The sequence below is a fragment of the Sphingopyxis sp. MG genome (assembly GCF_002953155.1).
Lineage (GTDB): Bacteria > Pseudomonadota > Alphaproteobacteria > Sphingomonadales > Sphingomonadaceae > Sphingopyxis > Sphingopyxis granuli.
This window is the reverse complement of sequence record NZ_CP026381.1, coordinates 1925145-1982815: the sequence shown is the minus strand read 5'-3', so window position 1 is coordinate 1982815 and position 57671 is coordinate 1925145. Positions and strand designations below refer to the sequence as shown.

The 57671-nt window shown below is 67.6% G+C and carries 50 protein-coding genes (1 of these 50 only partly in view); 30 read left to right on the top strand and 20 right to left on the bottom strand.

The window, feature by feature from the left end:
• Positions 1–47: 47 nt before the first annotated feature.
• Complete coding sequence (locus C3E99_RS09240) at positions 48–1829, bottom strand: lytic transglycosylase domain-containing protein (RefSeq protein WP_076075011.1); 1782 nt, start codon at positions 1827–1829, stop codon at positions 48–50.
• A 3-nt stretch (positions 1830–1832) separates the two neighbouring features.
• The gene (locus C3E99_RS09235; protein ID WP_076075013.1) at positions 1833–2633 is read right to left on the bottom strand and encodes a uracil-DNA glycosylase family protein; all 801 of its coding nucleotides are present in this window, start codon (positions 2631–2633) and stop codon (positions 1833–1835) included.
• Positions 2634–2752: 119 nt separating this feature from the next.
• On the opposite strand from C3E99_RS09235, the gene C3E99_RS09230 reads away from it, so the two are divergent.
• The 8 genes from C3E99_RS09230 (at position 2753) to C3E99_RS09195 (ending at position 12811) form a co-directional block, all read left to right on the top strand.
• On the top strand, positions 2753–4408 hold the full coding sequence (locus C3E99_RS09230) for an electron transfer flavoprotein-ubiquinone oxidoreductase (RefSeq protein ID WP_076077765.1): 1656 nt from the start codon (positions 2753–2755) through the stop codon (positions 4406–4408).
• Between the two features lie 13 nt (positions 4409–4421).
• On the top strand, positions 4422–6077 hold the full coding sequence (locus C3E99_RS09225; RefSeq protein WP_234002652.1) for a tetratricopeptide repeat protein: 1656 nt from the start codon (positions 4422–4424) through the stop codon (positions 6075–6077).
• Complete coding sequence (locus C3E99_RS09220; protein WP_076075016.1) at positions 6077–6925, top strand: 4-(cytidine 5'-diphospho)-2-C-methyl-D-erythritol kinase; 849 nt, start codon at positions 6077–6079, stop codon at positions 6923–6925. The genes C3E99_RS09225 and C3E99_RS09220 overlap by 1 nt, the downstream gene beginning before the upstream one ends.
• Positions 6922–7692, top strand: coding sequence for an N-formylglutamate amidohydrolase (locus C3E99_RS09215; RefSeq protein WP_076075019.1), 771 nt, complete (start codon positions 6922–6924; stop codon positions 7690–7692). The genes C3E99_RS09220 and C3E99_RS09215 overlap by 4 nt, the downstream gene beginning before the upstream one ends.
• 20 nt (positions 7693–7712) lie before the next feature.
• Entirely contained in the window at positions 7713–9569 is a 1857-nt protein-coding gene (gene ilvD / locus C3E99_RS09210) for a dihydroxy-acid dehydratase (RefSeq protein WP_076075021.1), read from the top strand.
• Positions 9569–9958, top strand: coding sequence for a hypothetical protein (locus tag C3E99_RS09205; RefSeq protein ID WP_199775085.1), 390 nt, complete (start codon positions 9569–9571; stop codon positions 9956–9958). Before ilvD ends, C3E99_RS09205 begins: the two co-directional genes overlap by 1 nt.
• Before the next feature lie 298 nt (positions 9959–10256).
• On the top strand, positions 10257–11615 hold the full coding sequence (locus tag C3E99_RS09200; protein ID WP_076075027.1) for an NAD(P)H-hydrate epimerase: 1359 nt from the start codon (positions 10257–10259) through the stop codon (positions 11613–11615).
• Positions 11612–12811, top strand: a complete 1200-nt coding sequence (locus C3E99_RS09195; protein ID WP_104959721.1) for a class I SAM-dependent RNA methyltransferase — start codon at positions 11612–11614, stop codon at positions 12809–12811. The genes C3E99_RS09200 and C3E99_RS09195 overlap by 4 nt, the downstream gene beginning before the upstream one ends.
• Before the next feature lie 123 nt (positions 12812–12934).
• Here the strand turns inward: C3E99_RS09195 and C3E99_RS09190 are convergent, their stop codons facing one another.
• The 5 genes from C3E99_RS09190 to C3E99_RS09170 form a co-directional block, all read right to left on the bottom strand.
• Positions 12935–13369, bottom strand: coding sequence for an MAPEG family protein (locus C3E99_RS09190; protein WP_104959720.1), 435 nt, complete (start codon positions 13367–13369; stop codon positions 12935–12937).
• A 12-nt stretch (positions 13370–13381) separates the two neighbouring features.
• Positions 13382–13813: an MAPEG family protein gene (locus tag C3E99_RS09185; protein ID WP_076075032.1), complete on the bottom strand. Its 432-nt coding sequence runs from the start codon at positions 13811–13813 to the stop codon at positions 13382–13384.
• A 92-nt stretch (positions 13814–13905) separates the two neighbouring features.
• A complete protein-coding gene (locus C3E99_RS09180; RefSeq protein ID WP_076075035.1) occupies positions 13906–15066 on the bottom strand; it encodes a CaiB/BaiF CoA transferase family protein in 1161 nt (386 codons plus the stop codon).
• A 20-nt stretch (positions 15067–15086) separates the two neighbouring features.
• Positions 15087–16436 carry an NADP-specific glutamate dehydrogenase gene (gene gdhA / locus C3E99_RS09175; protein WP_076075038.1) on the bottom strand — a complete coding sequence of 450 codons (1350 nt, stop codon included), beginning with the start codon at positions 16434–16436 and terminating at the stop codon, positions 15087–15089.
• 509 nt (positions 16437–16945) lie between these two features.
• Positions 16946–18136 carry a type III PLP-dependent enzyme gene (locus C3E99_RS09170; RefSeq protein ID WP_067109469.1) on the bottom strand — a complete coding sequence of 397 codons (1191 nt, stop codon included), beginning with the start codon at positions 18134–18136 and terminating at the stop codon, positions 16946–16948.
• Positions 18137–18326: 190 nt separating this feature from the next.
• Here C3E99_RS09170 and C3E99_RS09165 point away from each other — a divergent pair, with 190 nt between their 5' ends.
• Positions 18327–19091 (top strand): GNAT family N-acetyltransferase, encoded by a 765-nt coding sequence (locus C3E99_RS09165; RefSeq protein WP_076075041.1) that lies wholly within the window; start codon positions 18327–18329, stop codon positions 19089–19091.
• Positions 19092–19093: 2 nt separating this feature from the next.
• Positions 19094–20845, top strand: coding sequence for a hypothetical protein (locus C3E99_RS09160; RefSeq protein WP_158682224.1), 1752 nt, complete (start codon positions 19094–19096; stop codon positions 20843–20845).
• Between the two features lie 38 nt (positions 20846–20883).
• On the opposite strand, the gene C3E99_RS09155 is transcribed toward C3E99_RS09160, so the two are convergent.
• A complete protein-coding gene (locus tag C3E99_RS09155; RefSeq protein WP_067109478.1) occupies positions 20884–21102 on the bottom strand; it encodes a helix-turn-helix domain-containing protein in 219 nt (72 codons plus the stop codon).
• A gap of 105 nt (positions 21103–21207) precedes the next feature.
• Here C3E99_RS09155 and C3E99_RS09150 point away from each other — a divergent pair, with 105 nt between their 5' ends.
• On the top strand, positions 21208–21501 hold the full coding sequence (locus C3E99_RS09150; protein ID WP_156483058.1) for a hypothetical protein: 294 nt from the start codon (positions 21208–21210) through the stop codon (positions 21499–21501).
• On the opposite strand, the gene C3E99_RS09145 is transcribed toward C3E99_RS09150, so the two are convergent.
• Genes C3E99_RS09145 through C3E99_RS09130 form a run of 4 tightly spaced genes read right to left on the bottom strand, consistent with a single transcriptional unit; the run spans position 21494 to position 25364 of the window.
• Positions 21494–22681, bottom strand: coding sequence for a carboxynorspermidine decarboxylase (locus C3E99_RS09145; RefSeq protein WP_104959718.1), 1188 nt, complete (start codon positions 22679–22681; stop codon positions 21494–21496). The two genes, C3E99_RS09150 and C3E99_RS09145, sit on opposite strands and share 8 nt — an antisense overlap.
• A 16-nt stretch (positions 22682–22697) precedes the next feature.
• The gene (locus C3E99_RS09140) at positions 22698–23048 is read right to left on the bottom strand and encodes a DMT family protein (protein ID WP_067183163.1); all 351 of its coding nucleotides are present in this window, start codon (positions 23046–23048) and stop codon (positions 22698–22700) included.
• A complete protein-coding gene (locus C3E99_RS09135) occupies positions 23045–24151 on the bottom strand; it encodes an alpha/beta fold hydrolase (RefSeq protein WP_083675067.1) in 1107 nt (368 codons plus the stop codon). Before C3E99_RS09135 ends, C3E99_RS09140 begins: the two co-directional genes overlap by 4 nt.
• Before the next feature lie 4 nt (positions 24152–24155).
• Positions 24156–25364 (bottom strand): saccharopine dehydrogenase family protein, encoded by a 1209-nt coding sequence (locus C3E99_RS09130; protein ID WP_076075042.1) that lies wholly within the window; start codon positions 25362–25364, stop codon positions 24156–24158.
• A gap of 64 nt (positions 25365–25428) precedes the next feature.
• Here C3E99_RS09130 and C3E99_RS09125 point away from each other — a divergent pair, with 64 nt between their 5' ends.
• From C3E99_RS09125 to C3E99_RS09115, 3 genes are all read left to right on the top strand, one after another.
• A complete protein-coding gene (locus C3E99_RS09125) occupies positions 25429–26418 on the top strand; it encodes a threonine ammonia-lyase (RefSeq protein WP_067109495.1) in 990 nt (329 codons plus the stop codon).
• A gap of 79 nt (positions 26419–26497) precedes the next feature.
• A complete protein-coding gene (locus C3E99_RS09120; protein WP_234002651.1) occupies positions 26498–26959 on the top strand; it encodes a hypothetical protein in 462 nt (153 codons plus the stop codon).
• Positions 26960–27057: 98 nt separating this feature from the next.
• Positions 27058–27669, top strand: a complete 612-nt coding sequence (locus C3E99_RS09115; RefSeq protein WP_104959717.1) for a GNAT family N-acetyltransferase — start codon at positions 27058–27060, stop codon at positions 27667–27669.
• 137 nt (positions 27670–27806) lie between these two features.
• On the opposite strand, the gene C3E99_RS09110 is transcribed toward C3E99_RS09115, so the two are convergent.
• From C3E99_RS09110 to murI, 3 genes are all read right to left on the bottom strand, one after another.
• Positions 27807–28496, bottom strand: coding sequence for a nitroreductase (locus tag C3E99_RS09110; RefSeq protein WP_067109501.1), 690 nt, complete (start codon positions 28494–28496; stop codon positions 27807–27809).
• The gene (hemA, locus tag C3E99_RS09105) at positions 28493–29719 is read right to left on the bottom strand and encodes a 5-aminolevulinate synthase (protein WP_404950414.1); all 1227 of its coding nucleotides are present in this window, start codon (positions 29717–29719) and stop codon (positions 28493–28495) included. Before hemA ends, C3E99_RS09110 begins: the two co-directional genes overlap by 4 nt.
• Before the next feature lie 101 nt (positions 29720–29820).
• Positions 29821–30627, bottom strand: coding sequence for a glutamate racemase (gene murI, locus C3E99_RS09100; RefSeq protein ID WP_067109504.1), 807 nt, complete (start codon positions 30625–30627; stop codon positions 29821–29823).
• Positions 30628–30789: 162 nt separating this feature from the next.
• On the opposite strand from murI, the gene plsY reads away from it, so the two are divergent.
• The 5 genes from plsY to topA all read left to right on the top strand — a co-directional run bounded on the left by plsY (position 30790) and on the right by topA (position 37938).
• Positions 30790–31410, top strand: coding sequence for a glycerol-3-phosphate 1-O-acyltransferase PlsY (gene plsY / locus C3E99_RS09095; RefSeq protein WP_076077781.1), 621 nt, complete (start codon positions 30790–30792; stop codon positions 31408–31410).
• Positions 31407–32489 (top strand): DNA-processing protein DprA, encoded by a 1083-nt coding sequence (gene dprA, locus C3E99_RS09090; protein WP_199775084.1) that lies wholly within the window; start codon positions 31407–31409, stop codon positions 32487–32489. Before plsY ends, dprA begins: the two co-directional genes overlap by 4 nt.
• 85 nt (positions 32490–32574) lie before the next feature.
• Positions 32575–34131 carry a VWA domain-containing protein gene (locus tag C3E99_RS09085; protein ID WP_234002650.1) on the top strand — a complete coding sequence of 519 codons (1557 nt, stop codon included), beginning with the start codon at positions 32575–32577 and terminating at the stop codon, positions 34129–34131.
• Between the two features lie 101 nt (positions 34132–34232).
• Entirely contained in the window at positions 34233–35225 is a 993-nt protein-coding gene (locus C3E99_RS09080; protein WP_076075048.1) for a hypothetical protein, read from the top strand.
• 169 nt (positions 35226–35394) lie between these two features.
• Positions 35395–37938, top strand: coding sequence for a type I DNA topoisomerase (topA, locus tag C3E99_RS09075; RefSeq protein WP_076075050.1), 2544 nt, complete (start codon positions 35395–35397; stop codon positions 37936–37938).
• Positions 37939–38017: 79 nt separating this feature from the next.
• Here the strand turns inward: topA and era are convergent, their stop codons facing one another.
• Genes era through lepB form a run of 3 tightly spaced genes read right to left on the bottom strand, consistent with a single transcriptional unit; the run spans position 38018 to position 40406 of the window.
• Positions 38018–38911 (bottom strand): GTPase Era, encoded by an 894-nt coding sequence (era, locus tag C3E99_RS09070; protein WP_076075051.1) that lies wholly within the window; start codon positions 38909–38911, stop codon positions 38018–38020.
• Positions 38908–39591 (bottom strand): ribonuclease III, encoded by a 684-nt coding sequence (rnc, locus tag C3E99_RS09065; protein WP_104959716.1) that lies wholly within the window; start codon positions 39589–39591, stop codon positions 38908–38910. Before rnc ends, era begins: the two co-directional genes overlap by 4 nt.
• Complete coding sequence (lepB, locus tag C3E99_RS09060; protein WP_067109538.1) at positions 39588–40406, bottom strand: signal peptidase I; 819 nt, start codon at positions 40404–40406, stop codon at positions 39588–39590. Before lepB ends, rnc begins: the two co-directional genes overlap by 4 nt.
• A 207-nt stretch (positions 40407–40613) precedes the next feature.
• Between lepB and pgi the strand changes: the two genes are divergently transcribed.
• Together pgi and gor are read left to right on the top strand one after the other, a co-directional pair.
• The gene (pgi, locus tag C3E99_RS09055; protein WP_104959715.1) at positions 40614–42119 is read left to right on the top strand and encodes a glucose-6-phosphate isomerase; all 1506 of its coding nucleotides are present in this window, start codon (positions 40614–40616) and stop codon (positions 42117–42119) included.
• A 332-nt stretch (positions 42120–42451) separates the two neighbouring features.
• Positions 42452–43801, top strand: coding sequence for a glutathione-disulfide reductase (gene gor / locus C3E99_RS09050; RefSeq protein WP_104959714.1), 1350 nt, complete (start codon positions 42452–42454; stop codon positions 43799–43801).
• A 128-nt stretch (positions 43802–43929) separates the two neighbouring features.
• Here gor and C3E99_RS09045 read toward each other — a convergent pair whose 3' ends face one another.
• Entirely contained in the window at positions 43930–45345 is a 1416-nt protein-coding gene (locus tag C3E99_RS09045; protein ID WP_104959713.1) for a helix-turn-helix domain-containing protein, read from the bottom strand.
• Between the two features lie 214 nt (positions 45346–45559).
• Between C3E99_RS09045 and C3E99_RS09040 the strand changes: the two genes are divergently transcribed.
• The 8 genes from C3E99_RS09040 (at position 45560) to C3E99_RS09005 (ending at position 55312) form a co-directional block, all read left to right on the top strand.
• Positions 45560–47092 carry an acyl-CoA carboxylase subunit beta gene (locus C3E99_RS09040; protein WP_067112987.1) on the top strand — a complete coding sequence of 511 codons (1533 nt, stop codon included), beginning with the start codon at positions 45560–45562 and terminating at the stop codon, positions 47090–47092.
• A 107-nt stretch (positions 47093–47199) separates the two neighbouring features.
• Positions 47200–47637 carry a methylmalonyl-CoA epimerase gene (mce, locus tag C3E99_RS09035; protein ID WP_104959712.1) on the top strand — a complete coding sequence of 146 codons (438 nt, stop codon included), beginning with the start codon at positions 47200–47202 and terminating at the stop codon, positions 47635–47637.
• A gap of 168 nt (positions 47638–47805) precedes the next feature.
• Complete coding sequence (gene scpA / locus C3E99_RS09030; RefSeq protein ID WP_104959711.1) at positions 47806–49965, top strand: methylmalonyl-CoA mutase; 2160 nt, start codon at positions 47806–47808, stop codon at positions 49963–49965.
• Positions 49962–51242 (top strand): O-acetylhomoserine aminocarboxypropyltransferase, encoded by a 1281-nt coding sequence (locus tag C3E99_RS09025; RefSeq protein ID WP_076075059.1) that lies wholly within the window; start codon positions 49962–49964, stop codon positions 51240–51242. The genes scpA and C3E99_RS09025 overlap by 4 nt, the downstream gene beginning before the upstream one ends.
• A 77-nt stretch (positions 51243–51319) precedes the next feature.
• Positions 51320–52351, top strand: coding sequence for a biotin synthase BioB (gene bioB / locus C3E99_RS09020; RefSeq protein ID WP_104959710.1), 1032 nt, complete (start codon positions 51320–51322; stop codon positions 52349–52351).
• Positions 52348–52743, top strand: coding sequence for a hypothetical protein (locus C3E99_RS09015; RefSeq protein WP_104959709.1), 396 nt, complete (start codon positions 52348–52350; stop codon positions 52741–52743). Before bioB ends, C3E99_RS09015 begins: the two co-directional genes overlap by 4 nt.
• Position 52744: 1 nt before the next feature.
• Complete coding sequence (locus C3E99_RS09010; protein WP_104959708.1) at positions 52745–54832, top strand: acetyl-CoA carboxylase biotin carboxylase subunit; 2088 nt, start codon at positions 52745–52747, stop codon at positions 54830–54832.
• Positions 54833–54940: 108 nt separating this feature from the next.
• On the top strand, positions 54941–55312 hold the full coding sequence (locus tag C3E99_RS09005; protein ID WP_104959707.1) for a tRNA-binding protein: 372 nt from the start codon (positions 54941–54943) through the stop codon (positions 55310–55312).
• 6 nt (positions 55313–55318) lie between these two features.
• On the opposite strand, the gene C3E99_RS09000 is transcribed toward C3E99_RS09005, so the two are convergent.
• Entirely contained in the window at positions 55319–56089 is a 771-nt protein-coding gene (locus tag C3E99_RS09000; protein WP_076075063.1) for a cyclase family protein, read from the bottom strand.
• A gap of 157 nt (positions 56090–56246) precedes the next feature.
• On the opposite strand from C3E99_RS09000, the gene C3E99_RS08995 reads away from it, so the two are divergent.
• On the top strand, positions 56247–57671 hold the 5' portion of the coding sequence (locus C3E99_RS08995) for an MFS transporter (protein ID WP_076075064.1). Its footprint extends 198 nt past the window's final position; the window shows 1425 of its 1623 coding nt (coding positions 1–1425); the start codon lies at positions 56247–56249; its stop codon lies off the right edge, out of view.

Sequence of the window (57671 nt, the reverse complement as noted above, 5' to 3'; positions counted from 1 at the left end):
CGTCTCAAGGCGACAGCCGGGACGGGTCGAAGAGATTCAGGGCGCGGTCAATTGGCGCTGGCGAGGCCGGTCGGGGCCGCATGGGTCAGGCGCACCCGGTCCTTGCCGTCCGGAAAGCGCGGCCACTGGCCCTGCGCGAGCGCGGCGCGGCTGACCGACGGCTTGCCTTGCTGCGCCTCGTACATCCAGTAATTGCGCAGCACGATGCCGACATAGCCGCGCGTCTCCCAATAGGGGATCGATTCCATGAACAATAGCGGATCGCCATTGTCGCGCACTTCGGTCGCCCAGCGCGCGACCGGCGCCGGACCGGCGTTGTAGGCGGCGATCACCTTGGGCAGCAAGCCGCCGGTCGATGCGTCGCGGCTCAGATATTGCAGATAGCTCTGGCCGAAATCCATGTTCACCGCGGGGATGCGCAGATCGGTCGTCGCCACCGCCTCGCCGCGCCACCGCGCGACATCGCGCGCGGTGCCGGGCAGCACCTGCATCAGGCCATAGGCGCCCGCCGGGCTCACCACCGCACGCTGGAACCGCGATTCCTGGAGGGTGTGCGCAAAGACGAGAGCCGGATCGACCTTCCAGCCGCCGTTGGGCTCCCATTTGGGCTGCGGATAGCGCGACGCGGCGGCGAGCTTGCGGCCACCGGGAGTGTTGTGCGCGAGATAAAGCTGGGTTTCGGGCAGGCTGAGCGCCTGCGCCATGCCGATGAGCTGGCCGTGCTGGCCAGGGTTGCCGATGCGCGCCTGGTGTTTCAGCGCGTCGCCGGCATATTGATCTTCGTCGATCTCGGCAAAGGCCATCGCGACGCGGACGTTGGGCAGATCCTCCAGCGCGCGCCATGCGCTGCGGTCGGCGCGGACATTCTCGCGCTGGCTTCCCGTTTCGATACCCAGCGTTTCGGCGGCGAGCAGGCCGTAGAGCGTTTCTTCGTTGGCTGCGGCGGCGCGCAGGCGCTGCTGCACCGACGCCGGCTCGCCGCTGGCGATCGCCGCGCGCGCGGCCCAGTAATAGCCGGCGGCGCGCAGTTCGCTGTCGGGCGCTTCGCGGCCGACCCGATCGAAGGCGACGAGCGCGGTGCGATAGTCGCGCAGTCGCCATGCCGCCAGACCCTGCACCCAGGCGCCCTGCGTCGCCCAGCCATTGTGGCCCGAGGCGCAGGACAGGGCGAGGCGCAGCGCGTTCGCGTCGTCATTCTCGATATAATAGGACCAGGCGACCTTTTGCGTCCATTCGGCGCGCGCGTCGGGCGAAAGCTGGTCGATCACCGCGTTGAGCAACGCCTCGGCCCCCGCCGGGTCGTCATTCTTGATCCGGTCGGGAATGGTGCGCGCGAGGCTGGCGGCCACCGGGTCGTTGACCGAATCGGCGCCGACGCGTCGCGGCGCGCTGCCTGCCCAGGCGAGACGCGTCTGCGGCGGCAGTGTCGGCAGGTCGGTGGCGCCGCGCTTGGCCGCCAGACGGCCGAGCCGGTCGGCTTGCGGGAGCCATGGCGCTCGTGCGAGCAGCGGCATGATGTCGGCGACCTCAGCGCGCGGACTGCCCGCCGCGAGCAGCAGTTCGGCGCGTAGGAAATCGCTGAGCGGAGCGCCCTTCGCGTCCTGGTCGGCCCCGTCGAGCAGCGTCTTCGCCTCCGCCCAGCGCTGGCCGCGGATCGCGGCGAGAACCTGCTTGTAGAAGGCCTTCTGCTTCGACGAGAGAATGTCGGGCACGGTCTGCGGCGGCGCCGTCATCTCGGGCGCACCGGCATCCGCGGCGAGCGCGGGCGCACCGCCCGCGGCGATCGAAAACAGGAGAGCGGCGGTCACCGCCGTGATCGTTCTGGTCATCTGTCAACGTCCCCGGTTGAACAGTTTCAGGCTATCCCAGGCGGCCGCCTTCTGGACCGGCCGGGCAAGCAGAGTCGCGGGATGTGCGACTGCCACCGCCTCCACCTTGCCGCCATCTTGGTTAATATCGAGTAACCTTCCGCGCGCGTCGGGAAGGGCGATGCCCGCCGCCATTCGCACGATGTCGCCGCCGATCAGCAACAGCCGCCGCGGCCTCGCGAGCCGCAGATGGTGCCAGAGCAGCCGGTCGAGTTCCGCCGCGTCGCGGGCGTCGCAGCGTCCGCCGGGCGGCCGCGTGACAGCGAGGCTCGCGACATAGCAGTCGGCGCGCGAAAGGCCGATTGCGCGCAGCATTGCGTCGAGCAGCTTGCCCGCCGCATCGGCAAAGAGAATGCCTTCGCGCTGATCGTCGATCTCCGGCCACGCGGTAAGCAGCATCAGCGGCGCCTCGGCCGTGCCGGCAGGCAGCACGCGACGCGCGTCCCATTGGCTGCCGGGAACGTCTTCGCCTTCGCAAAGCCAGGTCTGGAATGCCTGCCAGTCACCGGGAAACACCGCGGGCGTTTTCGCCTGCGGCGCGGCGGGGGCCTCCTGGCGCTGAAGGGCGGCGTGCAGGACGACGCGCTCGGGTTCGGCCGTCGGCGCCGGGCCGGACCTTGCGGCGCCCGTCTGGCCTGCGACGTCGTTCGCCACGGGCACGTCGAGCCAGCCCGCCGGAACCTCGCCGACGAGCGAGTCCACACCGGCCAGTGACCACCAGTCGCAATAGCTTTCGGCCAGCAAGGCTGAATATCGCCCACCCATGAAAATGTTTGAAACAGGAGGTTGACGGGCGCGTCAATTGGAAGGCATCGCAATTCGTGACAGAATGAGCGCGGGACGCGATGAATGATCCGCGCGGGGACGGCAGAAAGGTGATTGCGGTGAGCGAACGGGAATCGATGCCCTATGACGTCGTGATCGTCGGCGCGGGGCCTGCGGGGCTTTCGGCGGCGATCCGTCTCAAGCAGCTGGCGAACGAGGCCGGCGGCGAATTGTCGGTGTGCGTCCTCGAAAAGGGGTCGGAAGTCGGCGCGCATATCCTGTCGGGTGCGGTGATCGATCCGAAATCGCTCGACGAGCTGTTGCCCGATTGGCGCGATCAGGGCTGTCCGCTCGCCGAAGTGCCGGTGAATGACAATCAGCACTGGATGCTGACGAAGAAGAAGAAGTTCGGCATTCCGCACATCATCACGCCGGGCTTCATGCACAACAAGGGCACCTATACCGGCAGCCTCGGCAACCTCTGCCGCTGGCTGGCCGAGCAGGCCGAAGGGCTGGGGGTCGAAATTTTCCCGGGCTTTCCCGCCGCCGAAATCCTCTACAACGACGACGGATCGGTGAAGGGCGTCGCGACCGGCGACATGGGCGTCGCACGCGACGGCAGCCACAAGCCCGACTATGCCCCGGGGCTCGAACTCCACGCCAAATACACTTTCTTCGCCGAGGGCGTGCGCGGCCATCTGACCAAGATATTGAAGCCGCAATTCGCGCTCGACGCCGAATGCGAGCCGCAGGTCTACGGCATCGGGGTCAAGGAACTGTGGGACATCGAACCCGCCAAGCACGCGCCGGGGCGTGTCATCCACACGCAGGGTTGGCCGCTCGATGAGAACGCCAACGGCGGCGGGTTCCTCTATCATCAGGCGAACGGACAGGTCGCGTTGGGCTTCGTGACCTGGCTCAACTATCGCAATCCGCACATCTCCCCCTTTCAGGAGATGCAGAAGTGGAAGACGCACCCTGCGATCGCGGAGATACTGAAGGGGGGCAAGCGTGTTTCCTATGGCGCGCGCGCGATCAGCGACGGGGGGTGGCAGTCGGTGCCGAAACTCGCCTTCCCGGGCGGCGCGCTGATCGGCGACACCGCGGGATTCCTGAACGTGCCGCGCATCAAAGGCACGCACACGGCGATGAAGTCGGGCATGATGGCGGCGGAAGCGGCTTTTGCAGCCGTCGCGGCGGGGCGTGAGGGCGATGTCCTAACCGCCTATCAGGACGCCTATGACGAAAGCTGGGTGAAGAAGGAACTCGGCATCGTCCGCAACGTGCTGCCGCTGGTCGAGAAGTTCGGCGACCTCGCGGGCACGATGCTGGCGGGCATGACGATGTGGCTGGAGAATTTCGGCATCCGCGTACCCTTTACCATGAAGCATCATCCGGACAACACGACGCTCTATCGCGCCGACCAGATGAAGAAGCCCGATTATCCGAAGCCTGACGGCGTGCTGACCTTCGACCGGCTGTCCTCGGTGTTCCTGTCGAACACCAATCATGAGGAGGATCAGCCGATCCACCTCCAGCTCAAGGACCCGTCGATCCCGATCGAATATAATCTGCCGCTGTATGACGAGCCGGCGCAGCGTTATTGCCCCGCCGGCGTCTATGAGGTGGTCGGGCAGGACGAAGGCGACCCGAAGTTCGTGATCAACGCGCAGAATTGCGTCCATTGCAAGACATGCGACATCAAGGACCCGACCCAGAACATCAATTGGGTCACTCCCGAAGGTGGCGGAGGCCCCAATTACCCGAATATGTAAGTCTGTCGGCCTGATGACGGGGGCCGCGCTGCTCGCGGCCTTCACGGCGGCTGCGCCCGCGCAGGCGACCGAGAGCGGACGCGAGGTGCTGAATGCGCTGGCGCGCGCGCGCCTTGCGGAAGAGGCCGGCGATCCACGCGCCGCGCTGACGGCGCTGACCGATGTGGCGAGCCGGGCGCCCGGCCTGCCCGGGCTGCGCGGGCGGATACTCGAACAGGCGATGCAGGGCGGCGACCTGGCGGCGGCGCGCAGTGCGGCGATGCAGCTCTGGACCAGCGGCGAGCGGCGTTTCGATGCGCGTCTGGTGTTGACGGTCGACGCGGTGCGGCGATCCGACTGGCGCGCGGCGCGCACCTTCGCCGGGGTGGATGGCGACAAGACCGGCGGCGACCCGATGACGCGGCTGCTGTTGCCCGTGATCGGCGCCTGGATCGAGGTCGGTGCGCGCGGCAAGCTGCCCGAGCGGCCTTTGCTCGCGGCGGGTGCCCGGGGGCGACCCGAGCCCGCCTTCATCCTCGAGGCGGCGCTGGTGCAACTTGCGGCAAAGCGGCCCGCCGACGCCGTCGCGCTGGCTGACGCGACGATGCTGACCGATCGCACCAGCCAGCTTGTCGCGCTGCGGCTTGCCGCGACGCTCGACGCGGCGGGCGAGGGCGAAGCGGCAAAGCGGCTGCGCGGCCGGATCGCGCTGGCGACCGGCGGGCGCGAGGACCCGCTGCTGCTGCTCTCGGACCGGCCGGTGTCGACGCCGCGCGGCGGGATCGCGCATTGGCTGGCTCTGCTCGCCGATGGATTTGCGCGCGCACCGGTCGGCAACTCGCGCCTTCCGCTGATGATCGCGCGCAGCGCGTGGTGGCTCGACGCCAGCGATCCGACGGTGCGCTCGGCGCTGGTCGAGGCGCTCGACCGGGACGGACAGCGGCAAGCGGCGCTCGCGCTGCTCGCGGACAATCGCGGCGCGCCGCCGCTTCCGGCGCTTGCGATGCGCAAGGCCGAACTGCTCGCCGACGCCGGCGATCTGGGCGCCGCGACAACGCTTGCCGAGGCGGCGGCCGCGCAGGCGCCGGCGTCGCGCAGCCTGCTCGTGCGCTTTGCCGACATTGCGCGGCGATCCGACGATGGGGCTGCGGCCGAGCGTGCCTATGCGCGGCTCGAGGCCGATCTCGGTGACAGCGAGGAGGATCGCGCGCTGCATGCCACCATCCTGATCGCGCGTGCCGATCTGTTGTTGCAGAAGGGAGAGTGGGACAAGGCGCAACCGATGCTCGACCGGGCGGTCGCACTGCGTCCGGGCGATCCGACCATCCTCAACTTCGCCGGTTATTCAGCGCTCGAACGGCGGCGGAACATCGATGCGTCGCTCGCGCAGATCGAGGCGGCGTGGAAGGCGGAGCCGCAGAATCCGAGCATCACCGATTCGCTCGGCTGGGCCTATGTGCTGACCGGTCGGATCGCCGAAGCGGTGCCGCTGCTCGAAGCGGCGCAGCGCGGCGAACCCGAAAATCCGGTGATCGTCGAGCATCTGGGCGATGCCTATTGGCAGGCGGGGCAGCGCTTCTCCGCGCGCTATGTCTGGCGCGCAGCGGCGCTGATCGCCGACGCCGACATGGCGACGCGGCTGGAGGCGAAGCTGCGTGACGGATTGACGCCGGCGACAATGGCGCCGTGATGGCGGAAATGCGCGAAACCGGCTGGGCAAAGATCAATCTGGCGCTGCATGTCCGCGCCCGCCGCGCCGACGGCTATCACGCCATCGAGACATTGTTCGCCTTTGTCGACGCAGGGGATGCGCTGGTCGCGGAAGTGGCGGACAGCGATTCGCTGGTCCTCGACGGTGAGTTTGCCGAGGAATTGAGCGCGGGCGAGGACAATCTGGTCCGGCGCGCGCTGGCGCTGCTGCGCGCGCGTCACGGCGCGGGACGGGTGCCGCCACTGGCGCTGCGGCTGACCAAGACGCTGCCCGTCGCGGCGGGGATCGGCGGCGGGTCGGCCGACGCCGCAGCGCTCGCCCGGCTGGTGCGGCGCCATTTCCTGCCCGAGGTCGGCAATGCCGCACTGGAAAGGCTGGTGCGACCGCTCGGCGCCGACGTCGCCGCCTGTGTCGCGAGTGAGACCTGCCTTGGCGTCGGGACGGGCGCCGAATTGAGCCCGGCACCCGAACTGGCGCTGTCGGGCACGCCGGTGCTGCTCGTCAATCCGCGCCAGCCGGTGGCGACCGGACCGGTCTTCGCGGCGTGGGACGGGGTCGATCGCGGGCCGCTGTTCACCGGCGCCGACCTGCGCGCGCAGCTTTTCGCGGCGCGCAACGATCTGCAGCGCCCGGCGATTGCGCAATGCCCGGCGGTCGCCGACGTGCTCACCGAACTCGGCGGCCTGCGTCCGTGGCTGGCGCGGATGTCGGGGTCTGGTGCGACCTGTTTTGCGCTGTTCGACGCGCCCGCCGAGCGCGATGCCGCTGCGCTGCACCTGAAGCAGCGCCGCCCCGGCTGGTGGCAGATGGCGGGAGCTTTGCGGTGATCGAGGCGTGGCGCGACCTGGGCCGCCCGCGTGCCGGCGGCGTGCTGCTGATCGGCGATCATGCCTCCGCGCACGTGCCCGCGGACATCGACCTCGGCATCGATCCCGCGCTGCTGAGCAATCATATCGCGATCGACATCGGCGTCGCCGAGGTGGCCGGGCGCCTGGTCGCCGGCGGCGCGGTCGATGCCGCGATCCTGGGCGGCGTGTCGCGGCTGGTGATCGACTGCAACCGCGACGAGAGCGCGCCGGGCCTGATCCCGATCGCCAGCGACGGCCATGCGATTCCGGGCAACGCGCTGGGCGAGGCGGACCGCGCGGCGCGGATCGCGCGCTTCTTTCGCCCCTATCACGACCATATCGCCACGACGATCGCGGCGGCGCGCCCGGCAATGATCGTTTCGCTGCACAGCTTCACCCCCGAACTGGCGAGCGACCCGGCGCAGCGGCGGCCGTGGCACGTCGGCGTGCTCTACAATGACGACGACCGGCTGGCGCCGCTGGCGATCGCGGCGCTGCGCGAGGAAGGGCTGACCGTCGGCGACCAGCTTCCCTATTCGGGCAAGCTGCTCAACGCGACGATGAACCGCCATGCCGAAGCGAACGGCATCCCCTATATCGGCATCGAGATGCGGCAGGATCTGGTCGCCGATGCCGCCGGGCAGGCGCTGTTCGCCGACCGGCTTGCGCACATGGTTCGGAAAGCGTCGTTGAAACTGGCCGAAGAGGCGTGTAGAGGCGCTTCTATCCGCTCATTCGCGAAATAATATTATCAGGAATCCTCTCCATGCCTTCTTATCGTTCACGAACCACCACTCACGGGCGCAACATGGCGGGCGCGCGCGGCCTGTGGCGTGCGACCGGCATGAAGGACAGCGATTTCGGCAAGCCGATCATCGCGGTCGTCAACAGCTTCACCCAGTTCGTGCCGGGCCATGTCCACCTGAAGGACCTGGGCCAGATGGTCGCGCGCGAGATCGAGGCGGCGGGCGGCGTCGCCAAGGAATTCAACACCATCGCGGTCGATGACGGCATCGCGATGGGGCACGACGGCATGCTCTATTCGCTGCCGAGCCGCGACCTGATCGCCGACAGCGTCGAATATATGGTCAATGCCCATTGCGCCGATGCGATGGTGTGCATTTCGAACTGCGACAAGATCACCCCCGGCATGCTGATGGCGGCGCTGCGCATCAACATCCCCGTGGTGTTCGTGTCGGGCGGGCCGATGGAGGCGGGCAAGGTCGTCCTCAAGGGCAAGGAGGTCGCGCTCGATCTGGTCGATGCGATCGTCGCCGCCACCGATGAGCAGTATAGCGACGCCGAAGTCACGGCGATCGAGCAGTCGGCGTGCCCGACGTGCGGAAGCTGTTCGGGCATGTTCACCGCCAATTCGATGAACTGCCTGACCGAGGCGCTGGGCCTGTCGCTGCCGGGCAATGGATCGACGCTGGCGACGCATGCCGACCGCAAGGCGCTGTTTCTGCGCGCGGGACGCATTGCGGTCGAAATGTGCCGCCGCTATTATGAGCAGGATGACGCCAGCGTGCTGCCGCGCAATATCGCGACCTTCGAGGCGTTCGAGAATGCGATGAGCCTCGACATCGCGATGGGCGGTTCGACCAACACGGTGCTCCACCTGCTCGCCGCCGCGCACGAGGCGGAGGTCGATTTCACCATGGCCGACATCGACCGGCTGTCGCGCCGCGTTCCCTGCCTGTCGAAGGTCGCCCCGGCGAAGGCCGACGTCCATATGGAGGACGTCCACCGCGCCGGCGGGATCATGGCGATCCTGGGCGAGCTGGAGCGCGCGGGGCTGCTCCATGCGCATCTGCCGACGGTGCACAGCGCGACGCTGGGCGATGCGCTCAGCCAGTGGGACATCGGGCGGACGAACGACCCGGCGGTGCGGACCTTCTTCATGGCCGCCCCCGGCGGGGTGCCGACGCAGACGGCGTTCAGTCAGGACCGGCGCTGGGAATCGCTCGACCTCGACCGCGAAAACGGCGTGATCCGTTCGGCCGAGCATGCCTTCAGCGAGGACGGCGGGCTGGCGGTGCTGTCGGGCAATGTCGCGCGCGACGGCTGCATCGTTAAGACCGCTGGGGTCGACGATTCGATCCTGAAATTCGCGGGGCCCGCCAAGGTCTATGAAAGCCAGGACGCGGCGGTCGCGGGCATCCTGACCGGGCAGGTCGAGGCGGGCGACGTCGTCGTCATCCGCTACGAAGGGCCGAAAGGCGGGCCGGGGATGCAGGAAATGCTCTATCCGACCAGCTACCTCAAATCGAAGGGGCTCGGCGCCGCCTGCGCGCTGATCACCGACGGGCGCTTCTCGGGCGGCACGTCGGGCCTGTCGATCGGCCATGTCTCGCCCGAGGCGGCCGAGGGCGGGGCGATCGGCCTCGTCGAGGACGGCGACCGGATCGAGATCGACATTCCGGGCCGCACGATCACCCTCGCGATCCCCGAATCCGAACTGGCGGCGCGCCGCGCGGCGATGGAGGCGAAGGGCGACGCGGCCTGGCAACCCGCCAAGCCGCGTCCGCGCAAGGTGTCGGTCGCGCTGCAAGCCTATGCGGCGATGGCGACGAGCGCGGCGCGGGGCGCGGTGCGCGACCTGTCGCAGCTCAAGGGGCGGTGATGATGAGACGGCCGGGGGCTATCGGCGCGGTGCTGCTGCTCGCGGGCTGCAACGGCGCGCCCGACAATGGCACGCTGGCGGAAGCCGAGGCGCGGGGGGCGAAGAGCGCCGCCGCCGACGGCCGTATCGAGTGCGCGCTCGAGGGCGCGAAGCTGTTCGACCGCACCTGCACCGTGACCGAGATGAGCGGCGCCGATGGCGCGATCCTCGTCGTCGGGAAACAGGATGTCGGTTATCGGCGGCTCCAGATCACGACCGACGGGCGCGGCGTCGTATCGGCCGACGGCGCAGAGCCCGCGAAGGTGGCGATCGTCGGCGAAGGGGTGATCGAGGTGACGGTCGGCGGCGACCGCTATCGCCTGCCGGCCAATACGAGCGGGGCGCAATAATCATCCTTTGCGCCTGCACCGCCCGCAGACGATGACTGGGGTGGCTCGGCTTCGCTCGACAAGAACGGAATTGAAGCGTTTCCACCCCATGGCATCCGGTTTATGCCCGTGGGGTTTCGGGCGTCCGCTCCGTTTAGCCTTTCGTCACCCTGAACTTGTTTCAGGGTCCATGGCCCGCCCTCGAATGAAGGCGGCGCAAAAGGAAAGGCCCGGCCATGGATGCTGAAACGAGTTCAGCATGACGAAGGGATGGGGCAATGCGTCGAAATCCAAATCCCCACAAGCTTAGGACCGGCGGATGACCGTGCCAGCCGATGCCCCGATCCTGACCGCCGACGCGATGCGCGCCGCCGAGGCCGCGTGCGCGGCGGCGGGCGTGTCCCTGTCCGAACTGATGGAGCGCGCGGGCGCGGCGGTGGCCGAAACCGCGTGGCGGATGGCGGCGGGCGCGCCGGTCCTGATCCTGTGCGGCCCCGGCAACAATGGCGGCGACGGCTATGTCGCGGCGCGCCTGTTGAAGGCGCGCGGCGCGACGATACGGGTCGCCGCGCTGGCGCCGCCGGCCACCGATCTGGCGAGGGCGGCGCGCGCCGCGTGGGACGGGCCGGTCGAGGCGTTCGCGTCCGACACCGTGCCGGCGCCGCTGATCGTCGACGCCTTGTTCGGCGTCGGACTGACGCGCCCGCTGTCGGACGAATGGGCCGCGATGCTGCGCCGCTTCGCAAGCCGGCGCGTGCTGGCCGTCGACGTGCCGAGCGGGATCGAGAGCGACGGCTTGCAGGACTGGCTGCCGCCGCTTCCCGCCGCCGTGACGCTGGCGCTGGGCGCGCTCAAGCCCGCGCACCTGCTGTTGCCGGCCGCACCGGCCTGCGGACGCGTGCTGCTGGCGCCGATCGGGATCGATGCGGAGCGGCGGATGCGGACGCTGCCGCCCCTGCGGCCGGAGACGCCGACCGCCGACGCGCACAAGTTCAGCCGCGGCATGGTGCTCGTCCGCGCCGGGCCGATGAAGGGCGCCGCCGGGCTTTCGGCCGCGGCGGCGCTGCGCGCGGGGGCGGGCTATGTGGTGCTCGAAGATGGCGGGCCGGCGCCGCTGTCGGCGATCATCGCCGAAGCGCCCGCGGCGTTCCGCGCGCGGCTGGATGATCCGCGCGTCGGCGCCATCGTCGTCGGTCCCGGCTTTCCGGCGGGCGATGCCCTCGCGGCGGCGGTCGGGGAGGTGCTGGACACCGGCAAGCCGCTGGTGCTCGATGCCGCGGCGATCGGCGCGGCGCTGCCCCGCCTTGGCAAGGACGCGCCGGCGGCGATCCTGACGCCGCACGAGGGCGAGTTCGCGCGCGCCTTTCCGGATCTGCGGGGCAGCAAGATCGAACGCGCGCTGGCGGCGGCGCGGCGGGCGCAAGCGGTGGTGATCTACAAGGGCGCCGACACCGTCATCGCCGCCCCCGACGGGCGCGTCGTGGCGGCGTGGCCGGGCAGCCCCTGGCTTGCGACGGCGGGAACGGGCGATGTGCTCGCGGGGGTGTGCGGCGCGATGCTGGCGCGCGGCGGCGATGCGTTCGACGCGGCGGTCGCGGCGGTCGGCTGGCATATCGCGCGGGCGCGCTCTATAGGCCGCGGCCTTGTTGCGGATGACCTGGTGAAGACTACGAAATGAGTGATGACAATCTGATCGTGCGCATCGCCGCGCGCGGCGACGGCGTGACGGGGGACGGCCGCCACGTCGCCGGCGGCGTGCCGGGCGACCGCGTCGCGGCCGACGGCGCGTTGGTGCCCGGCCCGCACCGCGCCGATCCGGTCTGCCGCCATTTCGGCCAATGCGGCGGCTGCCAGCTCCAGCATGTCGCCGAGGACGCGCTTCTCGCCTATGTCGGCGACCGGGTGGCGGGGGCGCTTGCGGCGCAGCAGGTGACGGCGGATGCCATCCGTCCCGCGCTTCTGTCGCCGCCGCACAGCCGCCGCCGCGCGGCGCTGACCGCGCTGCGGGCGGGCAGGCGGGTCGCCATCGGCTTCAACGCCGCGCAGAGCAGCCAGATCGTCGACATGCGCGAATGCCCGCTGCTGTTGCCCGAGCTGTTCGCGCTCGTCCAGCCGCTGCGCCGGCTGCTCGAAACGATCGCGCCGCAGCGCCGGCCGGTGAAGGTCAAGCTGCAAAGGCTCGATCAGGGCGCCGAGGTGCTGCTCGAGGGCGTGCGCGCCGAGGGGCTCGACGCGGCGATGGCGTTGCAGGATTTCGCCGCGGCGCATCGGCTGGCGCGGCTCGCGATCGACCAGGGCGACGGGGTCGAGACGGTCTGGCAGCCCGAGCCTCCGACGGTGCGCTTCGGCGCGATCGCGGTCGAGGTGCCGCCCTTCGCCTTCCTGCAGGCGACGGCGGCGGGCGAGGCGGCGCTGGTCGCGGCGGTGCGCGAAGCGATCGGCGAGACGAGCGCGGTGGCCGACCTGTTCGCGGGCATCGGCACCTTCGCGCTGTCGGTGCAGGCGGGGCGCAAGCTCTATGCCGCGGAGGGCGCGCGCGACGCGCTGCTCGCGCTGACCGGCGCGGCGAACCGCGCGCGGGCGCTGGTCGCGACCGAGCACCGCGACCTGTTCCGCCGTCCGCTGATCCCGGCGGATCTGAACCGCTTCGGCGCGGTGATCCTCGACCCGCCGCGGGCCGGGGCGGAGGAGCAGGTGCAGCAGATCGCGGCGTCCACGGTGCCCGTGATCGCCTATGTCAGCTGCAATCCCGCGAGCTTCGCGCGCGACGCGAAGCGGCTCGTCGCGGGCGGCTATCGCCTCGACTGGGTGCAGCCGGTCGGCCAGTTCCGCTGGTCCACCCACGTCGAACTGGCGGCGCGCTTCATGAAATAATCTCCCCTCCCGCAAGCGGGAGGGGCAGCGAGACTTACGAGCTTGCTCGTTAGTCGCAGCGGGGTGGGCTTCTGCCCCGTCGCTGCCCACCCCTAACCCCTCCCGCAAGCGGGAGGGGAATCATCAATGCAGCACGAACCCCATAAACGCATGCACGCACAGCGCCAGCAGCGCGAGGCTGGCCAGCGCGAACACCGCGAAGCGCCACATCACCCGGTTCACCGTCGCCTGGATCAGGCTGTGGAGGATGCGCAATCCGACATAGGCCCAGGCGAGCTGCGCGTTGAGCCCGCCGCCCAGGCCGCCGACTGCGAGTGCCAGCGCGACGGCATAGAAGACCGTCGGCTGCTCCATCAGATGGTTGTAGTTGTGCGCCTTCCACTGCACCTCGGCGGGCAGCACCTCGTCGAGATTCTTGCCGGTTCCGCCGACCATCTTCGCGGCGTCGATCTTCGCGCGGCTCATCGCGGGGATGCGCGTCGCGTACATCCACACCCACATGACCATCGACCACAGCGCGAGCGTTGCGACCGGTCCCAGTATCGCGTTCGTATCCATGTCTTTCCCCCCTCAACCCAGCGTCGCGATGACGGCGAGCACCGACAGCGCCAGCAGGCACAGCGTCGACAGCGCGAAGATGGTGAAGCGCACCGGGACGCGGTTCACCGTCGCCTGCCACAGGCTGTGGACGATGCGCAGCACGACATAGGCCCAGGCGAAACCCTGCGTCAGCGCGGTGTCGCCGCCCGACAGGTGCAGAAAGACGATCACTGCATAGAAAAGCGTCGGCTGTTCGAGCAGATGCGTGTAATTGTGGGATTTCCAGTTGGTTACGGGCGGCAGCACGCCCTCCAGATCGACCCCGCGCCCGCCCGGCGGCGCGGTCTTGAGGTCGACGCCGGCCTTGGCCAGCGCCGAAAAGCGCGTCGTCGCGGTCCACAGCAGCATGACGAGCGTCCACAGCACGAGCACCGCGCCGGCCGCCAACAGATTTCCTGGCATCGCATTTCCCCTTCCCCGGCGGCGGGTCACGGCCCGGCCGTCCGGGGCGCGATGCTAGGGCATGCGGCGCGAGATGCAATGGGGCGCGCGCATCAGCCTCTGCGCGCCGCGGCCTCGGCGCGGATCGCCTCTCCATCCTGGTCGATCCGCGGCGCGAACCCCAGTTCGCCGGCCCGCGCGGCGCCATATTTCACCGGCGGCCGCATCTCGACGAAGCCGCCCGCCTCGGGATGCTCGCGGCGGCGGAAAAAGCCGATTGCGGACAGATGCGGATCGTCGCGAACCTCTTCCAGGTCGTGCGCGGCCATCGCCGGGATCGCATTCTCGGCAAAGATGGCGAGCCATTCGGCGGTGGTCTTTGCCGGCGTCCGCCGCGCAATCTCCTCATAGATCAGCGTCATCTGCGTGCCCGCGGCCTTCGCGGCCGTATATTCGGGGCTGGCGAGCATATCCTCGCTGCCGAGCAGTTCCATCAACCGCGCGGTCGATGCGGGCGTATAGGGGACGATGGCGAGATAGCCGTCGGCGGTCGGGAAGGGCTGGCGCGCGGGGTCGAGCTGGCGCGGATAGCCCGCCGGGCCGATTGGCGGGTCGAGTGTCGCGTCGCGCAGATGCTCGGTCAGCATGAAGGCGGTGAAGCATTCGAACATCGGCACTTCGACATGCTGGCCCTCGCCGGTCCGCAGCTTGTGGACCAGCGCGGCGAGGATGGCCTGCGCGCCGAACTGCCCCGCGACCTTGTCGGCGATCAGCGACGGGATATAGCGCGGGCGCGGATTGCCGTCGACGCGCGGCAGCAGGCTGGTGGTCCCGCTCGCGGCCTGGATGACGTCGTCATAGGCCTGTAGATCGGCATAGGGGCCGTCCTGCCCGAACCCGGTGCCGTGGACATAGATGATGTCGGGCTTGATCGCCCTGCAGCTTTCGTAATCGAAGCCGAGCCGCGCGATCGCCTTGCCGCGGATATTGTGGAAGAAGACGTCGGCGGTCGCGATGATGTCGGTCAGCACCGCGGCGTCCTCCGCCTGCTTGAGATCGAGCGCGATCGAGCGCTTGCCGCGGTTCACCGTAAGGTGGATCGACCCCATCGTCGGATCGGGCTTGCCGGTGCCCAGATAGCGCGACACGTCGCCGAGCCCCGGCGTTTCGACCTTGATCACCTCGGCGCCGAGGTCGGCGAGCATCTGCGTCGCATAGGGGCCGAAGATGACGGTGGTCAGATCGACGATCCGGATTCCCTCGAGCATGGCCATCTTCGCCCCCTTTTCGCCGATCAGACGACGCCCAGCGCGCTCATCGCCTCCGCGACGCGCACGAAGCCGGCGATATTCGCGCCCAGCACATAATTGCCGGGGGCGCTATATTCGTCGGCGGTCGCGGCGCAATCGTCGTGGATGCCGCGCATGATCTGCGCGAGGCGCGCTTCGGTCTGCTCGAAGCTCCAGCTGTCGCGCGAGGCGTTCTGCTGCATTTCGAGCGCGGAGGTCGCGACGCCGCCGGCGTTGGCCGCCTTGCCCGGCGCGAACATCACGCCCTGGCCGTGGAACAGGTCGACCGCATCGGGGGTGGAGGGCATGTTGGCGCCTTCGCCGACCACCTCGACGCCGTTCTTGATCAGCGTCGTCGCGTCCTTGCCGGTCAGTTCGTTCTGCGTCGCGCAGGGCAAGGCGATCTGGCACGGGACGTCCCAGATCGATCCGCCTTCGATATAGCGGGCGCCCGGCCCCTTGAGCTCGACATAGGTCGACAGGCGGGCGCGGCGGACCTCCTTGATCTCGCGCAACAGGGCGAGGTCGATCCCCTCTTCGTCGACGATATAGCCGTTCGAATCGGAGCAGGCGACGACGGTCCCGCCGAACTGGCGGACCTTGTCGATCGCATAAATGGCGACATTGCCCGACCCCGACACGACGACGCGCTTGCCGTCGAGCGACTGGTCCCTGGTCGCGAGCATCTGCTGGACGAAATAGACGAGGCCGAAGCCCGTCGCCTCGGTCCGCGCGCGCGACCCGCCATAGGCGAGCCCCTTGCCGGTCAGGACGCCGGCCTCGTAGCGGTTGGTCAGCCGCTTGTACTGGCCGAACATATAGCCGATCTCGCGCCCGCCGACGCCGATGTCGCCCGCGGGAACGTCGGTATATTCGCCGAGGTGGCGGTGCAGTTCGAGCATGAAGGCCTGACAGAAGCGCATGATCTCCCGATCCGAGCGGCCGCGCGGGTTGAAGTCCGACCCGCCCTTGCCGCCGCCGATCGGCATGCCGGTCAGTGCGTTCTTGAAGATCTGTTCGAAGCCCAGGAACTTGATGATGCCGAGATTGACCGACGGGTGAAAGCGGATGCCGCCCTTGTAAGGGCCGAGCGCCGAATTGAACTGGACGCGAAAGCCGCGGTTGATCTGGACCTGGCCGTCATCGTCGATCCACGGAACGCGAAAGATGATCTGCCGTTCGGGTTCGCAGATGCGTTCGATCAACGCGTGGTCGGCATAGTCGGGATGTTTCGCGACGACGCGGCCCAAGCTTTCCAATACCTCTTTAACCGCCTGGTGAAACTCGGCTTCGCCCGCGTTGCGGCGTAATACTTCATCAAGAACCGGCTGCAACTTTTCATCAATCTTGCTCAAAAGAACCTCCCGACAGCATGAATCGAACGTGCCTGTGGACCATGCGAGCCGATGTCGCAAGCTTCGCTTGTGCCGCGAAGGGACGAAAGGGCGGAGGTCGGGCGAGCCATCGACGAGGGCGCTTCACCCGCGAACCGCGAAACCGTGCGGCAATCCGGATGGGGCGTAGAGCGGCGTGCCGTAAATCCGCATCACCCTGTTCTGCCGTTCGTGCTGAGCTTGTCGAAGCACCGCTCTTCTTCTTGCGGCGCCAAAAGAAAGAACGGCCCCCTTCGACTGCCTTGCAGGCGCTCAGGACAGGCTTCGACAAGCTCAGCGCCTGCCCCCGCGAAAGCGGGGGGCAAACGGTTCAGATTTAATGCTCGATGCTCCAATCACTCTGGATTGCTTCGCTGCGCCCGCATGACGAAGCGGGTCCGCCATTCCATCGAACTCCGGCACCGCCAAAAGAAAAGGGCCGGCTCGCACATTGGCGAACCGGCCCTGCAACTATCGGCGCGGCAAAGCGATCAGAACAGCTTCGTCACTGTCGCCGTGCGGCGTTCGGGTTCGACCTCGCCGGTGTAGAGGCTGGTCATCGGCTCGTCGCTGACGACGTGGATTTCCTCGGCTCCGAAACCGTTGAACTTCGTCCGCATCGCGCAGCCATAGGCGCCGAGCATGCCGATCTCGATGAAATCGCCCGGCTTGACGTCGGCGGGCAGGTAGAAGGGTCCCGCCATATGGTCGAGGTCGTCGCAGGTCGGCCCATAGAAGCTGAATGCCGCCAGTTCCTCGCTCGCCGTATCGCGCAGCAGCGTGACCGGAAAGCGCCAGCCGACATGCGCGGCGTCGAACAGCGCGCCATAGGCGCCGTCGTTGATGTAGAGCTCGTCGCCGCGGCGCTTTTCGACCCGCACGATCAGCGAGCTGTATTCGGCGGACAGCGCGCGACCGGGCTCGCACCACAGTTCGGCCGAATAGCTGATCGGCAGGCTTTCGAAGCTGCGGTGGATCGTGTCGAAATAGGCATCGAGCGGGGGCGGCTCCATGCCGGGATAGCTCGACGGGAAGCCGCCGCCGACATCGACGATGTCGACGGTGACCGACGCCGCGACGATCGCGGCGCGGACGCGCTCCATCGCCTGCGCATAGGCGTGCGGGGTCATCGCCTGGCTGCCGACATGGAAGCAGATGCCGAGCGCGTCGGCGGCCTGACGGGTCGCCATCAGCAGTTCGGCGACCTCGTCGGGCTCGGCGCCGAACTTGGCGGCGAGGCTCAGCTTCGAATGGTCGGACGATACGCGCAGGCGCACGAGCAGGTTGAGGTCGGCCGCGTTTCGGGTCGCGCGGACGATCTTCTCAAGCTCTTCCATCGTGTCGAGCGAGAAGGTGCGGACGCCGTGCTGCCAATAGGCTTCGGCGATCGCTTCCTCGGCCTTCACCGGGTGCATGAAGCAGAGCGTCGCCCGCGGCAGGGTGCGCGCCACCAGCCGCACCTCGGCGATCGAGGCGACGTCATAGTGGGTGACACCCGAATCCCACAGCAGGCGCAGCAGGTCGGGCGACGGATTCGCCTTGACCGCATACATGGTCGTGCCGGGAAATCGCTCGATGAAAAACCGCGCCGCACGCCGCGCGGCGTGCGGGCGGACAAGCGTGACAGGTTCGATCGGCGAAAGTGCCTGAATCAGCCCGTGGGCGCTATGATGCTGGTGCAACTCAAGGGACCCCCAAAAAATAAGTTAAACGACAAGAGCTGCCTTGCGGTTATTGGAAGTCCCCATGGGGCAGCGGAGGGCGCATATATGGTCGGGGGACCCCCATGTAAAGAGCGAATCCGGCTTGCCATGCGACGGGGCGGCCCGCAGTAACGCTATGCGGTTTAGCGAAGGAAGCGGGGTAGACGCCGTGACGGAAGGTTCGACGCAGGCGAAGGGAGCGCCGCCGGAATTGCGGGCGGTCGAGCTGTCGCGCGAAACGGCGGCGCGCCGCCACGCGCTGATGGAGGCCTATGCCCACGACGTTTATATTCCCGCTTTCCCCGATGCGGTGATCCGCGAGGATCCGCGCTATTGGGTCGATCTGCTCGACGCCGCCGAGCCGCCGCCTCCGCCGCAGCCGCGAATCGAGGTCGTGCTGTTGCTCGACGCGGAGGACCATCCGGTGGCGGGCGTGACGATCGAATATTATCGCGCCGCCCGGATCGGTCTGCTCACCTATATCGCGGTCGCGGAGGGCGCGCGCGGCAAGGGAATCGGGCGTCGCCTGATCGCCGCGGCGCGCGCCTGGCTTGACCGGACCGCCGACGCCGCGACGCCGATGCTGGCGGAGACCGAACGCTATCAGGACGCGCATGACGATGCCGAGCGGGGCGAGACCGACCTTCGGCAGAAAAGGCTCGCGGGGCTCGGCGCGCGCATGCTCGATTTCGATTATGTGATGCCGCCGCTGCGCCCCGAACTGCCGCCCTATCGGCTGCACCTGATGTGTTTCCTGCGCGACGGTGAGGTGCGGGACAGCCTGCGCGCGCCGCAGGTCGCGGCCTTCCTGCGCGAACTGGCGGCAGCGCTCGGCGCCGACCTGGCGGCGCATGCCGACACGGCGGACATGATGGCGGCGCTGGAGACGCGCGACACCCTGCACCTGCTGCCGCTTCCGAGGGCGAAGGGATGACGGTGGCAATGCCGCGTTACGCCGAATGCCCGGTGTTCCCCGACATCGCCGATTTCGCGCTGACCTTTCTGTTCGAACTGCCGGTGCGGATCGGCGAAAGCGGCCATCCGGCGGCTTTCCGCCTCGAATCGATCCACCGCGCGATCGAACCGGACGACGAATCCGATTCGCGCTTCCCGGCCTATGATGCGCTGGTCGAGCCTGTCCGTTCCTATCTGGACGATGTGACCAACGGCGGGCCGGGCCGCGGCGGCCGGCCTCTGATCTTCCTGGCCCAGCCCGAAAAGATCGAAGACGACCGCCGCCGCCTGACGCTTCATTGCCCCGCCCAGTGGCGATACCGTTCCGAGGGGCGCACGATGGAGATGACGAGCGCCTGCGGCGGCGCGAAGACGATCGCGCTGCGCTATCGCGACGCCTTCTGTCTGTTCGAAAGCGGGCGGCTTTTCTATTGCTTCAGCATGTTTCCCGAGGCCGACGGCAGCGGCAAGGGGGTCGACGAATATACGCTGATCGCGATGCAGCGGCTTGCGGCGGCAAAGCCGGATCAGCAGGTGGTCAAGGGATGGCGTTTCGCTCTCGACGGCGAATCGCCTGTTTCGCTGACCGACATGGCGACGGCGCGCCTCGCGATGCTCGCCGCCGACGACAGCGCGACGCACAATGGGCTGCGCCGCTATCTGCAACGCGCGCTGGGACTGAAGCCGCCCTTCGAGGTCGGTCCGCGCGCGGTGCGCAACCTGTTGATTTCGATCGAGGACGAACGGCTGCTCGGCATCGCCTCCTTTTCGGACGCGTTGCAGGAGGATTTTGCGCTGACCGACGAGGCGCGCGAGGCGGCGGCCGAACTGGCGGCGCGGCGCGCGGCGTGCCTCGCGGGTGCGCAGCCGCACTATCCGGCCGAAAATCCGGACGAACTATTGCCCTTTCTGGCGCTGTCGGGCGTGCTGCAATCGGTGGTCGATTTCCCCTTTCAGGACCCGGCCGAACTTTATGATTCGACGCGTCCGGCGATCCGCGGCGAAAGCTTCTTCAACTATGCGCACCCGCGCTATCATATCGAGATCAGCGAGGATTCGCGCTCGATGCACGACGCGCGGCTCGCGCTCGGCAACTGCCCCTATCTGACGCTGATGTGGCTCGTCGCCGTGCACGACGAACTGATGGTGACCGAGATCGAGGAGGCGATCGACGTCCTCATCTATGGCAATGACGAAGCCGAACTGATCGCAGAGCCGCTGCGCCCGCTGGCGCAGGCCGTCCGTGCCATCACCTTGCCCTGGCGCTCGCCGATCCGCGAATTGCGCCGCAATCTGGAGGCGCGCTTCGATCTGTTCCGGCGCTATTCGATCAACCAGTCGAGCCATCTGTTCCGCTATGAAAAGGAACGCGAGGCTCTGGCGGCGGTCGAGGCGGGGATGGGCAATCGCGACCGTTACGAGCGGGCGCACCGGATGATCGACCGCATCGAGGGGCTGGTCGAGGACATGCATGCGGTCAACGGCGCCTACAACAGCGCGCGGACCGGGCGCATGGTGATGTTCATCACCCTGCTCGGGCTCATCAATTTCTACGACCAGCTGACCAGTGGGCTGGTCAGCATCTTCCGGATGGAATTGCTGGGGCAGGCGGCGTTCGTCCTGCTGCTGATCGTGCTGCTGCTGCTGTCCTTCCCCTCCGAAGTCACGGCGTTTCCGCGTCGCGTCTGGCAAGGCGCGACGCGGCTGCTGCGGCCGCGCGACCGGATGGGGTAGGCGCGCTCAGCCGAGGCGCGTCCTGACGGGATCGCCGGTCATGCGTCCGGTCCGGCGCTCACCAGATCCACATGGGACACGCCGAGCGCCATCGCCAGTTCATAGAGGCTGACGATGGTCGGGTTTCGCTTTCCCTGCTCGAGCCCGCTCAGATATTGCTGGCTGAAACCGCTCCGCTCCGCAAGTTGCTCCTGCGTGAGTCCGGCGGCCAGCCTCGCTCGCCGCACATTCTCTCCAACGACGCGCCGCATATCCATGCGGTCCCTGTTGACCTTCAATCGCCGACGGGTTTATCAACTATATTATGTATAGAGGACCAGATAAGGGACGATGGACGGCGATCGGGTGGGGAAGGGATGGCGGTGAGTGACGGTTATGGGCGCCATGCGCCGACTTTCCTGTTCCGGCTGTGGCGCCCCATGTCGTGGCCGCGCCGGATCCGGCGGGCTTTCCTTCTCCTGCTGCCGCTGGCGCTGCCGATTTGGGCGCTGCTGAACCTCGCGAGCGTGTCCGGTGCCTTTCTGCGGGCTCTCGGCAGACTGATGGGCAAATATTGGAACGGTCCGCAGCGCCGTTATCGTCGCTACGGCAGCTATTACGGCCATGTCCGCGACCGGCGTCGCGGATCGTCCCGTTCTGCCGATGACGTCAGCTGAGGCGCGTCCTGAAATCCTCATAGCCGAAGCGGCGGATTTCCTTCAGTTCGTCGGTCTCGCTGTCCCATAGCCAGATCGAGGGCAGGGGGACGCCGTTGAAGCTGTTGGTCTTGACCATCGAATAATGCGCCTGGTCGAGGAAGGCGAAGCGCCCGCCGATGCGCGCGCCGCCGGGCAGGCGATAGTCGCCGATCACGTCGCCGGCGAGGCACGAGGGGCCGCCGAGCCGCACCACGGCGCCGGTGGTGTCCTCGCCCAGCATCGCCGGGCGATAGGGCGCCTCGATTACGTCGGGCATGTGACAGGTGGCGCTGACGTCGGTGATGCCGATCGGCATGCCGTTGTCGAACAGGTCGAGGATCTCGCCGACGAGGATTCCGGCATCGAGCGCGACCGCTTCGCCGGGCTCGATCATCACGTCGCAGTCGGTCGCCGCGCGCACCCGTTTCAGGAAGGCGATCAGGTCGTCGATCTGATAGTCGGCGCGCGTGACGTGGTGTCCGCCGCCGAAATTGATCCAGCGGAGCTGGCGGACGAAGGGATGCAGCATCGGCTGCACCGCCGCCCATGTCCGTTCGAGCGGCGGAAAATCCTGCTCGCACAGCGTGTGCATGTGGATGCCGTCGACCCCCTGCATATGCTCGGGCAAAAGCTGGCTGACCGGGAAGCCGAGCCGGCTGCACGGCGCCGCCGGATCATATTTCGCCACCTCGCCCTCGCTGTGCATCGGGTTGATGCGCAGGCCGATATCGAACTGCTCGCCCTCCGCGCGCAGGCGGTCGAGCAGCGGGCGGAAGCGCGCGATCTGTCCCGGCGAATTGAAGATCAGATGGTCGGAGAGCCGCGCGATCTCGGGCAGTTCGCTCTCCTTGTAGCCGGCGCAATAGGTCGCGACCTCGCTGTGCTTGCCGGGGGCGGCATATTCCTCGCGTCCCAGCTTCGCCTCGTAGAGGCCGGAGGCGCAGACGCCGTCGAGATATTCGGCGACGACCGGCCCGAGCGACCACATCGAAAAGGCCTTGAGCGCGGCGAGCACGCGCGCGCCCGACGCATCGCCGATATGGCGCAGCACCGCCAGGTTGGCGCGGACCTTCGCCGCGTCGACGACGAAGGCGGGCGTCGGGACGCGGCTGAGGTCGAAGCGGGCAAAGGCTCCGGGGTCGCCGGCTCTGGTTTCCATGATGCAATCGATCCTGTCAGGCCGCGATCGGCCCCCTGAAGATGAAGAAGGCGCCGGCCGCGATCAAGGCGAAGCCGACCAGATGGTTGTAGCTGAGCTTTTCGCCAAGCCAGAAGGTCGCGAAGCCGGCGAAGACGATCAGCGTGATCACCTCCTGCATCGTCTTCAGCTCGGCGGTCGAATAGACCGAATGGCCGATGCGGTTCGCCGGCACCGCCAGGCAATATTCGAAGAAGGCGATGCCCCACGCCAGCAGCACCGCGAGCCACACCGGGCGCGACAGGTCGCCGAGGTGGCCGTACCAGGCAAAGGTCATGAAGATGTTCGATGCGAACAGCAGGCCGATCGGCAGCAGATAGGCGGTCATGGACGGTCCTTGGTCAGCGGCAGCACGTCGCGAAGCAGCGCGGCGAAAAAGAGCCCCGGCTCCTCGACCATCGGCATATGCGCCGAATGCTCGAACCAGACGAGTGTCTTCGACGGCGCCCGGGCCTTTGCGAACCAGGCGGCCGCGACGGGCGACGGGACGGTATAGTCGTGGCGCCCGAGAAGGAAGACGATCGGAATGTCGATCGCCCGCGCCTGCGCGAAGCTGACATCGGCGAGCCGTGGCCACAAGGTCGTGACCGTGAACGCGCTGCCCTTGCCCCACGCTTGCCGGTCGGCCTCCGTATATTCGGGCGACAGCCGCGGCTGCTCGAAATAGAGCGTCGTCGCGGGTGGGCGATTGTAGAGCAGCGAGCCATAGGGCATCGCATATTTGCGCCAGCCGTCCGCCTGTTCGATCGTGAACGGCCCCGACGAAGGATAGGGGGCGAGTGCGTCGATAGCTGCGACCGCCGCGCGGTCGCCCGCCGCGAGCGCTTTGGCGCGCGTCCACGCCATGCCCACCTTTTCGCCCTCGCGAAAGTCGATGCCCTGGCCGACGCCGACATAGGCGTGGAGCAGGTCGGGACGTTCGAGCGCGACCGCGAGCCCGACGAACGAGCCCCAGCTATGCCCCATCAGCACGACCTTGCGCTGGCCGTAGCGCTTTTGCAGCAATTCGATCAGTTCGATCGCATCGTCGCGATAGCGGTCGAGCGTCATCGTCGGCGCCAGCGTCGCGGGGTCGTTCAGCGGATAGGAACGCCCGGCGCCGCGCTGATCGTACTGGACGACCGTAAAGACGTCCTCCCACGGCCGCTGGAAGGCCCAGGCGAAGGGCATCTCGACCGCGCCCGGACCGCCGTGGACGAAAAGCAGGATCGGATTGTCGCGGTCCGCACCGCGCACGTTCACCACCTGCTTCGCGCCGCCGAGCGTCGCGACGAAGGTCTCCTGCACGCCGTTCGGCGTCACGATCCGGTTGAGGTCGGCGACGATCGCGCGCGCGGGCGCATAGGCGTCGTCGCCCTGCGCCTGCGCCGGTGCGGTGACGAGGACGGCGGCAAAGGCTGCCGCGACGAATCCCAGCAGCGACTTCATCATGGCCTCAGAACTCCAGCGGCGCATCCAGTTCCTTCACCTGCCACGGCAGGCCGTGCCTGTTCAGCATGTCCATGAAGGGATCGGGGTCCATCTGCTCGATGTTGAACACGCCCTTTCCGGACCAGGTGCCCGTCACCATCATCGCGGTGCCGATCATCGCCGGGACGCCGGTCGTGTAGCTGACCGCCTGGTTGCCCGTCTCGGCATAGGCGTCCTCATGGTCGCAGATATTGTAGAGATAGAGAGTCTTTTCCTTGCCGTCGCGGCCGAGGCCGGTCGCGATGACGCCGATGTTGGTCTTGCCCTTGGTCGTCTCGCCCAGGCTCGACGGTTCGGGGAGCACCGCCTTCAGGAATTGCAGCGGGACGATCTCGCGCCCTTCGTAGATCACCGGGTCGATGCGCGTCATGCCGACGTTCTGGAGCACGGTCAGATGCTGGATATAGGCGTCGCCGAAGGTCATCCAGAAACGGATGCGCCCGATCTCCGGCAGGTGCGTCTTCAGGCTTTCGATTTCCTCGTGGTACATCAAGTACATGGTCTTCGGCCCGACGCCTTCGAAGTCGAAGTTCTGCTTGACCGACATCGGCGGCGTTTCGACCCAGTCGCCGTTTTCCCAGTGGCGCGCGACCGCGGTCACCTCGCGGATATTGATCTCGGGATTGAAATTGGTCGCGAAATGCTGGCCGTGATCGCCGCCGTTGCAGTCGAGGATGTCGAGCGTGTCGATGCGCTCGAAATGATGCTTCTTCAGCCAGGTGGTGAAGACGCTCGTCACGCCGGGATCGAAACCCGAACCGAGCAGCGCCATCAGTCCGGCGTCCTTGAAGCGGTCCTGATAGGCCCATTGCCAGTGATATTCGAACTTCGCTTCGTCGCGCGGTTCGTAATTGGCGGTATCGAGATAATGCGCGCCGGTCTTCAGGCACGCCTCCATGATCGTGAGGTCCTGGTAGGGAAGCGCGAGGTTGACGACATGCGTCGCACCGACCTGACGGATCAGCGTCGCGGTCGCGTCGATGTCGTCGGCGTCGACCTCCGCCGTTGCGATCGTCACCCCGGTGCGCGCCTTCACCGACTCGGCGATCGCGTCGCACTTGAACTTGCGGCGGCTCGCCAGCGTGATGGACGGGAAGATGTCGGCGTTCATCGCCATCTTGTGCACCGCGACCGAACCGACGCCGCCGGCGCCGATCACCAGAACCTTGCTCATCGAAAAATCTCCTGCGCGGCGTGTCGCCGCTTGTCATCCATGCCGCGCCCTATAGGACGAAGCCATGACACAGCAAAGCCCCGATCCCCTGCGCGACCCCGCGCGCGCGCCGACGCTCGCTGGCGTCGAGCGCGCCGCGGCGAAGGTCGCCGCCATCCTGCCGCCGACCCCGCTGTTGCCGCTGGAGGTCGACGGCGCGACGCTCTGGTGCAAGGCCGAATGCCTCCAGCCGGTGGGCGCCTTCAAGATTCGCGGCGCGTGGCACCGGCTGAGCGACCTGACTCCGGAAGAGGCGGCGGCCGGCGTCGTCGGCGTGTCGAGCGGCAACCATGCGCAGGGCGTTGCCTGGGCGGCGAAACGGCTGGGGATCAGGGCGACGATCGTCATGCCGGGCAATGCGCCGCAGATGAAGCTGGCGGCGACGCGCGCGCTGGGGGCGGAGGTCGTGCTCTATGACCGCGTCACCGAATCGCGCGACGCGGTGGCGGCGGCGCTGATCGCTGAGCGCGGGGGAACGCTGGTGCACGCCTATGGCGACCCGTGGATCATCGAGGGGCAGGGGAGCGCCGGGATCGAGGCGACCGCGCAGATGCGGGCGCGCGGCATCGCCGGGCCCGACACGGTCGTCGCCTGCTGCGGCGGGGGCGGATTGTCGGCCGGGCTCGCGCTGGCCTGCGGCGACGCGGATATTTTCGCCGTGGAGCCCGAAGGGTGGGACGATGTGACGCGCAGCCTGGCCGCCGGCGAAATCCTGTCGGTCGCGGACATGAGCTATCCGACCGAATGCGATGCGCTCCAGACGCCCGAGACATGGCCGATCAATTTCGCGGTGTTGCAGGCGCGCGGCGTGCGCGGAGTCGTGGTCACGCGCGAAGAGGTGCGCCACGCGATGCGCGTCGCCTTCGAAAAGCTGCACCTTGTCGTCGAACCCGGCGGTGCGGCGGCGCTGGCCGCGGTGCTCGCGGGCAAGGTGACGCCGGGCGCGGCAACGCTGATCACGCTGTCGGGCGGCAATGTCGATCCGCAGAAATATGCGGAGATACTGGCGGGCTGACGGACCTTCCAAAGGCCGGCAGCGCATCCCGGGCGGAAACTTATGCCGCGCGATGCGTTGCGCCGGTGGAAGGAGACGCATGATGAAGATGAGCCTGATCCTCGCGGCCCCGGTGGCGCTGGCGCTGCTCGCCGGCTGCGAAAAGGCGGAGGCGCCGGCCCCGGCGCCTACCGACACCACCGAGGTCCCGGTCGAAACCGTGCCGCCCGTCGATACCGCGGCGCCCGATGCAGGGACCGATCCGGCGACCGCGTCGCACCGCTTCGCAAGCTGGGCGGGCAAATGGACCGGGGTCGAGGGCATGTATGTGACGATCGCCCCGGCTGCCGAGCCCGGCAAATACAAGCTGGAGATGCAGTCCGACCTCGACACCAGGGGGACCTATGACGGGCAGGACAGCGAGCATGGCATCCAGTTCCGGCGCGGCGGCGAGCAACTGTCGCTCCATCGCGGCAACGGCGACGAAACCGGGCTCAAATATCTGGCCGGCAAGCAGCAATGCCTGATCGTCAAGCAGGGCGAGGGCTATTGTCGCGATTGAGATGCCGCGGCGAGCATCGATACCCCCGGCGAGGAGCGAAGCGACGCGGCAATCCGGAGCTTGCATAAACCGCTCCGGATTGCTTCGCTTCGCTCGCAATGACGAATCGTGCAAACCGGACGGACCAAATCCTCGAGGCATGCGACGACGATCGGCCTGCCCTGGTCGAAACGCTGGCGCAGGCGTTTCAGACCGATCCCGCCCTGTCGTGGATATTGCCCGAACCCGACGGCCGCGCCCGCGCGTTGCGCGGCCTGTTCCGCGCCCTCGTTCCCGCCGACATGCGTGCGGGCGTGGCGTTGCGCGGGGCGGACGACGAATCGGCTTCGTTGTGGCGGGCGCCGGGCCGTGCTCACAGCGGCAGCCTCGAATTTCTGCGCACCGTGCTTCCGCTCGTCGCGGCCTTCGGCGCGACGCTGCCGCGCGGTCTGAAGGTGCAGGGAAGCATCGACGCGCACCGGCCGCCGGGGCGCTTCTGGTATCTCCATTATGTCGGCGTGCGTCCCGCGCATCAGGGAAAGGGGCACGGCGGGCGGATCATCCGCGCGCAGACCGCGAGGGCCGATGCCGAAAGGCTGCCCTGCTGGCTGGAAACCGCGACGCCGCACAACGTGCCGCTTTACGAGCGGCTGGGGTTCGTCGCGCAGGTCGAATGGGACGTGCCCGGCGGCGGACCGCATTTCTGGGGAATGATGCGCCCGGCGGCCTGAGCGTCGTTTCGGCTTGAGAAGCCGAGTGCACCCGCGCAGGCGGGAAGCCAGAGTGGGAAGAGCCAAAATTGGCGCTACATCGCTCCGGGTCCCCGCCTGCGCGGGGACTCGGCATGGTTCATCCAAACATGAACGCCCTAGTCGTCGAAGCCGACGAAGCGGACGGCCTCGTCGACGCTCTTGCGGTTCGACACGACGGCGTTGGCGGGGAACGTCTCGTCGGGCCAGCCCATGGCGACGCAGATCATGATGACCTGATCGTCGGGGATATGCGCATGCTCGCGCACCACGGGGCTTTGCATGATCCCCTGGCTGTTGATGACGCAGCCCAGCCCGCGCGACCATGCCGCGTTGACCAGCGCATTGGTCACCGCCCCGCAGTCGAAGGGGGCGATGTCGCTGCCGAGTAGCGCGCGATCATAGGTGACGACGATGCTCACCGGCGCGTCGAACTGCCGGAAACCGCGCAGCACCCAGTCCTGCCGCGCGTCCCGATCGTCGCGCGCGATTCCCATCGCGCCGAACAATTGCTTGGCGATTTCGATCTGGCGCGTTCGGTGCGCGTCGACGACCCGGTCGAAGCGGCGGAATTCGCGGCTGTCGGGCTTGCCGGCCAAGATGCCCTCGCTATTGCCGCGGCGGATCGCGTCGAGCGGTGCGCCGGTGACGACCGAGAAATTCCAGCACTGGTTGTTGAAGGAGGAGGGCGCGCGCATCGCGACCTCGATGATCTCGGCGATCAGCGCGCGCGGAACCGGCTTGTCGAGGAAGCCGCGGATCGACCGGCGACCGCGGACCACCTCGTCATAGGGCAATGCGCCCGTCACGCCGCCTTCTGGAATTCCAGTTCGAGCCGATCCCAGATTTCGACCAGCGCCGTGGTCAGGTCGCGCATCATCGCCTCGTCGTGCGTCGGGCCGGGCGTGAAGCGCAGCCGTTCGGTGCCGCGCGGCACGGTCGGGAAATTGATCGGCTGGACGTAGACGCCATATTCGGCGAGCAATATGTCGCTGATCTTCTTGGCGCGCACCGGGTCGCCGACCATCAGCGGCACGATGTGCGTCGTCGAATCCATCACCGGCAGGCCCGCGTCGCGGAAGCTCTGCTTGAGATAGGCCGCCGCCGCCTGCTGCGCGTCGCGCTCGACGCTCGACTGCTTGAGGTGGCGGACTGCCGCGAGCACTCCGGCGACCAGTACCGGCGACAGGCTGGTGGTGAAGATGAAGCCGGGCGCATAGCTGCGGATGACGTCGATGATATTCCGGTCGGCGGCGATATAGCCGCCCATCACGCCGAACGCCTTGCCGAGCGTGCCTTCGATGATGTCGACACGGGAAGCGCACTCGTCGCGGTCGGTGATGCCGCCGCCGCGCGGGCCGTACATGCCGACCGCGTGGACCTCGTCGCAATAGGTGAGCGCGTTATATTTCTCTGCGAGGTCGCAGATCGCGTGGATCGGCGCGATGTCGCCGTCCATCGAATAGACGCTTTCGAACGCGATGACCTTGGCCGCCTGCGGATCGTCGGCGGCGAGCAGTTCCTCGAGATGATCGAGGTCGTTGTGGCGCCACACGCGCTTTTCGCAGCCCGAATTGCGGATGCCCGCGATCATCGAGGCGTGATTGAGCTCGTCCGAATAGATGATGCAGCCCGGCAGCAGCTTGCCCAGCGTGCCGAGCGTCGCCTCGTTCGAGATATAGCCCGAGGTGAAGAGCAGCGCGCCTTCCTTGCCGTGCAGGTCGGCGAGTTCGGCCTCCAGATCGATATGATAATGGGTGTTGCCCGCGATGTTGCGCGTACCGCCGGCGCCCGCGCCGACGTCGTGCAGCGCTTCCTCCATCGCGGCGACGACCTTCGGGTGCTGGCCCATCGACAGATAGTCGTTCGAGCACCAGACGGTGATTGGCTTCGGTCCGTTGTGCCCGGCAAAGCAGCGCGCGTTGGGAAAGGCGCCCTTGTTACGCAGGATGTCGATGAAGACGCGGTAGCGGCCTTCCTCGTGCAGCCGGTCGATGGCTCGGGCGAAAATATCGTCGTAGTTCACTTGCATGCCCCGCAGCTTCGGGTGCGCCGCCCCCTCCGGCGACGAACGGACGGGGCAATAGCGTCGATTTTCCGCGAAGGCCAGTGCGAACGATTCGCAAGCATGGGTCAAATTGTCTCAGTCCGCCCAATGCCATAGGGGCGCAGCGCGGCGAGCGGCGGCGGCGGAATCGCGTCGCTGCGGGTGAAGGCGGCAAGGCCCGGAGATGCGGTGATGGGCCAGTCCTGCCCCGCGGTCAGCTGGGCGACGCGCCGCGCGATGCCCGCCGCGCCGTCGATCAACTGCACGCCGGGGCCCGCCGCGGTTTGCAGCTCATCGAGCAGCAGCGGGAAATGGGTGCAGGCGAGCACGATGACGTCCATCGCATCGCCGCCGGGTTGATCGGTCAGGCCCGCGATCGCGCGCGCCACCACCGCCGGGTCGACCGTCTCGCCGCGCAGCCGCGCTTCCGCCGCCGTCACCAGTTCGGGGCTGCCGTGGCGCAGCACCGTCTTGCCTGCGGCGAAGCGCGCGCTGAGGTCGTCGACATAGGGCTGGCGCACCGTCGCCTCGGTACCGAGCACGCCGATAACGCCGCTATGGGTCAGCGCGGCGGCGGGCTTGATCGCGGGGACGGTGCCGACGATCGGCAGGTCGAGCGCGGCACGGACATGCGACAGCGCGATCGTGGAGGCCGTGTTGCAGGCGATCACGGCCAGCCGCGGCTGAAAGCGCTCGACGAGCCGACCGAGCAGCGCGGGAACGCGCGCCGCAAGCTCCTCGTCGCTTTTCCGGCCATAGGGCAGGCCGGCATAGTCGGCGGCATAGACGAAGGGCGCGTTCGGCAGCAGGGCGCGCGTCGCGGCGAGCACGGTCAATCCGCCGAGACCGCTGTCGAAGAAGAGGATCGGGGCGTCGAGGGCAGGGGGGGGCATGACCGGCGCCTAGCAGGCGCGCGCGTCGCGCTCAATCGCTTCGCGCCGAACGGCTTTCGCAGGGACGACGTTGGTCCGTTTTGGCAGTCATCCGATCCGAATCCGTTGATCGCCGGGCGCATTGGCTGCACAGTGCGGCCCGGAGAATATTGGGGGACCGAGATGACCGTCTATCTGCTGATCGCCGCAGGCTACCTGCTCGGCTCCATCCCCTTCGGCGTCCTGCTGACGCGCATGTTCGGCGCGGGCGACCTTCGGCGGATCGGGTCGGGCAACATCGGCGCGACCAACGTGCTGCGGACCGGGCGCAAGGGACTCGCGGCGGCGACGCTGCTGCTCGACGGCGCTAAGGGCGCGGTCGCGGTGCTGCTCGCACGCCATTTCGTGCCCGGGCTCGGCGATCATGGCGCGATGATCGCGGGCGCCGCGGCGATGATCGGTCATTGCTACCCCGTCTGGCTGCGCTTTCGCGGCGGCAAGGGGGTGGCGACGCTGCTCGGCGTGGCGCTCGCGCTCGCCTGGCCGATCGGGCTCGTCTTCGCCGCCTTCTGGCTCGGCGCCGTGCTGCTGCTCCGCATCTCGTCGCTCGGCGGCATGGCGGGAGCGGTCGCGGCGCCCGTCGCGGCGCTCGTCCTCGGCTATCCGGTCTATGCCGTCGGGCTGGCCGGGCTGGCGGCGATCCTGCTGTGGCGGCATCGGGAGAATATCGCCCGGCTGCGTGCAGGGACCGAACCCCGCATCGGGGCGGGGAAGGGCGCGCCCGAACCGGACGCGGCCGCGTGACCGATGCCGAACGGCTGGCGCGGCTGCGGCTGATCCGCACGCCGCACGTCGGCCCGGTGAGCTGGCACCAGCTGATGCAGCGCTTCGGGTCGGGCGAAGCCGCACTTGCGGCGCTCCCCGACCTTGCGCTGCGCGGCGGCGGCAAGCCACGCATCGCCCCGGCCGACCTCGCCGAGCGCGAGATCGCCCGCGTTTCGGCGCTCGGCGCGCGCCATGTCTTCAGCGACGAAGCCGATTATTCGCCCTTGCTGCGCGAGGTGGAAAGCGCGCCGCCGGTGCTGATCGTGCGTGGCGACGGCGCAATGCTCCATCGTCCCTGCGTCGCGATCGTCGGTGCGCGCAACGCCTCCGCCGCCGCCTGCCGCTTCGCGCGCCAGCTCGCCGCCGATCTTGCGGCGCGCGGTGTCACCGTGGTCAGCGGGCTGGCGCGCGGGGTCGACACCGCGGCGCATGTCGGCGCGCTGGGCGGCGCGACCGCGGCGGTGATCGCGAGCGGTATCGACATCGCCTTCCCGACGGAGAATGCCGCCTTGCAGGACCGGATCGCGGCCGACCATCTGCTGATGACCGAACAGCCGCCGGGTACCGAACCGCTCGCGCGCCACTTTCCAGCGCGCAACCGGATCATCGCCGGGGTGGCGCAGGGAACGGTGGTGATCGAGGCGGCGCCCCGGTCGGGATCGCTGATCACCGCGCGCCGCGCCGGCGACTATGGACGCGAGGTGATGGCGGTCCCCGGCTCGCCGCTCGACCCGCGCGCGCAAGGGTGCAACCTGCTGATCCGCGAAGGCGCGACGCTGGTCCAGAATGCCGACGACGTGATCGAGGCGCTCGGGCCGATCGACGCCCGCATGACGCGCGCGGCCCCGCGGCTCCGCGATGTCGCATCGACCGGGCCGCAGGTGGCGGAGGGCGACCGCGGCGCCATCGCCAGCCTGCTCGGCGCCACCCCCGTCGCCATCGACGAACTGGTGCGCCAGTCGGGCCGCCCGGCGGCGGCGGTGCAACTCGTGCTGCTCGAACTCGAACTGGCGGGCCGCCTGGAACGCCACGCCGGCGCCCGGGTCAGCGTCGCCTGAGACCGGTGACCTCGGCCGTTAAGCCATGGTTCAGCGCCCCGCCGACAGGTTGATGATATTGTATCACATGGTGGGGAGAGGGACGATGCGGAGTCGCTTGCTGACGGGCGCAACGATGGCGGGACTGCTTGCCGCCGGGCCGGCACCGCTTCCGGCGGCAAGTGCCGCCGCGAAGCCCGTGACGGGGCAGCAGGGTTTTTGCCGCGCCGCCGATCCGCTCCCGCGCCTGCCTGCGGAGACCGAGGCGGGGCAGCAGCGGCCCGACCGCGCGCTCAAATCCCGTGGCGGCTCCGGACGCGACCGTGCGATGTCTGCCGAGCCACCGCCGCCACCAGCTCCTCCTCCCCCGCCGCCCCCTCCGCCCCCGCCGCCGGCGATGGCGCCCATGGCGGCGGACGCGGTCGCGGTAACGGGTGCGCGCGCTGCGGGCGATGCGTCGCGGACTGCCGAGAGCGCGGCACCCGGATCGTCCGACGCCTCCCGCTACCCGCCATCGCCGCGGCCCTGGCCGCAGCCGCAGCCCCAGTCGGGCATCCTGACCGCGGGCGAGCATGACGACCTGCTCAATCCCGAACTCTACGCCGCCTATGTCAATCGCAGCGACCTGGGGCAGGAGGTGCGCGCCCTGCCGCGCGTCGACACGATGCGCGTGGTGACGGTCCGGGTCGCCGACCGCAACGGCCAGCCGATTCCCTTCGCCGACGTCGTCGTGACGTGCAGCGACGGCAACAGCATCACCATGGCGACGCAGGCCGACGGCAGCGCGGTCTTCTTTCCCGGCCTCGACCGGCTGAGCGAGCGGATCACCGTGTCCGCGCGCCAGGCGGGCCGGGCGATCGCCGACGCGCGCCCGGTGCTGGTGTCGGCGGCGGCCGGCGGCCAGCTCGTCGGCCTCACCGCGGACCGGACGGCGGCGAAGGCGACGAAGCTCGACCTGATGCTCGTCGTCGACACCACGGGCAGCATGGGCGACGAGATCCGGTATCTGCAGGCCGAACTGCGTTCGATCATCGCCGCGATCACCGCCAGGCATCGCGACCTCGATATCCGTGTCGGCTTCGTCTTCTATCGCGACGAGGGCGACGATTACGTCACCCGCAGCTTTGCCTTCGACCGCGACATCGGCGCGGTGCAGGGGCGGCTCGCGCAGCAATATGCGAGCGGCGGCGGCGATTATCCCGAAGCGATGGACCAGGCGCTGATCCGCGCGGTCGGGCAGGACTGGCGCCTCGATGCGGTGAAGTCGCTGCTGCTCGTCGCCGACGCGCCGCCGCATGACGATCGCTTCGGGCGGACGTGGCAGGCGGCGGAAGCCGCGCGCGCAAAGCGGATCCACATCACCCCGGTCGCCGCGTCGGGCGTCGCCGACAAGGCCGAATATGCGATGCGCGCGATGGCCGCGGCGACCCAGTCGCGCTATCTGTTCCTGACCGACGACAGCGGCGTCGGCAATCCGCATGCGCCGCCGGCGATCGACTGCTATCTCGTCACCCGGCTCGACGCGCTCGTCCGCCGCGTGATCGACAGCCAGATCAGCGGCCGCCGCATCGAACCCGAACGCAGCGAGGTGATCCGCAGCGTCGGCGATTACGACGCCGGCAAATGCCGCCTGCCCGCGGGCTTCCGGTGGGACAATCAGTAAGCGATTGACACGCCCTCGCATCTGGCGGATGCGCGGGATCGTGGGTTGCTTCGCGAACATCTCGCACCGCCGGGCGGTCGCGGGGTGCGGAGGAACGACCCATGAGGAAATTGCTGTCGGCGCTCGCCGTCGCGGCGCTGCTGGCCCAGCCTGCCGCCGCCATCGCCAGGGACCAGGAACCGGTCAAGATTTCGGGGCCCGCCAATGCGAAGGGCGTCGGCACCGTTGCGATCGGCGCGTTCAACGTCGGCTTCATCTTCGAATCGATCGACCAGACGCAGGCGAGCGGCGGCCTGATGGGCGCCTTCGGCGGCACCACCAAGGCAAAGAGCGAACTGGTCGGCGTGACGCCGGCGATGATGCAGACGATCACCGATGCGGCCTATGCCGATTTCGTCTCCCGACTTCAGGCGAGCGGCTATACCGTCCAGACGCCCGCCGACCTGTTCGGTCACGCGGCGCTCGGCAAGAGCAAGTCGCAGGACGTGCCGCTCGACATCAATATTGCGCTCGAAAAGGGCAGCAAGGGCAAGGCAACCTATTTCAAGCCCAATGACCTGCCGTCGCTGCTGATGATTCCCGGCGACTTCCTGGGGTCGGGGATGAGCAGCATCGGCATCAACATGGCCGCGGGCCAGACCGGCATGGCCTTCGCCAACTATGCGAAACAGGCGGGGGTCGGCGTGATCGACGTCGTCTATCTGATCGACTTTTCGAACCAGAAGCGTCCCGGCGCCTTCAGCTTCGGCGGCATTCAGGTCAACAGCGGCCTGTCGGTCGCGGCCGACTATTCGCGCCTGACGCTGATCGCGCCGAGCGGCAAGCAGTCGGTCATCACCGTCAAGGCCCCGGTCGCGGTCGAGGGCGATTTCATCGAAAAGGACGATGCGACCAGCGGCGCGGACAAGGCGCTGCAATCGGGCGCCAACGTCGCGGGCGGCCTCGCGGCGGTCGCCGGGCTGGGCGGCCTGCGCTTCGGCAAGACGCGCAAGTTCGAATTCGCGGCAAAGCCCCGCGCCTATGAAGAGGGTGCGGCCAAGGCGGCAAGCCTGGCGAGCGAGATGCTGATCGGGCGGCTGGGCGCCTTGCGCTGATCCCCACCGTCGCCCCGCGAAGAGGGGACCGCCGGCAGCCTTGTGCGACACCGCGAGCGGTCCCATCTTCGCGGGCGGCGACGGTTGCGCCAAATCCCTCTTGACGAAGGGCCAAGCCCTCCGCAACCCTCGCGCACACGTGTAAGGGTTCCCAGCGAACGGATTTTCAATGCAATTGGTAATTGTCGAATCGCCTGCCAAGGCGAAGACGATCGAGAAATATCTCGGCCGTGATTTCAAGGTGCTCGCATCCTACGGCCATGTCCGCGACCTGCCGCCCAAGGACGGTTCGGTCGATCCGGACGACGGCTTCGCGATGCAGTGGCAGCTCTATCCCGACAAGGCGAAGCGGCTGAAGGAGATTCAGGACGCGGCGAAGCAGGCCGACCGCCTGATCCTCGCGACCGACCCCGATCGCGAGGGCGAGGCGATCAGCTGGCATGTGCAGGAATTGCTGCGCAGCAAAAAGGCGCTGCCGCAGGCGGTCGAACGCGTCACCTTCAACGCGATCACCAAGCAGGCGGTGACCGATGCGATGGCGCATCCGCGCGACCTCGACACCGATTTGATCGATGCCTATCGCGCGCGGCGCGCGCTCGACTATCTGGTCGGTTTCACCCTGTCTCCGGTGCTGTGGCGCAAGCTGCCCGGCGCCAAGTCGGCTGGCCGTGTCCAGTCGGTCGCGCTGCGGCTGGTGGTCGAGCGCGAGCGCGAGATCGAGGCGTTCGTCACGCAGCAATATTGGTCGGTGACCGGGCTGTTCGAAATGGGCGGCACACCGTTCAGGGCGCGCCTCGCGCGCTGGCGCGGCGACAAGATCGAGCGGCTGTCGATCACGACAGAGGCTGATGCGCGCGCCGCCGAGGCCGATGTGAAGGCGGGCCATTTCACCGTCGATGCGGTCGAGACCAAGCCGCTGACCCGCAACCCGCCGCCGCCCTTCACCACCTCGACGCTCCAGCAGGAGGCGGCGCGCAAGCTCGGCTTTTCCGCCAGCCACACGATGCGCGTCGCGCAGGACCTCTACGAGGACGGCGCGATCACCTATATGCGGACCGACGGCGTCCAGATGGACGGCAGCGCGATCAGTGCCGCGCGTCGCGCGATCGCCGACCGCTACGACGGCGGTTATGTCCCCGACAAGCCGCGGCAGTATCAGACCAAGGCGAAGAACGCGCAGGAAGCGCATGAAGCGATCCGGCCGACCGATTTCGGCAGGGACCGCGTCGGCGGCGGCGACCATGCGCGGCTCTACGAACTGATCTGGAAGCGCGCGCTAGCCAGCCAGATGGCGTCGGCGCGGCTCGAACGCACCAGCGTCGACCTGTCCGACGGCACCGGCAAGACGATGCTGCGCGCGACGGGGCAGGTGGTGAAATTCCCCGGCTTCCTCGCCCTTTATGACGAGGGGCGCGACGATAACAGCGACGACGAGGATGGTCGTCTGCTCCCCGCGATGGACAAGGGCGATGCGCCGGCGAAGACCGGCGTCGAGGTCGAGAGCCACGAGACGCAGCCGCCGCCGCGTTATTCCGAGGCGAGCCTCGTCAAGAAGATGGAGGAACTCGGCATCGGGCGGCCCTCGACCTATGCCTCGATCCTCCAGGTGCTCAAGGACCGCGCCTATGTGCGCATCGAGAAGAACCGCTTCATCCCCGAGGAAAGCGGGCGGCTGCTGACGGCGTTCCTCGAACGCTTCTTCGCGCGCTACGTCGGCTATGATTTCACCGCCGGGCTCGAGGAGGAGCTCGACGACGTGTCGGGCGGCCGCGCGCAGTGGCAGGCGGTGCTCGACCGCTTCTGGCGCGATTTCAAGCCGCGCACCGGCGAGGTGATGGAACAGAAACCGTCGGAGATTACCGCGGCGCTCGACGAATTCCTCGGCGCCTATCTCTTCCCCGACAAGGGCGACGGCAGCGATCCCCGGCTTTGTCCCAATTGCGGCACCGGCCGGCTCGCGCTGCGCGGCGGGCGTTTCGGGCCGTTCATCGCATGCAGCAATTATCCCGAGTGCAAATATACCCGCAAGTTCGCGCAGCCGGGCGGTGCGGACAACGGCGCCGACAACGGCCCCGAGGCGATGGGAACCGACCCCGACAGCGGGCTCGAGGTGACGAAGCGCAGCGGTCGCTTCGGCCCCTATATCCAGCTCGGCGAGGGCAAGGAGGCGAAGCGTTCGTCGATCCCCAAGGATATCCCTGCCGAGGATTTCGACCTCGACTATGCGTTGCGGCTGCTCAGCCTGCCGCGCGAGGTCGGCATGCATCCCGAAAGCGGCAAGCCGATCGTCGCGGGGCTGGGGCGCTATGGTCCCTATCTGCTCCATGACGGCAAATATGCGAAGTTGACCGGCACCGCCGAAATCTTCGAGATCGGCATGAACGCCGCGGTGGCGCGCATCGCCGACGCGGCGAACGGCGGCGGCCGCGGCGCGCGCGCCAAGGCAGAGCCGCTCAAGACCTTCGGCCCGCACCCGACGAGCGGCGGCGAGATGAAGCTGATGGCGGGGCGTTTCGGCCCCTATGTCACCGACGGCACGACCAACGCGACGCTGCCCAAGACGGTCGAACCCGACGCGCTGACGGTCGAGGAAGCGGTCGCGCTGATCGACGCGCGCGCCGCGAAGGGACCGGCCAAGGGGAAGAAGAAAGCCGCGCCGAAGAAAAAGGCGCCCGCGAAGAAGGCCCCGGCGAAGAAGAAGGCGAAGGAATAGAATTCCGCGTGTTAACCCAACCCCGTTCGCCCTGAGCACGAACGAAGGCAAGGATAGTCCAGGCGACTTCAGGGCAGGATCAATCGACCCAGTCGAGCCCCATGTCGCGATAGACGCTGCGATCCTCGTCCCAGTTCTCCTTCACTTTCACGTGCAGGAACAGGTGGACCTTGCGCCCCATCAACTCGGCCAGCTCGGCGCGCGCCTTCGCGCCGATTTCCTTGATCCGGCTGCCCCCCTTGCCGAGGACGATCGCGCGCTGGTTGTCGCGCGCGACGAGGATCTGCTGATGGATTTCGGCGCTGCCGTCGGGGCGCGACTTGAACAGCTCGGTCTCGACCGTCGACTGATAGGGGAGTTCCTCGTGAAGCTGGCGATAGAGTTGCTCGCGCGTGATTTCGGCCGCGAGCATGCGCTCGGGCGCATCGCTCACCTCATCCTCGGGGAAATGCCACGGTCCCTCGGGCATCAGCGAAGCCAGATGCGCCTTGAGGTCGGCGACGCCGTCGCCGCTGCTCGCAGCGATGAAGAAGGTTTCGTCGAAGGGCAGCTTCGCATTCAACTCGGTCGCGATCGTCAGCAGCTTGTCCTTGCGCGTCAGGTCGACCTTGTTGAGGACAAGGAACTTTTTCTCGGGCCGTCCCGCGACGCCTTCCAGCACGCGCTCGACGCGGCCGCTCAGCTTCGCCGCGGCATCGACGATGACGAGGGTCGCCTCCGCCTCCTCCAGGCTGCCCCACGCGGCGGCGACCATCGCGCGGTCGAGCCGGCGCGTCGGCGCGAAGATGCCGGGGGTGTCGATCAGCACGATCTGCGTGTCGCCCGCCATCGCGACGCCCATCAGCCGGGTGCGCGTCGTCTGCGCCTTGGGGCTGACGATCGCGACCTTCTGGCCGACGAGCGCATTGACGAGGGTCGACTTGCCCGCATTGGGGGCGCCGACAACGGCCACGAAGCCGCAGCGTTGGGTCATTGTTTCTCTTCCTGTGTCAGCCGGTCGAGCAGAGCGGCCGCCGCGGCCTTTTCGGCCGCCTGCTTCGATGCGCCTTCGCCTTCGGCCTCGGCGAGCTTGCCGACCGCGACCGCGACGCGAAAGCGCGGCGCATGGTCGGGGCCTTCGCGGCGGACGAGGCGATATTCGGGCGGACGCCGCTTGCGGGCGAGCGCCCATTCCTGGAGCGCCGCCTTGGGATGCTTGGGCGCCGCGGTCTGCCCCTCGATCATCGCGCCCCATTCGCGGACGATGAAGGCGCGTGCCGCCACCTCGCCCCGGTCGAGCCACAGCGCGCCGATCAGCGCTTCGAGCACGTCGGCGGCGACATTGTCGCTCTGCCGCCCGCCGTCGCTGATCGCCTGCGCGCCGAAGCGGACATGTGCGTTGAGGTCGAGCCGCTGCGCGATGCGCGCACAGGTTTCGCCCGATGCCAGCGCGTGCAGGCGCGACGAAAGCTCGCCCTCGCTCGCTTTCGGAAACCGGCGGAACAGCTCGGACGCGATCACCAGCCCCAGCACCCGGTCGCCCAGGAATTCAAGCCGCTGATAATCGCCCGCGCCGCTGCTGCCATGGGTCAGCGCGCGGTGATAGAGGCCAAGGTCGCCGGGCGGCGCGCCGGTGATCGCGGCGATGGTTTCGGCGGACGCGCCTTCGCTCAAAAGCCGTCCCCGATGCGGCTCCACCGTGCGGCGGTGAACCAGCTGATCGGGTTGAGCCAGCTCGCCGAGCCGTCGGTCGAGAACATGCCGACCAGCGCGTGGCCGACCAGATTCTCTTCGGGAACCAGGCCGATCCCCTCATTCTCCACCGCCGGGAAGCGGCTGTCGGCGCTGCGGTCGCGATTGTCGCCCATCAGGAACAGATGCCCGGCCGGCACCGTGACCGGCGGCGTATTGTCCTGCTGGATCGTCGTGATGTCGAGGATCGGATAGCTTTTGCCGTTCGGCATCGTCTCGCGGAACTGCTTGTAGCGGCACTGGCGCCCGCCGTCGGCGGCGGTCTCCTCGAACTCGGGCGAATAGCAGGGCAGGGTGCCCATCGCGCGCGAGGCGTCGATCATGTTCTGCGTCACCGGAATGACGAAATCGGGCATCGGCTCGCGCTTCAGCGGCCGGCCGTTCAACCAGACGGCGCCGTCCTTCACCTGCACCGTGTCGCCGGGCAGGCCGATGACGCGCTTGATATAGTCGTTGTCGCCCACCGGCGGCGCCTTGAACACGACGACGTCGCCGCGTTCGGGGGTGCGCGGAAAGATGCGGCCGGGGATCAGCGGCACGCTGAACGGCAGGCTGTATTTCGAATAGCCATAGGCCATCTTGTTGACGAGCAGGTAATCGCCGATCAGCAGCCGCGGCTGCATCGATTCCGACGGAATGTTGAAGGGCGACAGAAAGAAGCTGCGGAAGATCAGCACCGCGACCGCGAGCAGCGCGAGGAAGCGGATGGTGTCGACCGCCTCCTCCTTTGCGGACATCGGAGCGGGGGCCGGGGGCGCGGGAGTCGGGGCGGCGGAATTTCTGGCGGTTGCGCTGGCGTCGGTCATGCCGCGCATTGGCGACGAATGGACGCGAAGGTCAAGCGAATATCGGCGGACGACGCTGGCATGGGCACCGCCGCTGGCTTATGGAGAAAGCCACATCCCGATCCCGTTCGCATCGAGCGGAAACCAAGAGGACATCCGATGACCACCGCCACCGAAGCCTGGCAGGCCCTCGCCGACTGGCAGCCCCGTCCGCTCGCCGAGCTTGTCGCCGCCGATCCCGATGCGCGGCTTCAGGCGTTCGTCCGCCGCGTCGCCGACATCCGCTTCGATTTCGCCAAGACGCACCTCGACGATGCGGCGGTCGCCATCCTGTCGCGGCTGGCCGAGGCGCAGGATTTCGCGGGCCGGCGAAAGACGCTGTTTTCGGGCGGCATCGTGAACCCCACCGAGGAGCGCGCCGCCGAGCACAGCGCCGAGCGCGGCGACGGCGCGCCCGATTCGGTGCATCGCGCGCAGGCGCTCCACCAGCGGATGCGCATGCTGGTCGACGCGATCGAGGCCGGGGCGTTCGGCGAAATCCGCCACCTGCTGCACATCGGCATCGGCGGTTCGGCGCTCGGCCCCGACCTGCTCGTCGACGCGCTCGGGCGGCACGACCGGCGCTATGACGTCACCGTCGTCTCGAATGTCGACGGGGCCGCGCTGAGCGAGGCCTTCGCGAAATTCGACCCCGAATATACGCTGGTCGCGGTCGCATCGAAGACCTTCACGACCACCGAGACGCTGCTCAACGCCGCGTCGGCGCTGCAATGGCTGGAGGAGGGCGGGGTCGAGGACCCCAGCGGACGCTTCGTCGCGCTGACCGCCAATCCCGACAAGGCGATGGAATGGGGGATCGACGAAACGCGCATCCTGCCGTTCAGCGAGACGATCGGCGGGCGCTATTCGCTGTGGTCGTCGATCGGCTTTCCGGCGGCGCTCGCGCTCGGCTGGGACGCCTTCGCCGAACTGCTCGAAGGCGCGGCGGAGATGGACCGGCATTTCCGGCTGGCCGAGGGTGCCGACAACATCTGCCTGCTCGCCGCCTTTGCCGACCAGCTCTATGCCAACCGCCTCGGCTGCCAGACGCGCGCGGTCTTCGCCTATGACGAGCGGCTGCGGCTGCTTCCCTCTTATCTGCAGCAGCTCGAAATGGAATCGAACGGCAAGGGCGTCACGCTGGACGGCGAGCCGCTGGGCCGCGCGAGCGCCGCGATCACCTGGGGCGGCGTCGGCACCGATGCCCAGCATGCGGTGTTCCAACTGCTCCATCAGGGCACGCATCTGGTCCCGGTCGAATTCGTCGTCGCGCGCGAGGCCGACGATCTGCTCGACGCCGCGCACCACGAAACGCTCGTCGCCAACTGCATCGCGCAGGGGGCGGCGCTGATGGCCGGACGTGCGAGCGAGGACGGCGCGCGCGCCTATCCGGGCAACCGGCCCTCGGCGACGATCCTGCTCGAACAGGTCACGCCGCATCAGCTGGGCGCGCTCATCGCCTTCTACGAGCATCGCGTCTTCGCCAACGCGGTGCTGCTGGGCATCAACCCGTTCGACCAGTTCGGGGTCGAACTGGGCAAGGAAATGGCGAAGGGTCTGGCCGAGGGGACGGTTGCCTTCGATCCGGCGACGCAGGCGCTGATGCAGGCGGCGCTGGGGGAATAACCCATAGGGTCATTGCGAGGAGCATGGCGACGCGGCAATCCGGAGTTGCGTACACCGCTGTAGATGACTCCCCCAGATCTAGTCGGCGTTCATGCCCTTGAGACAATGATGCTGGTGATCCCCGGCGAAAGCCGGGGTCCAGATGCGTGCGCCTGCCTCGCATGGGCCCCGGCTTTCGCCGGGGAACGGTTACCTGCCGAAAAGGGATAATTGCCGATCCGTCCGGGGCCGCAACGACAAGTGTTTCGCACTGACCGCAAAATTCGATTGGCAAGCCGGCGCCGCCCACCCACATAGGCGCCAGCCAATCATTCCAGTGCGGGGGCTCTTCCATGTCCAAGTTCGACTATGATCTTTTCGTCATCGGCGCCGGGTCGGGCGGGGTGCGCGCCAGCCGCGTCGCGGCTTCGCACGGTGCGCGCGTCGCTGTGGCGGAGGAGCATCGGGTCGGCGGCACCTGCGTCATCCGCGGCTGCGTCCCCAAGAAGCTGCTCGTCTATGGCGCCCATTTCGCCGAGGACCTGAAGGACGCGCGCCATTTCGGCTGGGACGTTCCTCCCGATTGCCGCTTCGACTGGGCGCGGCTGCGCGACAATGTGCTGGCCGAGGTGACCCGGCTCGAAGGGCTTTACGGGCAGACGCTCGACAATCACCAGGTCGAGGTCTTCAAGACGCGCGCGACGGTCGCCGGGCCGCAGACCGTGCGCCTGGCCGACGGGCGCGAACTGACTGCGGAGCGCATCCTGATCGCCACCGGCGGCTGGCCCTTCGTCCCCGACTTTCCGGGCAGCGAGCATGCGATCACCTCGAACGAGGTCTTTCACCTCGAAACGCTGCCGCAGCGCGTGGTGATCGCGGGCGGCGGCTATATCGCCAACGAATTCGCCGGCATCTTCAACGAGTTCGGCAGCAAGGTGACGATCGTCAATCGTGGCGACGCGATCCTGCGCGGCTATGACGAGCAGATCCGCGACCGGCTGTTGCAGATCTCGATGACCAAGGGCATCGAGTTCCGCTTCAACGCCCCCTTCCAGTCGATCGAGAAGCAGGCCGACGGCTCGCTGATGGTTCATCTCGCCAATTGCGACCCGATTCCCGCCGACGCGGTGCTGGTGGCGACCGGACGGGTACCGAACACCCGCGGACTGGGGCTCGCGGAGGCGGGCGTCGAGCTCGACGCCGACGGGGCCGTGAAGGTCGACGAGGGCAACCGCTCGTCGGTGCCGAGCATCTATGCCGTCGGCGACGTGACCAACCGCATCCAGCTCACCCCCGTGGCGATCCGCGAGGGGCAGGCGTTCGCGGACTCGGTCTTCGGCGACAAGCCGACGACGGTCGATTATGCCAATGTTCCGAGCGCGGTGTTCAGCCATCCGCCGATCGGCGCCGTCGGCATGACCGAGGCCGAGGCGCGCAATAAACTGGGCTCGATCCGGGTTTATACGAGCGATTTCCGCGCGATGAAGAATGTCCTCGCCGGCCGCAACGAACGCGCGCTCTACAAGATGGTGGTCAACGAGGCGACCGACCAGGTCGTCGGCCTGCACCTGATCGGCCCCGACGCGCCGGAGATATTGCAGGCAGCGGCGGTCGCGGTGAAGGCTGGGCTGACCAAGGCCGATTTCGACGCCACGGTGGCGCTGCACCCGAGCATGGCCGAGGAACTGGTGCTGCTGAAGTAATCGCTCCCCTCCCGCAAGCGGGAGGGGAAGCGAGAGTTGCGAGCTTGCTCGCTACTCGCAGCGGGGTGGGCAGAGGCACCGTCGCAGACCCACCCCCAGCCCCCTCCCGCAAGCGGGAGGGGAATTGGTCACCCGATCCGATAGGGCACCACGTCCCTTCGATCAGGATCGACCAATATCGGCCGGTCGCTCGGCGGGAAGGCGCGCTGGTCGCAGTCGTCGCGCGGACAGATGCGGCACGACGGGCCGATGCGTGCCGCAGCCTGCGGCGCATCGACGTCGACCCCGTCGGCATAGACGAAGTCGGCGGCGTATCGCGCCTCGCACCCCAGCGCGACGGCATAGCGGCGCGGGGCGCGGGCATAGCTGCCCGACGGCTTCACCAGCCCCTTGGCCATCGAGACGTAGCGCAGGCCGTCGGGCGTCTCGGCGAGCTGGAACAGGATGCGGTCGGGGATCGCCGCCGCCTCGTGGACGATCCACAGCGGGCAGGCGCCGCCGAAGCGCGCGAATTGCAGCCGCGTCGCGCTGTGCCGCTTGGTGATGTTGCCCGCCATGTCGACGCGGCAGAAGAACATCGGGATGCCGCGCGCGCCGGGGCGCTGGAGCGTCGAGAGGCGGTGGCACGCCTGTTCGAAGCTGACCCCATATTCGAGCCGTAGCCGGTCGATATCGTGCCGCACCGCGCGGGCGCTGGCGCGAAAGGGCGTATAGGGCATCAGCACCGCGCCCGCCGCATAGTTGGCGAGACCGACGTGGAGCAACTGGCGCGCCGCGGCGGTGCGCAGCGGCGACGCCTCGACCACCGCCGCGATCTCGTCCGCGAGCGCCAGCGCCGCGAGCTGGTGCGCGAGCTGGAAGCGGCGGCTTTCGGGCGGTTGCGACGGGTCGATGACGAGGTGGCGCATCGTCGCGTCATAATCGCGCAGCGCCTGCGCCTGATTGTAAACGATCGAGATGCCGAGCGCATCGCGCAGCCGCCGCTCGATCGTCTCGACCGCAGGAGAGGGGGCAGAGGACGCGCCGCGCAGCCCCTTCGCCAGTTCCTCGGCGGCGCGGTCGAGCCGGTCGACGTAATTGCCCGCGTCGTGAAACCAGTCGCGCACCTCCTCCCATGGCAGGCGGCTGCCTTCCGCGGTGCCGCCGGTCAGCGCCTCGTCGATGATCTGGAGCCGCTGTCCGGCGCGGCGATAGGCGGCGTGCAGCGCGACGAACTGGTCGGCGAGTTGCGGCTGCTGAAGCGCCGCGCGTTCGAGCTGTTCGGGCGCGATCGGGGCGGCGGCGAACAGCGGATCGGCCGCCGCCTCGCGCAGCGCGCCCGCGCGCCGGTCGCCCGCGTCGGCGGCGACCTCCTCCCATTCGAGCGGGAACAGTCTTTGCAGCCGGTCGAGCAGCGCGGGGGTCAGCGGCCGGTCGTCATGCTCGATCTGGCTGAGGTAGGAGGTCGAGATGCCGAGCCTCGCAGCGAACCCGGCCTGCCGCAGGCCGCGCTCGGCGCGAAGCTGGCGCATGCGGCTGCCGGCGAAGATGCGTTGGCGGGTCATGGCACGAAACCTCTCATTTCCGTTCGTGTCGAGCGAAGTCGAGACACCCATCAGTGTGGCGCAAGGTCGCTGGGTGTCTCGCCTTCGCTCGACACGAACGGCCTATGGTGTGGCTCTACTTTGCAAATTCCGACTTCGCAACTTTGCAAATTCACATTTGCCACCGGGCGCCGAACGGGGCAGGGCGGACCGCTCAATATCCGTGGAGAGCCGCATGTCTGCCAATATCGCCGAAATGGAACGCCGCCGCGCCGCCGCCGCGCTGGGGGGCGGGCAGAAGCGCATCGACGCGCAGCACGCCAAGGGCAAGCTGACCGCGCGCGAGCGGCTGCTCGTGCTGCTCGACGAGGATTCATTTGAGGAGCTCGACACTTATGTCGAGCATGATTGCGTCGATTTCGGGATGCAGGACCAGAAAATCCCCGGCGATGGCGTGGTGACCGGATCGGGGACCATCAACGGCCGGCTCGTCTATGTCTTCAGCCAGGATTTTACAGTCTTCGGCGGTTCATTGTCGAAACGCCATGCGGAGAAGATCTGCAAGGTGATGGAAAAGGCGATGCTGGTGGGGGCGCCGGTTATCGGCCTCAATGACTCGGGCGGCGCGCGAATTCAGGAGGGTGTCGCATCGCTCGGCGGTTATGCCGACGTGTTTCAGAAGAATGTTCTGGCGTCGGGGGTGGTGCCGCAGATTTCGCTCATCATGGGGCCGTGCGCGGGCGGCGCGGTCTATTCGCCCGCGATGACCGACTTCATCTTCATGGTGAAGGATTCGAGCTACATGTTCGTCACCGGTCCCGACGTGGTCAAGACGGTGACCAACGAGGTGGTAACGCAGGAGGAACTGGGCGGCGCGATCACGCACACGACGAAAAGCTCGGTCGCCGACCTGGCGTTCGAGAACGACATCGAGGCGCTGCTCGCGGCGCGTGATTTCTTCGACTATCTGCCCGAGAACAACCGCGCCGGCGTGCCCGTGCGCCCGACGAGCGATCCCTACGACCGCGCCGAGGACAGCCTCGACACGCTGATCCCGCCTAATGCGAACCAGCCCTATGACATGCACGAGCTGATCCGCAAGACGGTCGACGAGGGCGATTTCTTCGAGGTGCAGCCGGCGCACGCCGCGAACATCATCTGCGGCTTCGGGCGCATCGAGGGGCGCACGATCGGCATCGTCGCCAACCAGCCGCTGGTGCTGGCGGGCGTGCTCGACATCAATTCGTCGAAGAAGGCGGCGCGCTTCGTACGTTTCTGCGACGCGTTCGAGATTCCGATCGTCACCTTCGTCGACGTTCCCGGCTTCCTGCCCGGCACCGCGCAGGAATATAACGGCATCATCAAACATGGCGCGAAGCTGCTCTTCGCCTATGCCGAGGCGACGGTGCCCAAGATCACGGTCATCACGCGCAAGGCCTATGGCGGCGCCTACGACGTCATGGCGTCGAAGCATCTGCGCGGCGATTTGAACTATGCGTGGCCGACCGCCGAGATCGCGGTGATGGGCGCGAAGGGCGCGGTCGAAATCATCTTCCGCAGCGACATCGGCGACGCGCAGAAGATCGCCGAGCGCACGAAGGAATATGAGGATCGCTTCGCCAACCCCTTCGTCGCGGCATCGCGCGGCTATATCGACGAGGTCATCCATCCCCGCAACACGCGGAAAAGGATCGCGCTGGGGCTGCGGAAGCTGCGGAACAAGCAGTTGGAGAACCCGTGGAAGAAGCATGACAATATTCCGCTGTAGTTTGGCGTCGCCCCGGACCTGATCCGGGGTCCCGCTATCCTTGTTCCGCGAGGTCTAAGCGGGATGCCGGATCGGGTCCGGCATGACGAAACTGGAGAGACTTTGATATGAAACTGGGCCGCCTCAACCACATCGGCGTCGCGACGCCGTCCATCGCCGACAGCATCGCCTTCTACCGCGACGTGATGGGCGCGACGACGATCTGCGAGCCGTTCGACATGCCCGATCAGGGCGTCAAAGTGTGCTTCGTCGATACGCCCGGCGAGGGTGGGACGAACGGCACGCAGATCGAGCTGATCGAGCCGCTGCCCGGCAATGCGTCGATCGCGGGCTTCCTCGAACGGAACCCGCAGGGCGGGCAGCATCATATGTGCTATGAGGTCCCCGACATCCACGCCGCCAAGGCGGAGTTCGAGGCGATGGGCAAGCGCGTGCTCGGCGAACCGCGGATCGGGGCGCACGGGACGCCGATCTTCTTCGTCCATCCGCGCGACATGGGCGGGGTGCTGACCGAGATCATGGAGACGCCGAAGGGGGCGCACTGACTTTTCTGCCCTCTCCCCTTCAGGGGAGAGGCGCGAGACTTGGGTCTGCGCAGCAGGCCCTAGTCGCAGCGGAGAGGGGGAGGCCCCTCTCCAACTCCGGCTAGCCAGCAAGCTGGCAAGCCTGCGTATCCTCTCCCCTGAAGGGGAGAGGGCAGGGGACTGAAGATTATGACCGACAAACCCACCCTCGACCAATGGGCCGCCGCCGCCGAGAAGGAGGTGAAGGGCCCAGATGCGTTTAGGGACCTGACCTGGCACACGCCCGAGGGGATCGACGTCAAGCCGCTCTACACGGCCGAGGATGTGAAGACCGACCCCGGCCTGCCTGGTTTCGCGCCCTTCACGCGCGGCGTGCGCGCGTCGATGTACACCGGGCGGCCGTGGACGATCCGGCAATATGCGGGCTTTTCGACTGCCGAGGAATCGAACGCCTTCTATCGCCGCAACCTCGCGGCGGGGCAGAAGGGGCTGTCGGTCGCTTTCGATCTGGCGACGCACCGCGGCTATGACAGCGACCATCCGCGCGTCGTCGGCGACGTCGGCAAGGCGGGCGTCGCGATCGACAGCGTCGAGGACATGAAGATATTGTTCGACGGCATCCCGCTCGACCAGATGTCGGTCAGCATGACGATGAACGGCGCGGTGATCCCGATCCTCGCCTTCTTCATCGTCGCGGGCGAGGAGCAGGGGGTGGCGCGGTCGCTGCTCGACGGGACCATCCAGAACGACATCCTCAAGGAGTTCATGGTCCGCAACACCTATATCTACCCGCCCGAACCCTCGATGCGGATCATCAGCGATATCTTCGGTTATACGTCGCGCGAGATGCCGAAGTTCAACAGCATCTCGATCTCCGGCTATCATATGCAGGAGGCGGGGGCGACGCAGGTGCAGGAACTCGCCTTCACCATCGCCGACGGCATCGAATATGTGAAATATGGCGTCGCATCCGGCCTCGACATCGACAAGTTCGCCGGTCGGCTGTCCTTCTTCTTCGCCATCGGCATGAACTTCTTCATGGAGGCGGCGAAGCTGCGCGCGGCGCGCGTCCTGTGGCATCGCGCGATGACGAAGCTCGGCGCGCAATCCGAACGCTCGAAGATGCTGCGCACCCATTGCCAGACGTCGGGCGTGTCGCTGACCGAGCAGGACCCCTACAACAACGTCATCCGCACGACGATCGAGGCGATGGCGGCGATGCTCGGCGGCACCCAGTCGCTCCACACCAATGCGCTCGACGAGGCGATCGCGCTGCCGACGGATTTTTCCGCCCGCATCGCCCGCAACACCCAGATCATCATCCAGGAAGAGACCGGCATGTGCAATGTCGTCGATCCGCTGGGCGGCAGCTATTATGTCGAGGCGCTGACGCAGGAACTGGTCGACAAGGCGCAGGCGATCATCGACCGCGTCGAGGCCGAGGGCGGCATGGCGAAGGCGGTCGCGGCGGGCTGGCCCAAGGCGATGATCGAGGAAGCCGCCGCGGCGCGGCAGGCGCGCGTCGACCGCGGCGACGACGTGATCGTTGGCGTCAACAAATATCGCCTGAAGGACGAGGACCTGCTCGAAACGCTCGAGGTCGACAACACCAAGGTGCGCGAAGCGCAGGTCGCGCGCATCAACACGGTGAAGGCGAGCCGCGACGAGGCGGCGTGCCGCGCGGCCCTCGACGCGCTGCGCAGGGCGGCGGCCGCGCCGCAGTCGATCGAGACCAACCTGCTCGCCCACGCGGTCGATGCGGCGCGCGCCCGCGCGACGCTCGGCGAGATTTCGGCGGCGATGGAGGAAGCCTTCGACCGCTATGCGACCGTGCCGACCCCGGTGAAGGGCGTCTATGCCGCGCCCTACAAGGACGACGGCCGCTGGCAGCAGGTCGTCGACGGGGTCAAGGCGGTCGAGCGCCGGCTGGGCCGCGCGCCCAAGCTGCTGATCGCCAAGATGGGGCAGGACGGGCACGACCGCGGCGCCAACGTCATCGCCTCGGCCTTCGGCGACATGGGTTTCGACGTCGTCTCAGGCCCCCTGTTCCAGACGCCGGAGGAAACGGTGGTGCTCGCGCTCGAAAGCGGGGTCGACGCGGTCGGTGCGTCGAGCCTCGCCGCCGGGCACAAGACGCTGATCCCCGAACTGATCCGGGGCCTCAAGGAAGCCGGGCGCAGCGACATCAAGGTTATCGCGGGGGGCGTCATCCCGCCGCAGGATTATGATTATCTGCGCGACGCCGGGGTGCAGGGTATCTATGGACCCGGTTCCAACGTGGTCGAATGCGCCGCCGACGTGCTGCGCCTGCTCGGCCACAATATGCCGCCACTGGAGGATGCCGCATGACTGAGATGAAGCCCGAAACGCTGACCGTCCACGCCGGGACCCAGCCCGATCCGACGACCAAGGCGCGGATCACCCCGATCTATCAGACCTCATCCTATGTCTTCGACAGCGTCGAACATGCCTCGCGCCTGTTCAACCTCGAAGAGTTCGGGAACATTTACACGCGGATCATGAACCCGACCAACGGCGCGCTGGAGGGCAAGATCGCCGCGCTCGAAGGCGGCGCGGGCGCACTCGCAGTGGCGTCGGGCCACGCGGCGCAGTTCCTGACCTTTCACACGCTGATGGAACCGGGCTGCGAGATCGTCGCGGCGCGCAAGCTGTATGGCGGGTCGCAGAACCAGCTTGGCCAGAGTTTCCGCAAGATGGCGTGGACAACGCATTTCGTCGACGCCGACGATGCCGGCAATGTCGCCGCTGCGATCACCGACAAGACGCGCGCGGTGTTCATCGAAAGCCTCGCCAACCCAGGCGGGGTCGTGCAGGACATCGAGGCGATCGCCAAGGTCGCGCATGATGCCGGGGTGCCGCTGATCGTCGACAACACGATGGCGACACCGATGCTGTGCCGCCCGATCGAGCATGGCGCCGACATCGTCGTTCATTCGACGACCAAGTTCCTCAACGGCCATGGCAATGCGATCGGCGGGGTGATCGTCGACGCGGGATCGTTCGACTGGACGAAGGGCGGCAAATATCCGACGCTGACCGAGCCCAACGCCTCCTATCACGGCATCAAGTTCGCCGAAACGTTCGGCAACCTCGCCTTCATCCTCGCCGCGCGGACGCTCGGCCTGCGCGACCTCGGCCCGGCGCTCGCACCGATGAACGCGTTCCTCGCGCTCACCGGCATGGAGACGCTGGCGCTGCGGATGGAGCGCCATTGCAGCAACGCGCTCGCGCTCGCCAAATGGCTGCGTGCGCATCCGAAGGTCGATTGGGTGTCCTACGCCGGGCTGGAGGACGACCCCTATCACGCGCTCGCGAAGCGCTATCTCGGCGGCAAGGGCGGCGCGGTGTTCACCTTCGGGCTCAAGGGCGGCTACGACGCGGGCGTCAAGCTGGTGTCGTCGGTGAAGATGTTCAGCCACCTCGCCAACCTCGGCGACACACGCTCGCTCATCATCCATCCCGCCTCGACCACGCACAGCCAGCTTTCCGAAGCCGAACTCGTCGAGACGGGCGCGGGTCCCGACGTGGTGCGCGTGTCGGTCGTCATCGAGCATATCGACGACATCATCGCCGACCTCGCACAGGCGCTGGAGGCGATCGCGTGAGCCAGATCCAATCCACTCCGCCCCCTCATCCGTTCGTGTCGAGCGAAGTCGAGACACCGGGAGGTCGTGCGCGACCGATGGGCATCTCGACTTTGCTCGATGCGAACGGAGCGGGAGAGGCGCGCAATGACTGGACGCGCGAGGAAATCGCCGCGCTGTTCGACCTGCCGTTCGATGAGCTGATGTGGGAGGCGCAGGGCATCCACCGGCGCCACCATGCGCGCGGCGAGGTGCAGCTCTGCACCTTGCTCAGCATCAAGACCGGCGGCTGCGCCGAGGATTGCGGCTATTGCTCGCAGTCGGCGCACGCCGAAACGGGGCTGAAGGCGACCAAGCTGATGGACGTCCGCGCCGTGCTGCAGGCGGCGGCCGAGGCGAAGGATGCGGGCTCGCAGCGCTTCTGCATGGGCGCGGCGTGGCGCAACCCCAAGGACCGCGACATGCCCGCGATCGTCGAGATGATCGAGGGCGTGCGCCAGATGGGCATGGAAACCTGCATGACGCTGGGGATGCTCACCCGCGAGCAGGCGCAGACGCTCGCGGTCGCGGGGCTCGATTATTACAACCACAACATCGACACGAGCCCGGAGAATTACGGCAACATCATCTCGACCCGCACCTTTCAGGACCGGCTCGACACGCTGGAAGAGGTTCGCGCGGCGGGCATCAACGTCTGTTCGGGCGGCATCGTCGGCCTGGGCGAGACGCGCGAGGATCGCGTCGGCTTCATCCACGCGCTTGCAACGCTGCCGCGGCATCCCGAAAGCGTGCCGGTCAACGCGCTGATCCCGATCAAGGGCACGGTGCTCGGCGACATGCTCGCCGATACGCCGCTGGCGCAGATCGACGACATCGAGTTCGTCCGCACCGTCGCGGTCGCGCGCATCACGATGCCGAAGTCGATGGTTCGCCTGTCTGCGGGCCGCGAGAGCATGTCGGAGGCGACGCAGGCGCTATGCTTCATGGCGGGCGCGAACAGCATCTTCACCGGCGACAAGCTGCTGACCACGGCGAACGCGGGCGATAGCAAAGACGCCGCGCTGTTCGCCAAGCTGGGGCTGCGCCCGATGGAGAGCGAAGAGCCGATGCGGATGGAGGCGGCGGAGTGAGCATCGCGCGCCTTATCCTTGTTGCGACGGCCTTGGGCGTGTGCACGCCCGTGGCCGAGGCGTGTGGATATCAGCCGGAACGGTTAAAGATTAGCCGTATCCGAGAGGTAAGCGATGTAGTTGTAAAAGGTCAGCTAACCTACTCATTTAGCGACGAAGAAGATCTGCCATTTGGTGCGCCTGACTGGCTCGTTGGCAACATTGCCGCGCAAAAGATCATGAAGGGGATTCCAGCCGAGTCATACCCAATCCGCCACAGCGTTATGCAATTCTATTGCAGCGGTGCCGGATGGGAACCCGATCGCGAACACCCGAAGCCGACTTACTCCGGCGACTTCTACCTGCGGCGCACTGCCGATAACCACTACGTCATTTTGGGATACAGGCCATAATATGTTCAAGAAAATCCTGATCGCCAACCGCGGCGAAATCGCCTGCCGCGTCATCAAGACCGCGCGCCGCATGGGCATTGCGACCGTCGCCGTCTATTCGGACGCCGACGCGCGCGCGCCCTTCGTGCGCATGGCCGACGAGGCGGTGCACATCGGCCCGTCGCCCGCGTCCGAATCCTATCTGATCGCCGACAGGATCATCGAAGCCTGCAAGGCGACGGGGGCTGAGGCGGTGCATCCGGGCTATGGCTTCCTGTCCGAACGCACCAGCTTCGCCGAGGCGCTGGCCAAGGAAAATATCGCCTTCATCGGCCCGCCGGTGAACGCGATCGCCGCGATGGGCGACAAGATCGAGTCGAAGAAGCTTGCGAAGGAAGCGGGCGTCAACGTCGTCCCCGGCTTCGTCGGCGAAATCCGCGACACCGAGCATGCGGTCGAGATTTCGAACGAGATCGGCTATCCGGTGATGATGAAGGCGTCGGCGGGCGGCGGCGGCAAGGGCATGCGCCTCGCCTATGACGAAAAGGACGTCCGCGAGGGGTTCGAGAGCGTCAAGCGCGAAGGGCTGAACAGCTTCGGCGACGACCGCGTCTTCATCGAGAAGTTCATCCTCAACCCGCGCCATATCGAGATTCAGATCCTCGGCGACCAGCACGGCAACATCCTCTATCTGAACGAGCGCGAATGCTCGATCCAGCGCCGTCACCAGAAGGTGGTCGAAGAGGCGCCGTCGCCCTTCGTGACCGAGAAGATGCGCAAGGCGATGGGCGAACAGTGCGTCGCGCTGTCGAAGGCGGTCGGCTATTACAGCGCGGGCACGGTCGAACTGATCGTCTCGGGCGCCGATCCGACGGGCGAGAGCTTCTATTTCCTCGAAATGAACACCCGGCTTCAGGTCGAGCATCCGGTGACCGAGGCGATCACCGGCATCGACCTGGTCGAACAGATGATCCGCGTCGCGGCGGGCGAGAAGCTCGAACTGACGCAGGACGACATCAAGATCGACGGCTGGGCGATCGAGAATCGCGTCTATGCCGAGGACCCCTATCGCGGCTTCCTGCCTTCGACCGGGCGGCTTGTGCGCTATTCGCCGCCTCCCGCAAGCCGCCATCAAGCCCCGTTCGCATCGAGCGAAGTCGAGATGCCCATCGGTCGTGCGCGACTTCCTGGTGTCTCGACTTCGCTCGACACGAACGGAGATGAGAAGGCGGGTTATATCCGCGTCGATGATGGCGTGGCCGAAGGCGGCGAGGTGTCGATCTTCTACGACCCGATGATCGCCAAGCTGATCACCTGGGGCGAGACGCGCGACGAGGCCGCCGATCTGCAGGTCGCGGCGCTCGACCGCTTCGAGCTCGAAGGGCTCGGCCACAATATCGATTTCGTCTCGGCGATCATGCAGCACCCGCGCTTCCGCTCGGGCGAGCTGACGACGGGTTTCATTGCCGAGGAATATCCGGAAGGGTTCCACGGCGCGCCCGCCGACGAAGCGGTGACGCGCGCGCTGGCGGCGATCGCGGGCTTCATGGCGAGCGCCGAGGCCGATCGCGCGCGGCGCGTCGACGGTCAGCTCGGCGACCGGCTCGATCCGCCCGCCAAATGGCAGGTGACGATCGGCGACGCGAGCCACAAGGTGAAGCTCGGCCGCAAGCATATCAAGGTCGACGGCGAGAAGGTCGACATCGCGCTCGAATATACGCCGGGCGACCGGCTGGTCGTCGCGGAGATCGACGGCAGCGAACTGGCGGTGAAGGTGGCGAAGACGCGCACCGGCTGGCGGATGACGACGCGCGGGGCCATCCACGACGTGCGCGTGCTGCCGTGGCATGTCGCGCCGCTGGCGTCGCACATGATCGAGAAGGTGCCGCCCGACCTGTCGAAATATCTGATCTGCCCGATGCCGGGCCTGCTCGTCGCGCTGCACGTCGGCGAAGGCGACAGCGTCGAGGCGGGCCAGCCGCTCGCGACGGTCGAGGCGATGAAGATGGAGAATATCCTGCGCGCCGAAAAGACCGGCGTGGTGAAGAGCGTCAACGCCGCGCAGGGCGACAGCCTGGCGGTCGACGCGGTGATATTGGAGCTGGAGTGATTCTCCAATTCCGTTCGTGCCGAGCTTGTCGAAGCACCGTCCTTCCTTCTACGGCATTGAAGAGAAGAACGGCCCTTCGACAAGCTCAGGGCGAATGGAGTTTGTTGAATGCACATCAACCACGATCAAGGGGCGGGAGCCGCCAACCCGATCACCTTCGACGATTTCCTCCGCGTCGACATCCGCATCGGCACGATCGTCGCGGCCGAGCCTTTCCCGGAAGCACGCAAGCCCGCGTATAAGCTGAAGATCGATTTCGGTCCCGCGATCGGCGTGAAGAAGAGCAGCGCGCAGATCGTGTCGCGCTACGCGCTCGAAGAGCTGCCGGGGCGGCAGGCCGCGGCGGTGGTCAACTTCCCGCCGCGCCAGATCGGCAAGTATATGTCCGAGGTGCTGACGCTGGGCTTCGCCGACGACGAAGGCGCGGTGATCCTCTTCGCCCCCGACCGCCCGGTACCGAACGGGTCGCGGCTGTTCTGACGCGCCTCAATCGTCGATCAGCGCCACCGCCCTGATCCACCCGGCGCTCGCGCGTTCGATCTTCACCGGGAAGCAGGAGAGCGTCCAGCCGGTCGGGGGCAGGGCGGCCAGGTTGGTCAGCTTCTCGATCTGGTAATAGGGCCTGATCCGTCCCGCCTTGTGGCCTTCCCAGATGATCGACGGGTTGCGCGTCTCGGCCCAGCGCCGCGCGGTGTGGCTGAACGGCGCGTCCCAGCTCCACGCGTCGGTGCCGACGACCTGCACGCCGCGCTCGGTCAGCCAGAGCGTCGCCTCGGCGCCCATGCCGCAACCCTGATCGGTGAAATCGGCGGTGCCGTAGATCGCGCCCGACTGGACGAGCACGATGTCGAGCGGCTGGAGCGCATGGCCGATGCGCGCGAGTTCGGCCTCGACCTCGGCGGCGCCGACGACATGGCCCGCGGGCCGGTCGGAGAAATCGAGCTTCACGCCGGGGCGGAAGAACAGGTCGAGCGGCGCCTCGTCGATGCTCGGCGCCGCGCGCGCGCCGCTGTCGGTCGTCGAGTGGAAATGCCACGGCGCGTCCATGTGCGTGCCGTTGTGCGTCGACAGCGTCAGGCTCTCGACCGCCCAGCCTTCGCCGTCGGGCAGGTCTTCGCGCGTCAGGCCGGGAAAGAACAGCGCGATCTGCTCCCACGTCGTCTCGTGGGTCATATAGCTGATCTGCGGACGCATCACCGGCGGGTCGGACACGACGTCGTTGGTGATCGGGATCGAAAGGTCGATGAAGCGTGTCATCGCGCCAGTCTGCCATCAACGGGCGCTGGCGCCAAGAAGGCTTGCGCGGCGGCGCGGGGGAATTAGACAGGGGGCATAAGTTCGCCGCGAAGCGGGCGGGCAGGGGGGAGGCCTTCCGGGGAGGGGCGTCGTATCCTGCACGGGCCAGGGAGAGGATATGACCGATCAAGCCGCCGGCGCCGACCACGGCGCGGCCTATCAGCCGACCGCGAAGGATATTCGCATGGTCATCGCCGCCTCGTCGGCCGGGACCGTCTTCGAATGGTATGATTTCTTCATCTACGGCACGCTGGCGGCGATCATCGGCAAGGCTTTCTTTCCCAGCGATAACGCGACGCTGGAGGTGCTGCTCGTCTGGGCCGGCTTCGCGGTCGGCTTCGGCTTTCGGCCGCTCGGCGCGGTATTGTTCGGCTTTCTCGGCGACCGGCTCGGGCGCAAATACACCTTCCTGATCACCGTCACGCTGATGGGCGTCGCGACCGCCGGGGTCGGCATGATCCCGTCGGCCGCGACGATCGGCATCGCGGCGCCGGTGATCGTCATCCTGCTGCGCGTCCTCCAGGGCCTCGCGCTCGGCGGCGAATATGGCGGCGCCGCCATCTATGTCGCCGAACATTCGCCGCCCGAACGGCGCGGCTTCTATACCAGCTTCATCCAGGCGAGCGTCGTCGGCGGCTTCGTCCTCAGCCTGATCGTCGTGCTGGGATGCAAGGCGGCGATGTCCGACGCGGTCTGGGACGCCTGGGGCTGGCGCGTGCCCTTCCTGCTGTCGCTGCTGCTGCTCGCCATCTCGCTGTGGATGCGCCTGAAGCTGTCCGAAAGCCCGGTGTTCCGCGCGATGAAGGCGGAGGGCGAACTGGCGCGCAATCCGCTCAAGGAAAGCTTCACCTATCCGGGCAACAAGCTGCGCATCTTCGTCGCGCTGTTCGGCATCGCGGCGGGGCTGACGGTCATCTGGTACACCGCGATGTTCTCCGGCCTGTCGCTGCTCAAGGGACCGATGAAGGTCGAGGAGACCGCGGCGGAGATCATCGTCGGCACCGCCGCGGCGCTCGGCATGGGTTTTTTCCTGATCGCCGGCCATCTGTCGGACCGCATCGGCCGCAAGAAGCCGATCGTCTGGGGCTATGCCGCGACGCTCATGCTGCTCTTCCCGCTCTTCTGGCTGATGGGCGGCGCGGCCAATCCCGCGCTGCACCGCGCCGCCGAGCGCGCGCCGGTCGTGGTGACGGGGTCGCAGTGCAGCTTCGACCCGATGGCGAAGCAGCAGGCGACGGCGTGCGCGCGGACGCTGGGCGAACTCACCCGCCTCGGCGTGCCCTACAAGGTCGTCGCGAGCGGCAACACCTTCGACAGCGTCGACATCCACATCGGCGGCAAGCAGGTCGCGAGCGACGACCCGGCGCTGCTCAAGCCCGCGCTCGAGGCGATGGGCTACGACTTCGAACCGCAGGTCCCCGGCGCGGGCGGCATCGCGGTGATCCTGCTCGCGCTGCTCGGCCTCAGCGCGCTGTCGGGCTTCACCTATGGCCCCGTCGCCGCGCTGCTGGCCGAGATGTTCCCGCCGCACGTCCGCTATTCG

What these genes read in the sequence shown, in the direction of transcription:
- C3E99_RS09240 (WP_076075011.1), bottom strand. Translation starts at nt 1,829, where the DNA reads ATGACCAGAACGATCACGGCGGTGACCGCCGCTCTCCTGTTTTCGATC.
- C3E99_RS09235 (WP_076075013.1), bottom strand. Translation starts at nt 2,633, where the DNA reads ATGGGTGGGCGATATTCAGCCTTGCTGGCCGAAAGCTATTGCGACTGG.
- C3E99_RS09225 (WP_234002652.1), top strand. Translation starts at nt 4,422, where the DNA reads ATGACGGGGGCCGCGCTGCTCGCGGCCTTCACGGCGGCTGCGCCCGCG.
- C3E99_RS09220 (WP_076075016.1), top strand. Translation starts at nt 6,077, where the DNA reads ATGGCGGAAATGCGCGAAACCGGCTGGGCAAAGATCAATCTGGCGCTG.
- ilvD (WP_076075021.1), top strand. Translation starts at nt 7,713, where the DNA reads ATGCCTTCTTATCGTTCACGAACCACCACTCACGGGCGCAACATGGCG.
- C3E99_RS09205 (WP_199775085.1), top strand. Translation starts at nt 9,569, where the DNA reads ATGATGAGACGGCCGGGGGCTATCGGCGCGGTGCTGCTGCTCGCGGGC.
- C3E99_RS09200 (WP_076075027.1), top strand. Translation starts at nt 10,257, where the DNA reads ATGACCGTGCCAGCCGATGCCCCGATCCTGACCGCCGACGCGATGCGC.
- C3E99_RS09195 (WP_104959721.1), top strand. Translation starts at nt 11,612, where the DNA reads ATGAGTGATGACAATCTGATCGTGCGCATCGCCGCGCGCGGCGACGGC.
- C3E99_RS09190 (WP_104959720.1), bottom strand. Translation starts at nt 13,369, where the DNA reads ATGGATACGAACGCGATACTGGGACCGGTCGCAACGCTCGCGCTGTGG.
- C3E99_RS09185 (WP_076075032.1), bottom strand. Translation starts at nt 13,813, where the DNA reads ATGCCAGGAAATCTGTTGGCGGCCGGCGCGGTGCTCGTGCTGTGGACG.
- C3E99_RS09180 (WP_076075035.1), bottom strand. Translation starts at nt 15,066, where the DNA reads ATGGCCATGCTCGAGGGAATCCGGATCGTCGATCTGACCACCGTCATC.
- C3E99_RS09155 (WP_067109478.1), bottom strand. Translation starts at nt 21,102, where the DNA reads ATGGATATGCGGCGCGTCGTTGGAGAGAATGTGCGGCGAGCGAGGCTG.
- C3E99_RS09145 (WP_104959718.1), bottom strand. Translation starts at nt 22,681, where the DNA reads ATGGAAACCAGAGCCGGCGACCCCGGAGCCTTTGCCCGCTTCGACCTC.
- C3E99_RS09140 (WP_067183163.1), bottom strand. Translation starts at nt 23,048, where the DNA reads ATGACCGCCTATCTGCTGCCGATCGGCCTGCTGTTCGCATCGAACATC.
- C3E99_RS09135 (WP_083675067.1), bottom strand. Translation starts at nt 24,151, where the DNA reads ATGATGAAGTCGCTGCTGGGATTCGTCGCGGCAGCCTTTGCCGCCGTC.
- C3E99_RS09130 (WP_076075042.1), bottom strand. Translation starts at nt 25,364, where the DNA reads ATGAGCAAGGTTCTGGTGATCGGCGCCGGCGGCGTCGGTTCGGTCGCG.
- C3E99_RS09125 (WP_067109495.1), top strand. Translation starts at nt 25,429, where the DNA reads ATGACACAGCAAAGCCCCGATCCCCTGCGCGACCCCGCGCGCGCGCCG.
- C3E99_RS09120 (WP_234002651.1), top strand. Translation starts at nt 26,498, where the DNA reads ATGATGAAGATGAGCCTGATCCTCGCGGCCCCGGTGGCGCTGGCGCTG.
- C3E99_RS09115 (WP_104959717.1), top strand. Translation starts at nt 27,058, where the DNA reads ATGACGAATCGTGCAAACCGGACGGACCAAATCCTCGAGGCATGCGAC.
- hemA (WP_404950414.1), bottom strand. Translation starts at nt 29,719, where the DNA reads ATGCAAGTGAACTACGACGATATTTTCGCCCGAGCCATCGACCGGCTG.
- murI (WP_067109504.1), bottom strand. Translation starts at nt 30,627, where the DNA reads ATGCCCCCCCCTGCCCTCGACGCCCCGATCCTCTTCTTCGACAGCGGT.
- plsY (WP_076077781.1), top strand. Translation starts at nt 30,790, where the DNA reads ATGACCGTCTATCTGCTGATCGCCGCAGGCTACCTGCTCGGCTCCATC.
- C3E99_RS09085 (WP_234002650.1), top strand. Translation starts at nt 32,575, where the DNA reads ATGCGGAGTCGCTTGCTGACGGGCGCAACGATGGCGGGACTGCTTGCC.
- C3E99_RS09080 (WP_076075048.1), top strand. Translation starts at nt 34,233, where the DNA reads ATGAGGAAATTGCTGTCGGCGCTCGCCGTCGCGGCGCTGCTGGCCCAG.
- topA (WP_076075050.1), top strand. Translation starts at nt 35,395, where the DNA reads ATGCAATTGGTAATTGTCGAATCGCCTGCCAAGGCGAAGACGATCGAG.
- era (WP_076075051.1), bottom strand. Translation starts at nt 38,911, where the DNA reads ATGACCCAACGCTGCGGCTTCGTGGCCGTTGTCGGCGCCCCCAATGCG.
- lepB (WP_067109538.1), bottom strand. Translation starts at nt 40,406, where the DNA reads ATGTCCGCAAAGGAGGAGGCGGTCGACACCATCCGCTTCCTCGCGCTG.
- pgi (WP_104959715.1), top strand. Translation starts at nt 40,614, where the DNA reads ATGACCACCGCCACCGAAGCCTGGCAGGCCCTCGCCGACTGGCAGCCC.
- gor (WP_104959714.1), top strand. Translation starts at nt 42,452, where the DNA reads ATGTCCAAGTTCGACTATGATCTTTTCGTCATCGGCGCCGGGTCGGGC.
- C3E99_RS09045 (WP_104959713.1), bottom strand. Translation starts at nt 45,345, where the DNA reads ATGACCCGCCAACGCATCTTCGCCGGCAGCCGCATGCGCCAGCTTCGC.
- C3E99_RS09040 (WP_067112987.1), top strand. Translation starts at nt 45,560, where the DNA reads ATGTCTGCCAATATCGCCGAAATGGAACGCCGCCGCGCCGCCGCCGCG.
- mce (WP_104959712.1), top strand. Translation starts at nt 47,200, where the DNA reads ATGAAACTGGGCCGCCTCAACCACATCGGCGTCGCGACGCCGTCCATC.
- scpA (WP_104959711.1), top strand. Translation starts at nt 47,806, where the DNA reads ATGACCGACAAACCCACCCTCGACCAATGGGCCGCCGCCGCCGAGAAG.
- C3E99_RS09025 (WP_076075059.1), top strand. Translation starts at nt 49,962, where the DNA reads ATGACTGAGATGAAGCCCGAAACGCTGACCGTCCACGCCGGGACCCAG.
- bioB (WP_104959710.1), top strand. Translation starts at nt 51,320, where the DNA reads ATGGGCATCTCGACTTTGCTCGATGCGAACGGAGCGGGAGAGGCGCGC.
- C3E99_RS09010 (WP_104959708.1), top strand. Translation starts at nt 52,745, where the DNA reads ATGTTCAAGAAAATCCTGATCGCCAACCGCGGCGAAATCGCCTGCCGC.
- C3E99_RS09005 (WP_104959707.1), top strand. Translation starts at nt 54,941, where the DNA reads ATGCACATCAACCACGATCAAGGGGCGGGAGCCGCCAACCCGATCACC.
- C3E99_RS09000 (WP_076075063.1), bottom strand. Translation starts at nt 56,089, where the DNA reads ATGACACGCTTCATCGACCTTTCGATCCCGATCACCAACGACGTCGTG.